This is a genomic window from Streptomyces sp. GESEQ-4 (genome assembly GCF_017948455.1).
Classification (GTDB): domain Bacteria; phylum Actinomycetota; class Actinomycetes; order Streptomycetales; family Streptomycetaceae; genus Streptomyces.
In genome coordinates, this window is sequence record NZ_JAFFSU010000043.1 from 1 (window position 1) to 40936 (window position 40936).

A 40936-nucleotide genomic window follows, 5' to 3' on the forward strand; every position below is an offset into this window, starting at 1 on the left:
GATGTGAGGAGAAAAAGGGAAGTGAGGTGGAGAGCAAGGGCCGGGGGGGTGGACAGGCCCTGGGGGGCTGGGGTGGTGAAAATGGGGGTGTTGAGCTGGGTGGCGGAGGGGGAAATGGGTGGGGGGTGGTGGGTGGTTTTGTCGGGGTGGGAGATGCGGCCCGTGTGCATGAGCTGGACGACGATGCGCCCGCCTGCGGCGTGCACGGCGCTGGTGATCTCCTGCCAGCCGGCGATGTGTGCCTCGGTGTAGATCCCGGGGGTCAACAGGTAGCCCTGGCCGTCGGCGGAGGGCTGGGTGCCTTCGGTGATGATGAAGGCCATCGACGCGCGCTGACGGTAGTACGCGCGGTTGAGGTCGGTGGGGACGCCGTCCGGCCGGGAGCGGTCACGCGTCATCGGAGCCATGGCGAGGCGGTGCGGCAGCTCGATGGCGCCGACGGTGATGGGGGTCCAGAGAGTCATTGCATCTCTTTCCGTGCAGTGGATGGTTCGGTGGTCGCGGCTCAGATCGACTTCAGCACCCGGACGCGGTCGGCGATGGCACGCCGTGCGACGTCGGAGGTGAAGGCGAGGGAGTCGAACTCGTGCGGGACGCCGGGGTGGAGGTGGAATTCGACCGGTACGCCGGCGCGGCTGAGCTTGGTGGCGTAGGCGGTGTCCTCGTCGCGGAACAGGTCGAGCTGGCCGACCTCGATGTAGGCCGGCGGCAGGCCGGTGGCGTCTGAGAGCCGGGCCGGGGCCGCCGTGGCCGGGACGTCGGACCCTCCGACGGCGTCGCCGAGGAAAGCCCGCCATCCGGTGACAAGGTCGCCGTAGTTGTAGATGAAGGGCGCAAGATGGGGATCGGGGGCGCCGGTGCGGTCGTCGAGCATCGGCATGATGAGGATCTGGCGGGCGATCTTCGGGCCGCCGCGCTCTCGCGTCAGGATTGCCACGGCTGCGGCCAGGCCGCCGCCGGCGCTGTCGCCCATCACGCCGATCCGGCCGGGGTCGACGCCGAGCTCTGCAGCGTGCTCGTGCAGCCAGCGCAGCGCCGCGTAGCCATCTTCGATCGGGGTCGGGAAGGGGTGCTCGGGGGCGCGGCGGTACTCGACCGACAGCATCGGCACGCCGCTGGCGGAGACGTAGCGGGCGAGAGTGCCGTCGAAGTGGTCGATGTGGCCGAAGAAGTATCCGCCACCGTGGAAGTACACCACCGCCGGACCCGGGGTCGCGCCCTCCTTGGAGTACCAGCGCATCTGGATCCGGGCGGCGTCGTCTGTGGTGGCGTAGCTGTCGCTCATCCGGACGTCTTCGGGGAAGGGCTGGGCGTTGCTGGAGGCTGCGAGGATCGGCTCCCAGAAGGCTCGCCGCCCCTCGACGTCATCACGTGGGGGCTGGAATGCGTCGGTTCCGCCCATCTGGGCCAGGACGTCGGCTACTTCCGGGTCGAATTCGAGTGTCATGATCTCGGCCTTTCGCTGCGTGGGGTGAATGACATAACGGGCTGATGGCTGGCCGAGCAGTCGCGGGCCACCGCCAGCGGCACTCGCTGCGCCACATCAACGCGCAGCTCACCGGAGTCGATCAGCGCAACCAGCCGCGACAACTGCTCGGCGTCGCCGCGTTCGACTGATCAAGCATGTCGTCGACCGGAATCCGGATGAAGGTCCTGCTTAACCCCGGACAAGTTGTCCGTGGTTAAGCCTGCGATGCGGCAGAGATGGACAGGGGGCGGCGAGACGGAGGACCACCGAGCGCCGCGGCATCCGGGAAGCCCGACGGGCTACTTCCGCACGGCGGACAGGAGCCGGAGCTTCTCATGGCTCGGGGAACCGGGCGTCGCGGAGAAGACGAGCAGTTCCTGTGCCGCGTCGGGGTCCACCAGCCGTTGGGGCCTTGACCCGGATTCTTGGACACAGGCTATGCGGCCGGAGCCAGGGTAGTTGGTGTCGAGCCAAGTGCCCTTTCGTAGGCGAGGGGACTGCGTTGTCCGAGTCTGGAGTGGCGGCGAACGGTGTTGTAGCGGTGCAGCCGGCGGAACAGGTCGAGGCGGGCCTCGCGCTCGTCGGCCCAGGCATTGCGCCCCAGGAGCGTCTCGCGCTTGCATGTGGCGTTGAAGGACTCGGCGAGTGCGTTGTCCGCCGAGCTGCCGACGGCGCTCATGCTCTGGACCACGCCCGCTCGGCGGCAGGCGTCAGCGAAGGCCCGGCTCGTGTACTGAGAGCCGTGGTCGGTGGCATGACGGCCCGGCCAGGCTGCTGCGGCATCGTTTGGCCGCGGCCAGTGCGTCGATGACCAGTTCAGCACGCATGTGGTCGTCGATCGCCCAGCCTGCCAGGCGCCGGGAAGCAAGGTCGATGACCGTGGCCAGGTGCAGGAACTTCCCGCCTGCCAGCGGGAGATAGGTGATGTGGATCCGTGACGGTGGTGCGATGTCTGCGTCGCAGCCGCAGTCCGGCCAGGCCGATCGTGAGTATGAGGCGGGCGACGCGCTTGTGATTGATCCCTGTCCTTCCTCACGCCGTTCGGCAGTGATTCTCGGGACGCCGTAGGTGCCGTCCGAGCCCTGGTGGACTTTCCGTATCCGGGCGCTGAGCTGCGCGTCGGCTGCCTGGCGGACCGCTCTCGCGGCTGCGGTTCGGCGCCAGTAGTAGAAGCTCGAGCGGGCGATGCCCAGTATGGTGCACAGCCGCTTCACGCCGAAGCGGCGCTGGTGGTCGGCGACGAACTGGAAGCGGTTCACCAGCGCGTCTGCCCGGCGAAATACTTCGCCGCCTTGCGCGGGATCTCGCGCTCCTCCTCCAGCTCGCGGACCTTCTTGCGCAGGGCCGCGTTCTCCGCCTCCAGGGGCGTGGGCGGCTCGGCGGGTGTCTGCGCCCTGCGGCCCCGGGGCCGACTTGCCCCGGCCGCCCGAACCCAGTTCCGCAACCTCTCCGGATTGACTCCCCGATCAGCGGCAACCGACCTGATCGTCGCTCCCGGGCCAGGTCAAGGCCCCGGACCGAGCTGACCCAACTCCGCAAGGAAATAGAAACGCCAACAGCCACCGCGGCCTCTGCCCTCGTCACTCCAGACGCGATCCGCTGCCAAAAGTAGCGCTGCACTGCACGAGACGGCTCCGGCCGAGCCGGTGAACGCATTGGCGGTCGCATTTGCCCGATCCGCTGCCCGCTGCCGTCGCGCTCCCGCAGGCGCCTCCGGCATCTTCTGCTTCTGGTCTCGTCCCATCGCATACCTTCGTGATCAAGGTGTTGCGACGACCAGTTGAATTGCCACCCGGAAGACCTCCGGGTGGCCCGCGGCCCCGCCGCGCCGGCCTTCACCTGCCTTTCGTGCCGTGTGGCGGGTGCGCCGGTGGGTGTTACTTCTTCAGGCCGAGGTTCACGAAGTCGTACGTACCGCCGTAGTTGTCGGTCGTGTAGACGTTCGCGAGCCGGTTGGAGCGCCAGGTGATGAACTTCTCGAAGACGAAGGGCATGTAGTAACCGCCCTCCATGACCTTGTGGTTGATCTCCGTGGAGACCTCGGTCTTCTTCGCGTCGTCGAGTTCCTTGACGTAGTCGTCGAAGAGGCCGTCGATCTTCTTGTCGTTGATCAGGGCGAAGTTGTTGTTGCCGCTCTCAAGGATGTACTTGCCGCTCCACAGCGGCAGACCGTAGCCCTGGACGGACGGGAAGTCCGGGCCCCAGCCCATGATGATGATGCCGTAGCCCTTCTTCTTCACGTTCGAGGGGCTACCGATGATGCCGGCGCTCTGCGCACCGTCGAACTGGTCGATCTCGACGGTGATGCCGACCTTCTTCAGCGAGGCCTGGAGGGACTCGGCGGTGGCAACCTCGACAGGCTTGTTGTTACGGACCGCGATGGTGGTCTTGAAGCCGTTCGGCTTACCGCAGGCCTTCAGCTCTTCCTTGGCCTTGGCGACGTTGCCGTTCTTGTTCGTCGTGGCCATCTCGTATGGGTCGTACTTCTGGCCCTCGGCGCCCGGGACCGACGGCGGCAGCATGTTGGTACCGATGTCACCACCGGCGACCGGGCCACCACGAGCGGTCTGCAGCGACTCATGGTCGGCGCCGTAGATCACGGCCTTGCGGCAGTGCACGTTGTCGAACGGCTTGACGCTCTGCGGGAAGACCGCGTAGCGGATGTAGCCGGAGACCGGGTTGTCCAGGTTGGCCTTGTGCTGCTTCAGGGCGGTGGTGCGGCCCTGCGGCGACAGCCCGCCGGTCTGGTTGGCGTCCAGGTCGTAGTCGCCGTTGATCAGACGCTGGTCCATGTCATTGGCGTTGGTGAAGAAGGTCAGCGTGATCTTGTCCGGGTACGCCTTGCGGATCTTGTCCGAGGACGCCTTCCACTCCGGGTTGCGGACCAGGGTCAGCGACTTGTTCGGCGTGTACGACTGGAACTTGTACGGGCCGGACGAGAACGGCTTCAGGCCGTACTTCGACTTCGTGTCCTTGTCCTGGCGCACCGGGGCCGCCGAGGTCATGGCGAGCATGTCCTCGAAGTCCGAGTTGGCCTGGGGGAGCTTGAAGATGATGGTCTTGTCGTCCGGGGTCTTGATGGCTTTCAGACCCAGCTTGTCCGCGGACTTGTCCTTGTACGGGCCCTTGTACTCGCCCTTGGGGTCAAGGACGTCCTTCAGGTAGACCGGACCGCCGGACAGCACGTCCTGCGCCCACTGGCGCTCTATGCCGTACTTGACGTCCTTGGAGGTGATGGGCTTGCCATCCTCCCAGGTGATCCCGTCACGCAGCGTGTACGTGTACGTCTTGCCGTCGTCGGTGATCTTCGCCGTGCTGGTGGCGAGGTCAGCAGTGGCCTCGGCGCCCGCGGCACCGGGCTCCGCCTTGCCGGTCACCAGGGTGCGGCTGTAGTAGCGGGAGAAGTTCCACATGAAGCCGTAGTAGCCGCGCGTGGTGTCCCACGAGTCGGCGTCCTGGGTCGCGGCGAACTTCAGCGTGCCGCCCTTCTTGGCGAGGGAGGCCTGAGCGACCTTGTTGTTCGCGGCGTTGAAGCCGGCCGCGTCGTTCTTCGAGCCGTCGTCGTTGTTGCTGCTGCCGCACGCCGCCGTGGACAGCAGTGCAGCGACCACGGCTGCGGCGGCCGCAGCCTGCTTACGCCGCCCTGTGGTGCGTTGGGTAATCACTCGGATCCTCCGTGTGTGTAGCGGCCCGTCGACAGATGACGGGTCCTGGGGGTACGGCAGTTCAGCGGGAAAAACCGGCGCTGCACGCACCGGGTCTTCTCCAGGACAACGCCCAGCTCAGCACCCGCACTTGAGACTTCCCCCGGTGCCCCTCCTTCGGTCCCGCGTACGTCTGACGCCGCTCGGCCGCGGTGCAGGAGCTACGAGAAGGAGGTCATCCGGCTGCCGACGTCAGTGCGGTCACCCGACCTGGGCCTTCGGGGCGGTCGTGGTGGATCGGGGTGGGTGCGCCGGTCAGCGGTGTGCCGGACCCGCCCCGGCGCGCCGCGACGATCTCGGCCGCGATCGACAGGGCGGTCTCCTCCGGCGTACGGGCACCCAGGTCGAGGCCGATCGGGGAGTGCAGCCGGGCCAGCTCCTCCTCGGTGACACCCGCTTCGCGCAGCCGCCGGTTGCGGTCCTCGTGGGTGCGGCGCGAGCCCATCGCGCCGACGAACGCGACCGGCAGCCGCAGCGCCTCCTCCAGCAGCGGGACGTCGAACTTGGCGTCATGGGTGAGCACGCACAGGACCGTGCGGGCGTCGGTCCCGGTGCCGCGCAGATAGCGGTCCGGCCAGTCGACCACGATCTCGTCGGCCTCGGGAAAGCGGGCCCGGGAGGCGAAGACGGGGCGGGCGTCGCAAACGGTCACGTGGTAGCCGAGGAACTTGCCCGTCCGTACGAGCGCCGCCGCGAAGTCGATCGCCCCGAAGACGATCATGCGGGGAGGTTCCACACTGGACTCGACGAAGAGCGTCACGCCGCCCGGGCAGTGCGAGCCGTCCTCCGAGACGTCGACCGTGCCGGTACGGCCGGCTTCCAGCAGCGCGCGGGTCTCGGCCACCGCCGTGCCGTCCAGCCGCGGATCGCCGCCGAGACCGCCCTCGTACGCCCCGTCTGCGCGGACCAGCAGTGCGCGGCCGAGCAGTTCGGCCGGGCCCCGGACCACACGGGCGACAGCGGCGGTCTCCCCACCGGCGGCGGCCGAGAGCGCCGCCTCGAGCACCTGTCGGTCCAGCGCGTCCCTGCGGACCGAGGTGACCAGGACATCGATCACCCCGCCGCAGGTCAGGCCCACCGCGAACGCGTCCTCGTCGCTGTAGCCGAACCGCTCCCGTACCACGCGGCCCTCCTGGAGCGCCTGGACGCACAGGTCGTACACAGCGCCCTCCACACAGCCGCCGGAGACCGAGCCGACAGCCGTGCCGTCGGCGTCGACGGCGAGCGCCGCGCCCGGCGGGCGGGGAGCGCTGCCGCCGACGGCCACCACCGTGGCCACGGCGAAGTCGCGGCCCTCCGCCGCCCACCGGAGCAGTTCGGTTGCGATGTCAAGCATCTCGGCCGGCCATCAGGGCGCGGTCGGGGCAGATGGGCAGGTGCCGGTGGCGTACGCCGGTCGCGTGCCAGACCGCGTTGGCGATCGGCGCCGCGGCTCCCACGATCCCGATTTCGCCGATGCTCTTGATGCCGACTGGTTCGTCCGGGCCGGGGTCGTCTCCCCAGTCCGCCTCGATAACGGGGACGTCCGCGTTCGCGGCGAAGTGGTGGCTCGCGAGGTCCGCGCCGACGTGTCCACCCGTGGCCCGGTCCCTGACCGCCTCCTCGTGGACTGCCATGGACAGGCCCCAGACCCTGCCGTCGACGAACTGGCTGTGTGCGGTCAGCGGGTTGACGATCCGGCCCGCGGCGGACATCCCGAGCATCCGCCGTACTCGGATCTCGCCGGTGGTGACGTCGACGGTGACCTCGGCGAACTGTCCGTCGAAGGAGTACCGCTCCTTGCTCGTCAGCCTGCCGATGGCCTCGGCGGTGCTCGAGCGGCTTTTTTGGCAGCTCTTCAACACCACGCCATGACCATCAGCCGTGGGGTCAAGGACGTCCGCCCGCTCGTCGAAGCACACGGCATGTGCATTCCTTCCTCAACTGCTCGTTTTCGTACACCAGTCGACATCGCCGGATTCCTGCACTCAGACAACACCAAGATCAAACCAGCGTGTTGATTCCGGGCAAGCCTTAAGCGCCTACGGCTGCCAGGAGTTGGAGTTTTTCGTAGTCCGGTGATCCGGGTACGGCGGAGAAGACCAGCAGCTCCTGAACCTGGTCGGGGTCCACCAGCCGCTGGCAGTACAGCTCCATCTCGCCCAGCTCCGGATGCCGGTAGCGCTTGAGGTCGTTGTGGTGGGTGACGTCCACCTCGTGCAACCGCCAGAGTTCGGCGAACTCGGGGCTGACCTCCAGCAGTGCCGCGACGATGTCGCGGGCCCTGCTCTGAGGGTCCGCCGTGTACGCCACCCGGATCTCCACGGTGAAGACCCTGCCCCGCAGGGCGTGGTCCTCGACGGGATAGAGATCGCGTTGCGCCGGGTCGGTGAACCAGCGATAGACCAGGTAGCGGGACAGTCCGTTGAAGCGGGTGTAGTCGCCCAGCAGAGCGACTGCCGGGCGGTTCTGGAGCAGGGTCTCGCCGAAACGGGACATCACCAACGCGGGTGTGTCCGAGAGCCGCTCGACGATGCGCATCATGGTCGGGCTGACGTGATCTTCGCGCAGTACCCGCCGCGGCGCAGGGTGCCCGGCGAGTTCGAAGAGGTGGTCGCGCTCGCTCAGGCTGAGGTGCAGGCCCCCGGCGAGCCCGGCGAGCACCTGCTCGGACGGCATCGGACCCCGCTGCTGCTCGATCCGGCTGTAGTAATCAACCGACACACCAGCCAGCGCCGCCACCTCCTCACGCCTCAGCCCACCAGTACGACGCCGAGAACCGCGGGGAAGCCCGACATCCTCCGGTTGCAGCACCTCCCGGCGTGCCCGGAGAAAGTCGGCCAGCAATGCCCGGTCCATCTCAACCTCCGCGAAGGATGCGCATCCAGGTCGCCGTACTGATGGAAACGCACTGCCTTCATGTGTCTCTTCTGCTTTGCCCGAGAGGTCGCGGTGGCGTCGCTTCGCACGCGAAGCAAGCCATGGTCTCTGTGGCGCCGGGTGCATCCGTAGGCTGTTGATCGTTGACGGTTGAAGTGCAGTCAAGGATAGGAACAGCCGCGCGAGGAAAGCATGTACTTTTGCGACACCAGATGGGATTCCGGCGACATCTTCAGGGAGACCTGTACCCCTGCCGGAATTCAGCGCTTCCACGGCGACGGCTTCCAGGGAACGATGTGCTCGGTGACCCTGCAGGACACCGCGGTCAACGAACTCTGCGGCTCCCCCCCCGTGAGCACCCGCGCCGTCGGGAGACATGAGCACGATGAGATCAGACTGTACGCCGGGCTGCGCGGCGCAGTGGCCCTGCAGGACCCACACGATCAGGGCGGTGACGCGTACGTCTCGGCCGGCACCTACTTCATGCACCACGTCGTGACGGAGAATGACTCCACACCACGCCCGAGATCGGCACCCGTCTTCATCTTTCCCGGCGACCCCCTGCGCTCCCTGTCGCCGGGAAACCACGCGCCGGGCAGGCCAACTCGCCCGCGGCGCAGATCCTCATGGCACACACCAGCATGGCCCAGCGGACCGTGCGCGACCTCAGCCCGGCGAGGCGCGCACGAATCCCGCAACGTTCTGCTCGAACTCTGCCGAAGAATTGGCAGGTCGGCGCAATCCACCGTACCGGAAAAGGCCTTGCGCGCAGTCGGATCACCTTACCTTGACCTTAGGCCTGTGCGGCGTGGTCGTGAGGTGGGGCCTTGCGCCTTGAGACACGAGACACTGGATCCTGAGGATCCGAGAACGGACATCTCGTGGTCATGAAGAACTATCCGCCGCAGTTCAAGGCGGACGCGGTCGCGCTGTACCAGTCGCGGCCCGAGGCGGCGATCCGGCAGGTCACTGCCGGTCTGGGAATCAACCCCGAGACCTTGCGTGACTGGGGCGGGGCAGCTGGCGCGAGCCGGCCGCGGGGGCACCGGGCGGAGGTGCCGACCGAGCCGCCGACACCATTGGAGACGAAGAACGCCGTTCTGTGCCAGAAGACGTTGTGTGACGACAACGACTCATCCCTCCCCATCGTGTGGTTATCCACGGACAACTTGTCCGTGGATAAGTACGGCCTTCATCCGGGTTGTGGGTCACGCGATGCTTGATCAGTCGCACACGGGAGGTTGAGATGGACCGGGCATTGTTGGCCGATTTTCTTCGGGCACGCCGGGAGGTGCTGCAACCGGAGGATGTCGGGCTTCCCCGCGGTTCTCGGCGTCGTACTGGTGGGCTGAGGCGTGAGGAGGTGGCGGCGCTGGCTGGTGTGTCGGTTGATTACTACAGCCGGATCGAGCAGCAGCGGGGTCCGATGCCGTCCGAGCAGGTGCTCGCCGCGCTCGCCCGGGGGCTGCATCTCAGACTGAGTGAGCGGGATTACCTCTTCGACCTGCCACCTAATCAGGGTCACCAGTCAAACCATCGAAGGAGACAGCAGCTATGAAGGCCATCGTTTTCGATACATTCGGCGGCACCGAGGTCCTGCACGAGGCGGAGACCGAGATCCCCAAGCCCGGCCCCGGCCAGGTCCGCGTCCGTGTCCGGGCGGTCGGCGTCAACCCGGTGGACGGAAAAATCCGCTCCGGGATCATGGAGGCCATCTTCCCCACCACGCTGCCCGCCGTCCCCGGCGGGGAGATCGCCGGGGTCGTCGACGCCCTCGGCGAAGGCGTCGACCGGCTGAAGGTGGGCGACGAGGTGCTGGGCTGGTCCGACACCGGCGCCTACGCCCAGTACGCACTGGCCGACGCGGCCGTCCTTGCCCCCAAGCCGGCCGGCCTGGACTGGACGCACGCCGCCGCGCTGCCGGTGGCGAGCGACGGCGCCGACCGGGTCCTGGACCTGCTCGACGTCAAGGCCGGCGAGACCCTGCTGATCCACGGCGCGTCCGGCGCACTCGGCACCGTCGCCGTCCAACTCGCCGTCGCCCGCGGCGCACACGTCATCGGCACCGCCGGCCCGACCAACCAGGAGTACGTGACCTCACTCGGCGCCACCGCGCTGGTCTACGGAGAAGACCTGGTCGAGCGGGTCCGCGCTCTCGCCCCGAACGGCGTGGACGCCGTGCTCGACGCCGCGGGCAAGGGCGCGCTGGAGGACTCCATCACCCTGCGCGGCGGCACCGACCGGATCGTCACCACCGCCGACTTCCGGGCCCGCGAACTCGGTGTCGTCTTCGCCGAGGGCCCGGCGCGGCGCTCGGCCGCCCGGCTGGCCGAAGTGGCCCAGCAGGCCGCCGACGGCGCACTGGTGACCACGGTCGGCGCGACCTACCCGCTCGCCGACGCGGCCAAGGCCCAGGAGACCAGCGATGCCGGCCACAGCCGCGGAAAGCTCGTCCTCACCGTCGACTGACCCCCTCTCCCACGAGGCGGCCCTTGCACCTGCGGGACCGGCCCCGTACGGCCGCCTGCAACCAGCCGGCGGGCCCGTGTCCGCTCGCACCCGTCGTGCGTCCAGACCGCACCCTTCCGTATCCCTTCCGCATCGAAGGAATCGCTCATGCTCACCACCGACCTGAATCCCCTGTAGCAGCCCATCCGCGCCGGACACATCCGGCTGCCGCACCGGCTGGCCATGGCCCCGATCGGGTACATACCGAGCCGCGACCGGGGCCCGGATCCGGTCGACACCGCCGGGGAAGGAGGCAGCCATGTGTACGTCCGGGTCGACTTCCGGGCACCGCATGGTGCAGCTGGACGAAACTCCTGCATGGCGGCAAACAGCCGTTTGGCGGTCTCCTCCTCTGCGGCCACGGCACGGAGCAAAGCCACGAAGGAGTCGTTGCCGCCGCTGAGGGTCATGCGTCGGACGTATGACCGGGCGATGCGCGTCGGCAACGACTTGGGATCGCCGGCCACCTCTGCCATCAGCCCCAGCTCGGCGAAGGCGGCCCGTGCGGCTGCGACGATCGCGGCCCCGCGTTCTGCTGGGCCCCGTCGGCGCTTCGCCGGCGGCTCGACGCCGCTCGCGGTGTTGCTCCCTGTGGACGATGGTCCGTCCCATACCGAAAGTGCACATCCGGCTACTAATTCATGCCCGAGTAGGGAGTGACTGGTGCGCGATCAACGCGTCGCTGTCCTCCTCTTTGATCAGAAAGAAGTCATGTCATGACTCCTGAGCCCCTCGCCCCCGCCAACACCACCGTCGTTCTCGTCGACTACGCAGTCGGTTTCGCGAACCTTCTGCGCTCCCACAACCTCGCTGAACACATCAACAACGTCGTGGGCCTGGCGAAGACGGCGAAGTGGTACGGAAGCGGTCTGGTCGTGACCAACGGCCAGTCGAGCAAGCCGTCCGGCCCGCTGTACCCGGAGCTGTTGGAGGCCATCGGTGACCAGCCGGTCATCGAGCGTGCCGTCGACTTCAACTCCTTTTTGGACGAGTCGTTCGCCCAGGCGGTCCGGGAGGAAGGCCGGGAGAACCTGGTGGTCGGTGGCGTCGCCACGGACGGGTGCGTGCTGCAGACGGTGCTGGGCGGCCTGCGCGAGGGCTACCGCGTGCACGTGGCGGTCGACGCCTCCGCCAGCCCCTCGCTCGAGGCCCACAACGCGGCGGTGCAGCGCATGGTCCAGGCCGGTGTCGTCCCGGTGACCTGGTTCTCCCTGGCCGCCGAGTTCCAGCTCGACCCCAAGTTCCACGACGCCCCGCACCGCATGCGGCTGATGCAGGAGAACGTGCCGTCCATGGGCATGAGTGCCCGGACCTTCTTTCACGCCCTCGAACTGGGCAAGCGCGCCGCCACGGCCGCCTGAACCCCTGGGGGCGGGCTCCGGCCCGCCCCCACCCCCCCCCTGCGGGGCCCGCCCCCCCCGCCTTCAGGAAAGGGATCTCGCCCGTGAACGACATACAGGAGAACGTGCCGCTGTCCGGACGGACCGTCGTGGTGGCGGGCGCGACCGGCGGCATCGGAGAGGGGATGACTCTCGCGCTGCTGCGCCAGGGAGCCACCGTCGTAGCTACCGGCCGCAGCGAGGAACGACTGGCCGGCCTCGTGGCTTACGCCAAGGACGCCGGTCCGGGCACCTTGATCACCCACACGGTCGATGTCGGTGACGCGGACAGCGAGTCGGTGCGCGCCCAACTGTCCGCGTACGGTGCGCTGGACGGCGCCGTCATCACTATCGGCGACTGGGGCAGCCCGGAGCGCACCGGCATCCTCGAGACATCCGACGCCGAGTGGCAGTCGATGATCGCGTCGAACCTGACGAGTCATTTTCACGCGTTGCGAGCGCTCACCCCGCTGCTGTCCCGGGACGGTGCCCTGGTGCATCTGAGCGGGTTCAGCGCGGAGATCCCCTACCCGTTCGCTGCACTCGTGGGCGCGACCAACGCGGCGAAGAAGTCGCTGGTGAGCTCCCTCACGGCGGAACTGGGCGGCGCCGGTCCCCGTGTCCACGAGCTGATCATCGGGCCCATCCGCACCCGCCCGCGTGCCGCGATCGGAGCGGACAGCCCCGGTTGGTTCAGTGCCGAGGACCTCGGCCGCCACGCGGGCCGCCTCATCGCCGGCGACGGCTCACACACCAAAGACCCGCTCCAGTACCTGGTGACCCGCGCCCACGGTGTACGGACCACACCGCCGGAGTAACGGATGCACACAAGCCCCTTCACCCACACGGACAACGCGGAGCATCGATGCAGACCACCGCCGGCCCACCGCCTGCGCCCAAGCACACATTTCCCGAGAGCCTTGCCACGGTCGCCATCCGGCCCGGCGACCGTGAATACGACGCCGTACGGCACACCTACACCCGCCTCGGATCCCCAGCTGCCGTGATCCGCGTCCGCGACCACCAAGACATAGCGGACACGCTGGCTCATGCCCGCACCACCGGGGTTCCCGTGACCCCCCGTAGCGGCGGCCACGGCATCAGCGGCCGTTCCACCAACGACCAAGGCATGGTCATCGACCTCTCCCGGCTCAACACCGTGGAAATCCTTGACAGCCGGTCCGGCCTGGTACGCGTGGAAGCGGGAGCCCGTTGGGGAGACGTCGCCGCAGCACTCGCACCCCACGGCCTGGGGCTGTCCTCCGGAGACACAGGAGACGTCGGGGTCGGCGGACTGGCCACCGCCGGCGGTATCGGCCTCATGTCCCGTCTGCACGGTCTGACCATCGATCACATGCGTGCCGCCGAACTCGTCCTGGCCGATGGGTCTCTCATCCGCACCGACCCCGAACACCGCCCGGACCTGTTCTGGGCCGTGCGCGGGGCGGGAACCAACTTCGGGGTGGCGACGGCCTTCGAGTTCCAGGCTCAGCCGGTGCGCGATGTGATCGTCGCCATGACCGTCTACGACGCCGCCGACACCGCCGCGTTCCTCACCCGGTGGGCGGCAGCAGTGGAGGCGGCCCCCCGCTCGCTCACCAGCTTCCTGACGCTCGTCGCAGGTCCCGGCGGGAGAGCTGTCGCCCAGGCGATGACCGTGTACGCCGGCACCGACGCGACGCAGGCCCGCGCGGCTCTCGCCCCCCTGTTGTCGGCCGGGCCGGTCCTGCGCAACCACGCAACCGTCACTCCCTACCATCGGCTGCTGCCCGCCGGACATGAGCCGCAGCACGCGCAGCAACCGCTCACCGTGTCGCGCTCCGGACTCCTGGACCACATCACCCCGCCTGCCGCCGAGAGCATGGCAGCGCTCATGAAGGCGGCTGGCATGGTGCAGCTGCGCTCGGTCGGCGCAGCGGTCAACGACACACCGTCCACGGCCATGGCCTACTCGCATCGCACTCAGAACTTCTCCCTGATGGCCGCCAGCGTGCCCGCACTGCGCGACGGACTCGACGAGCACTGGGAACGGCTCCAGCCGCATGTGAACGGGCTCTACCTGAGCTTTGAAACGCGTATCGGGCGGAGGCAACTGCAGGACGCCTTTCCCGGCCAGGTACTGGACCGGCTGGTCTCACTCAAGGCGCAGTACGACCCCGACCACGTCTTCGACAACAACTTTGCCCTGCCGTCGGTGCCGTTCCCGCACTGAAACCGAGGAGATGACCACCCGATGTCCAGCACACACCTGACCGAAATCCAGTCCGTCCCCACCTCCGGTGCACGAGGCGTTGAGCCCTTCGACCTGGACGGCATGCATCTGCTCGCCATACCGCAGCTCGCCTATGACATGCCGGACACCCCGGCGGACATGAACGGAGGAGACAGCGACACGGATCTGTTGTTGCTCAAGCGAGGGGAGCGAGGATACGAGCCGTTCCAGCGCGTACCGGCGCCTGGCGGCGAGGACGCGGAGTTCTTCCGTATCGGCGACCGTGCCTTCCTGGCCGTGGCCAGCATCCGTACGGGCAACGGCCCGTACCGGTATGCCACCTCGTCCCATGTCCTCGAATGGGACGGCACCTCCTTCGCCGAGTTCCAGTCCTTCGACAGTTTCGCCGCCAAGCAGTGGAGCCACTTCACGATCGAGGACCGGCATTTCCTGGCCCTCGCCCAAGGGGTCATCCTTCCGGGACAGGAGGCCGACAACCGGCCTTCGCAGATCTTCCTCTGGGACGGTGAACGCTTCGCCCACTTCCAGGACATCGACTCACGGTGGGCCTACAACTGGCACGCCTTCACCGTCGACGGTCACCATTTCCTGGCGCACGCCGAGCATGTGGGCCCGTCGGTGCTCTACCGCTTCGACGGTGAGGAGTTCCGGCCCCACCAGGAGCTGGCCGACCGGCACGGCCGCGCGTTCGCACACTTCACCGCGGACGGCGAATTCTTCCTGCTGGTCGCCCGGCTGCAGAGCGACTCGCAGCTGCTGCGCTGGGACGGCACCCGTTTCGTCGTCCATCAGACGCTGCAGGGACCGGGAGCACGTGAGTTCGCCGTCGTGCCAGGTCCGGACGGGACCGTGTACATCGTCCGCGTGAACTTCGTGCTGGGCACACCGGCAGAACCGACCACCGACCTCGACTCCGAGATCTACCAGTGGCGAGACGGGCAGCTGGTGCAGACGGAGACCTTCCCCACGACGGGTGCCACCGACGTCGCCACCCTGCACGACGACGAAGAGGGTCTGCTCATCGCCGTCTCCCACAGCCTCACTGCCGACGTGCGCTTCGCCGCCCGCACGGTCCTCTACCGCTTCACCCTCTGAGTTCTCCGATTCCTGTGCCCGCTCCTCCGCTCAGCGACAAGGAACGTCCATGACCGCCAACGAAAGCCCTGAGCTCGTCGACCTGTTCACCACCTACACGGCCGGTCCCACCAGCATCGGCTCCCACCTCACCCGTACCGCCGCCTCCGACACGGCCGACGCGCCACTGATCGTCGCCACCGGCACCGACTTCGCGCTCTACCTCGGCGGCGGCAAGCCCCCCACGGTCGAGGGCTTCCGCTTCTCCACCAAGGGCTTCAAGGAACTCGCCGGGATCTCCCACCTCGGCCCCGCCCTCGCCACCCTGGTGCAGCTGCGGAAGAAGTACGGCGCCCTCGGCTGGCGCGCGGACGCGGAGCGGCTTCTGGCCCAGGTGCGGCGCAGCCGGGAGGCGAACAGCGCCGAGTTGTGGCGCGACACCATTGCGGTCAAGACCTACCGCGGCCGTGAGCAGGCCATCACCGACATGGCCGACTACACCTTCGCCGTCACCGACCGCTTCCTCAGCGCGGCTCTCGATGACGAGAGCCGTCTCGATGCCGCCACCCTGCGCGGCGAGTACCTGGAAAAGGGCAGTGCCGAAGGGCACGGAACCATCATTCACATGATGATCGCCACGTTCTTCCTCACCGGGTTGGACATCTCACACCGGATCATCAGCTGGTTCCGTGAGCAGGAGATCGACTGGAGCCAGGCCATGGCGGTCATCGCCGGCAAGCAGGGGCGTCCCACCGCCGGTGTCACCTGGAACACCTCCAGCGTCGCCACCATGCTCCTGGGTGCCTCCGGCTACCAACTGCCTCTCGAACGCCTCTACATGGCACCCCACGCGCCCACCTTCACCACGCCGCGCAACGGTGACCTGTCCGAGGTGGCAGCGCTGGAAGAGCCGCTGCGCCAGATCTGGTCCAACACCCGCGCCACCGTGGAACTCGGCGATCTGATGTTCCCTGGACTGCCCCGCTACACCCCGGGACACCTCACCCTCCCAGACATCTCCGACCCGTCCGTCAACGAGATAAGCGAGATGCCCGTCATTCACGGCGCGGACGACTGGCGCGCCATGACGACCCGCCTGCGCATGGTGCTGGAGGACCCGAGGCAGCTGCTGTCCGGCTCGGTCACCGACTTCGCCGTCAGCCAGCTCGTCGCCGCCGACAACGATCCGGCCAAGGTGACCGTACCGGGCCTGGACAACGTCACCTACCCGACCGGCCTGTGATCACCGCAAGCGGAAGGTCCCGTGCCGCGGTACCTTCCGCCCGAAACCAGGAGCACAGCACATGCCCCCGTTGACCTTCGACCAAGCCCACTATCTCGACGTGGACGGCGGCAGGATCGCCTACTACGAGACGGGCACCGGCCACCACCCCGTCGTATGGGTGCACGGCCTGCCCCTGGACTCCCGCTCCTGGGCCGCCCAACAGGAGTTCTTCGACCCTCGCGCCCACAACGTCTTCCTCGATCTACGCGGCTACGGGGCTTCCGACAAACTGCCTCCCGCCGTGGACAGCGTCACCGCGTTGTACACCGCCGACCTCGCCGCCCTCATCACCCACCTCGGCCTGCAGAGCCCCACAGTGATCGGTTTCGCCTCCGCAGGGCACGTCGCCCTGAGATTCGCCGCTCAACACCCCCAGCTGCTGGGCAAGCTGGCCGTCCTCAACGGCTCACCCAAGTTCCGTCGCGGCGACGACTGGCCGTACGGCTTCGACGACATCGGCATCGCCCACTTCACCGATGCCGCCCGTGACAACGGAATCGCGGGAATCACCGACGCAGTCCTCGACCCGGGCCTGGTCTTCGCCGATATCAGCCCTGACCGTGCCGCGGAGCTCGGCTCGTGGTTCCGCGACATGAGCTACAACGCGGGCGTTGCGACCCTGCTCGGCTTCTTCGACAACATCTCACTCGACGACGACCGTCACCTGCTGCCCGCCATCACGGTCCCCACCCTGGTGATGAGCAGCACGATCGGCCAGGAGGTACCTACGAGCGTCTCCCTCTACCTCCGCCGGACCATCCCACATGCGCGTCTGGCCGAGCTCCCCGGCGCCGACCACTTCGCCTTCGCCACGCGCCCTGACCTCGTCAACTCCCTACTGCTCTCTTTCATCGACGATCGCCCCGTACCCCGTCGATGATCAGTGACCGCTGGTCTGTCCGCCTGCGGTCTTCGTCGAGGTCGACTCCGCGGAGACGGCTTCGAGATCCCCACATCCCTCCTGGCGGAAGCATCCGAACTCTACGGCGGCGTCATCCTCGGCCCGCCGCGCTGAACCGCTCACGGACCCGAGTGCCCGTGCCGGAACAGCCGCCACCCCTGGCTGCCGCCCGGTCTCGAAGGCACTGCCTCCGAGCCGACGGCGAGCCCGTTTCCTTTCCCGCTCCCGACCACCGCGGCCGAAGTCGAGCAAGTGCCGGTCGCTTAAGGAGACTTTCATGCCCCTTCCTGTCCTGTTCGGCGCGAACGTAGATCCGAACGCCCTCCCCGTCGGCCGCTCCAGTGAGCAGGCACTACTCATCGACGGCCTCGGCCTCGACCTTCTCACCATCCAGGACCACCCGTACCAAGCGGCGTTCGACGACACCTGGACATTGCTCACCTTCCTGGCCGCGCGGACGCGACACGTCACGCTCGTCCCGACGGTCAGCTCCCTGCCGTTGCGTCCGCCGGCGGTGCTGGCCAAGGCTGCGGCGACCTTGGACAGACTGACCGGCTCCCGGGTCCAGCTCGGCCTGGGCGCCGGCGCCTTCTGGGAAGCCATCGAGGCCATGGGCGGCTCCCGTCGCACGCCGAGAGAGGCCGTCGACGCACTCGAAGAGGCGATCACCGTCATCCGGGCCATGTGGAGTGGCGAGCGCAGTGTGCGGACGCACGGCGCGCACTACTCGCTCGCCGGCGTCCACCCCGGCCCGGCGCCGAGCCCCGGTCTGGGGCTGTGGCTGGGCTCGTACGGGCCCCGCATGCTGGCCCTGACCGGTGCAAAAGCGGACGGCTGGCTTCCCTCGCACGCCTACCTCGGACTCGACGCACTGCCCACGGCTGTCCGCCGCATCGACGACGCAGCTCTGGCGGCGGGCCGCGATCCGGACACGATCCGCCGGGTCTACAACATCGCCGGTGTCATCCAACCGGAGTCGGCCGGCCCGTTCCAGGGGCCCGCCGCCCAGTGGACCGAGCACCTTGTCACGCTCGTGCGCACCGTCGGCATGAACGGTTTCGTCATCTGGCCCGAACGAGACCACGGCCAGCAGATCCGCGCGTTCGCCGCCGAAGTCGTACCCGCAGTCCGCGAAGCCCTCGCACGTAAGACCTGATCACTCCCTGCGCTCGGGCCGGGCAGCACCCCTGACACAACGGCACCGGCTGTACCCGTCCCAGTCCTTTCCTCCCCAGAGCAGCGTCTTGCTTCTCACCGGCCACCGCTCTTCGCCGAAATCGTCGTGCGGCCGCGCGCAGGTCATGTCTCCTGCATCGCACGGTTGCCACGGACAACTTGTCCGTGGATAAGTACGGCCTTCATCCGGATTCTGGATCACGCGATGCTTGATCAGTCGAGCACAGGAGGGCGTATGTGGAAACAGCCATCCACCCGCCGCGCGTGTCCAGTCAGCCGAGAACGCCGGCGCTATCGGCGTGAGCAGTGCTGAGCACGAGTGAACACTGCCAGACGCAAAGACCGGGCAGCGGTGCAAGGCAGGGTGGGAAGCAGGTCGATGGCATCGCCGCCCACCGGCCCCGATGGACCAGCCATGACCATCCTGCAGCCCTCGAACTGAGGAACAGGCACGCCGCCCCCCGAACTCACACCGAAAAAGACCCGCAGCTCTGACCCTGACGCGAAGGAGAGTGAGCGTGTCCGTCGAAAATCCTGAGCCTGATAGATCTTTCACTGCCGAGGCCGCTTCGGCACCGTCTCGGCGCACGTTCATCTCTACGGCCACGGCCGTCTCAGGGGCCGTTGTCGCCGGCGGACTGGTCACGGCGCCTGCTGCCTTCGGCGGCCGGGAGGCGGTGGCCGCCGAAGGGCCTCCTGGCGGCACCGTTCACCTGTCGATCAACAGCGTCCGACACACTGTCACCGTCGACAACCGCACCTCTCTGCTCGACCTGCTGCGCGAACACCTCGACCTGACCGGTGCAAAGAAAGGCTGCAATGCCGGAGCCTGCGGCGCCTGCACCGTCCTGGTCGATGGCCACCGCGTCAACTCATGTCTGACCCTGGCCGTCCGGCTGGACGGCGTCGAGGTCACCACCATCGAGGGCCTGGCTGACGGCGACCAACTGCATCCGTTGCAGCAAGCGTTCATAGATCAGGACGCCTATCAGTGCGGCTTCTGCACCTCGGGCCAGATCGTGTCCGGTGTCGGCTGTATCAAGGAAGGCCACACCGGAACGTCCGACGAGATCCGGGAGTGGATGAGCGGGAACCTCTGCCGCTGTGGCTGTTACATCAAGATCGTTCGCGCGGTCGAGCAGGCCGCGGGCCAGAACTGAGGTGGACGATGCACCCCTTCACCATCACCAAGGCATCCGACACCACGGAAGCCCTTAAGGCCGGTGGGCGCGGCGGCCGGTACATAGCCGGCGGCACCACCCTCGTCGACTTGATGCGCGAAACCGTGGAGCGCCCTGATGTCCTGGTCGACATCACCGCTCTGCCGCTGCACGATGTGGACCGTACCGAGGACGGCGGCTTACGCATCGGCGCCTTGGTCCGCATGGCGGAAGCCGCAGCTCACCCCGCCGTACGTGACAGCTACCCGGTCATCTCCCAGGCGCTGGAGCTGAGCGCCTCCGCGCAGCTGCGCAACATGGCCACCATCGGCGGGAACGTGATGCAGCGCACCCGCTGCACGTACTTCCGGGACGTGACCGCCGACTGCAATAAACGCGAGCCGGGTTCCGGCTGTGCCGCACTGAACGGCTTCAACCGCAGCCATGCGATCCTCGGCACCTCCGACCAATGCGTGGCCACACATCCGTCCGATCTGGCTGTCGCGCTCGCCGCGTTGGAGGCGAGCGTCCACCTGATGGCTCCGGACAAGGGCAGGCGCACGATCCCCATCACGGACTTCCTGCTTCAGCCCGGCAGCACGCCTGACCGTGAGCAGGCGCTTCAGCCAGGTGAGTTGATCACGTCGGTGGAGATTCCTGCCCTGCCCCGCCCGCTGAAGTCCGGGTATCTGAAGGTCCGCGACCGCCAGTCCTACGAGTTCGCGCTGACCTCGGCCGCGGTGGCCCTCCACATCCGCGGCGGAACGATCCTCGATGCGAAGGTCGCCGCCGGCGGTGTGGGCACGGTGCCCTGGAAGCTGCCGGCTGTCGAACAAGCCCTCATCGGCGAGCGTCCCTCCGCCCGGCTGTGGCACAAGGCCGCCGGCCATGCGGCCGAAGGCACGCACCCCCTCAGGCACAACGGCTTCAAGGTCGAGCTGCTCAAACGTACCGTCGAGCAGCAACTGAGCACTGTCGGAGGCACCTCATGAGCCAGCCACAAGCCGCCGTCGGCGCGTCCGTGGCCCGGGTGGACGCACGGCTGCGGGTCACCGGGAAAGCGAAATACGCCGGGGACAACAATCCCGACGGCGTCGTTCACGCAGTCATCGTCGACAGCAGCGTCGGCCGCGGCCGCATCACCGCCGTCGACGCAGGTCCCGCCCTCGCCCAGCCCGGTGTCCTTACCGTCATCAGCCACCTCAACGCGCCCAGGCTTCCGCCCGTCGAAAGTAACGGCTACCCACCAGGCGAGCCGCTGAGGGCCTTCCAGGACGACCAAGTGCGCTTCTTCGGACAGCCCGTCGCGGTCGTGGTGGCCACGACGCTCGAGGTCGCCCAGCACGCCGCGAGCCTGATGCAGGTCACCTACCACGCCGAGCGCCCCTCGACCGATATGAGCGCGGCGCCTCCCGCCGACGACCCCGAGACCTATGCGCGGGGCGACGCGGACCAGGCACTGGAATCCGCCGACGTCCAGCTCGACCTGGCGTACCGGATGGCCCGCCAGCACCACAACGCGATGGAACCAGCCGGCATCGTCGCCCGCTGGGACGGGGACAGGCTCACCCTCTGGGAGAAGACCCAGGCGGTCCAGCTCGCCACGTTCAACATGGCAGGCGAATTCGGGATACCGCCGGAGAACATTCACGTCATCTCGCCCGTGCTCGGCGGTGCCTTCGGCAACGCCTTCCGTACCTGGGTGCACTCCGTCATCGCGGTCATGGCCGCCCGCCAGGTGAACCGTCCCGTCAAACTCGTACTCACACGCAGGCAGTTGTATTTCGGGATCGGCTACCGGCCCGCGTACTCATATGGGCTTCGCATCGGCAGCGACCGGCGGGGCCGTCTGACCGCCGCGGTGCACGACGTCGACTCCGAGACATCCAGCTATGAAACGCACCTGGAGGACACTCTCGTCCCGGGGCGGATGCTCTACAGCACGCCGAACGTCAAGCAGATCCACCGGTCCGTCCCCCTGGACGTCAACACACCGACGTGGATGCGCGGCCCGGGATACTCCAGCGGTGCCTACCCCCTGGAGTCGGCGATGGACGAACTCGCCCATGAGCTGGGCATGGACCCGATCGAACTGCGTCTGCGCAATGAACCCGTGGACGACCAGTCCAACGGTCTTCAGTTCTCCACCCGCCGCCTGCGCGAGTGCTACACCACCGGCGCCCGCGCATTCGACTGGAAACGGCGGAGCTTGAAACCTGGCTCCAAGCGCGACGGCGACTGGCACCTCGGCATGGGCATGGCCGCCGGTGTATATGACACCCAGCCGCGGCCCAGGCTTCCGTGCGGCTGAATGCCGACGGCACCGCCCTGGTCCAGTCCGCGACCAGCGACATGGGGCCCGGCACCGCCACCTCCATGACACAGGTCGCCGCTGACGCCCTGGGCCTGACCATGCGCCGGGTGATCTTTCGGCTCGGCGACTCGGCCCTGCCTCCGGCCCCGGGACACTTCGGATCGCAGACCATGGCGAGCGTCGGATCCGCCGTGCAGGACGGTTGCGACAAGCTGCGAAAAAAGGCCATCGCCCTCGCCGTCAGAGACGAGGGCTCTCCGCTGCACGGGGCCGACCCCGCCAATGTCCAGGTGCGCGGCGGCCGGCTGTACGTCAAGGACGCCCCGGGGCGGGGGGAGACGTACCAGCGCCTGCTGGCCCGCAACAACTCCACCTACCTCGAAGTACTCGGCTCATGGGCTCCGCCGGACGGACCCGCAAGGTACTCCCTGTACGCCTACGCGGCGACGTTCGCGGAGGTCGCCGTGCACTCCCGGCTCGGCCTGGTGCGGGTCCGGCGCATGCTGGGCGTCTACGACGCCGGCCGTATCATCAGTCCCGCGCTCGCCGACAGCCAGGCACTCGGCGCAATGATCGGCGGATTGGGCGCGGCCCTGCTCGAACACACGATCACCGACCATCGCGACGGCCGAATCGTCAACGCCAACTTCGCCGACTACCTCGTTCCGACGCATGCCGACATACCCGATATCAGGGCGATCTACCTGGCGGGTGGCGAGGACCGCATAGCCGACCCGATCGGTGTGAAGGGACTGGCCGAGATCGTCTGCGTCGGTGTCACGCCGGCCATCTCCAGCGCCGTCTTCAACGCCACGGGCCGGCGCATCCGCCAGTTGCCCATCACCCCCGAGCTCCTGCTCTGACCCCCAGGGCTGATGCGTTCTCAGCTGGCGAGATGAGTAGATTGCTGCGTATGCGCCGCTGCGTGTGGTTCGCCCGGTTCGGCAACGAGGGGCGCGACCCCTGATGATCAAGGTTGTCGAATCCTTTGATCACGAACAGGGGATGCGTTCGCGTGTCATCTTCCCTGATCGGTGTCCTGCAGCGCCACCACGAGGACATCGACTCCGCTGGCCCGGTCCGGAGTCGCAGCAGTTCACCGCCCTGGCCGAAGTGCTGGGGCGGATACCCGATCCCCGGCGGGTCCGGGGCCGCCGTTACCGACTGGCCCCGCCTGATCACAAGGCCTGCTTTTCCGTATCCGATTCCCCTATCCCCGCAAGGAGCGCACCATGTCCGACTCCCCCGACCTCGCCCTCATCCGCCGGGTCTACGAATCCCGAATGGCGCCCGAGGTCATCAAGGAGGTCATGGCCCCGGACTTTGTCTGGGACATCACCCCGGGCTTTCCGAACAGCGGCGTCTACCACGGCTGGGACAGCGTGGCGAAGGACTTCTTCGGCACGCCGATGCCGAACATCGCGTCCTTCGGGCCGGGGCCCGAGGAGTTCTACGCGGACGACGAAGGCCACGTCTTCGTGTTCGGGCACTACCACGCCGAGACCAAGAGCGGGGACAAGGCAGACGTCCGGTTCATCCACCTCTGGACCGTCCGTGACGGCAAGGCCGTCAGCATGCGGCAGGTCGCCGACAGTCACATCCTCCAGGAAGCCCTCAAGGGCTGAGACGCCATCCGCTTATCGATCACGGGGATGGCTTGGTCGAACAGGGTTCCTGATCGGGTGATCGCGCGAGGACCGACGCATGACAGCGGGGCCTCTTAGTAGTGACAGAGCACCCCGGCCGTTACGGTAAGCGACGTTCGCGCCGGGACCGCGAGCACACTGCAGCTCACCGACGCCGAGTCCGACGACCTCCACGTCCTCGGGTGTACCGCACCGGTCCAAAGCCGACTGCACCGGCAAGACGTCCGCCACTTGCCGATGACGTGGAATGAACATCTGGTGCGCCGTGACGAACAGGCGGGTCATCTCTCCTGCATCGCATGGTTTGCCACGGACAACTTGTCCCTGGATAAGTGAGGCCTTCATCCGGGTTCTGATCCACGCCACGCTTGCTCAGTCGAACAAGGGAGGCTGACATGGATCGGGCGCTGCTGGCCGACTTTCTCCGGGCACGCCGGGAGGTGCTGCAGCCGGAGGACGTGGGGCTTCCCCGCGGGTCGCGGCGTCGTACCGGTGGGCTGCGGCGCGAGGAGGTCGCCGCGCTGGCCGGCATGTCGGTCGACTACTACAGCCGGATCGAGCAGCAGCGCGGTCCGATGCCGTCCGAGCAGGTGCTCGCCGGGCTCGCCCGGGGACTGCACCTCAGCCTGAGCGAGCGCGACCACCTCTTCGACCTCGCCGGGCACTCCGCGCCGCGACGGCAGCTGCGCGAAGACCACGTCGGCCCCACCATGATGCGCATCGTCGAACGGCTCGCGGACACACCGGCGTTGGTGATGTCCCGCTTCGGTGAGGCGCTGCTGCAGACCCGTCCCGCGGTCGCCCTGCTGGGCGACTACACCCGCTTCAGCGGAATGTCCCGCTACCTGGTCTACCGCTGGTTCACCGACCCGGCGCAACGCGACCTCTACCCCGTCGAGGACCACGACTTACGAGGCAGGGTCTTCACCGTGGAGATCCGAACGGAGTACACGGCGGAGCCCACGGGCCGGGCCGGCGAGATCGTCGCCGCACTGCTGGAGGTCAGCCCCGAGTTCGCCGAGATCTGGCGATTGCACGAGGTGGACGTCACCCACCACAACGACCTCAAGCGCTACCGCCATCCCGAACTGGGCGAACTGGAGCTGTACTGCCAGCGCCTGATCGATCCCGACCAGGCCCAGGAACTCCTCGTCTTCTCCGCCACACCCGGCACACCCAGCTACGAAAAGCTCCAACTCCTGCCCGCCGTAGGCGCTCAGGCATGGCATGACCCAAGAGTGCTTCGAAAGGATTTCCCATGAAGGCAGTGCGTTTCCACGAGTACGGCGACCCGAGCGTCCTGCGCTATGAGGACGTGGAGCAGCCCGTCCCCGGGGCCGGTGAGGTCCGGATCCGGGTCGCCGCGACGTCGTTCAACGGCGTCGACGGCAACATCCGCGGCGGTTTCATGCAAGGCCCCATCCCGGTGGTGCTGCCGCACACTCCCGGCCTCGACGTCGCCGGCACCATCGACGCGCTGGGCGAGGGCGTCGACGGCGTCACGGTCGGCGACCGGGTTGTCGGCTTCCTGCCGATGGGCAAGCCCGGCGCCGCAGCGCAGTACGTCATCGCCCCGGCCGAGATCCTCGCGGCGGCGCCGAAGAGCGTCCCGCCGGCCGACGCCGCAGCGCTGCCGGTGGTGGGCCTGACCGCGTACCAGGCGCTGTTCGATCACGCCAAGCTGACGGCGGGTCAGCGCGTGCTGGTCAACGGCGCGGGCGGAGCGGTCGGCGGCTACGCCGTGCAGCTGGCCAAGAACGCCGGCGCATACGTGATAGCCACGGCCAGCGGGCGCAGCAGCCAGCAGGTCAAGACGGCGGGCGCCGACGAGATCATCGACCACACCACCACCGAGGTGACCGAGGCCGTGACCGGGCCGGTCGACGTCGTGCTCAACCTCGCGCCGATCGACCCGTCGCAGCTGGCCGCGCTGCCCGCCCTGATCCGTCCCGGTGGAGTGCTGGTGAACACCACGGTGTGGATGCCCGCACCCAGCGACGAGGAGCGCGGCGTGCGGGGCATCGACCTGTTCGTCCGCAGCGACGCCGACCAGCTGGCGCGGCTGGTGGCACTGATCGACTCCGGCGAGCTGCGCGTCGACGTCGCCGAGCGGGTGCCGCTGGCGGAGCTGCCGGCGGTCCACGCCCAGGCCGCCACGGGCGAGCTGCACGGCAAGGTCGTCATCGTTGCGCCCGCCGCCTGACACCGACCGACCAGCCTCGAAAGGAAACGACCATGACACTGTCCCTGGATCCCGAGATCGCCGAGGCGCTGGCCCCGATGGCCGGCGCGATGGCCGAGGCCAAGCCGCCGGCTGTGGGCGACATCGCGGGCCGCCGCGCCATGTGGGAACCGATCATCGGCGCCGCGGGAGCCGCGCAGCCGATCCCGGCCGACGTGACGACCCACGAGCACTACGCGACCGCGGACGACGGCACACAGATCAAAATGCGCTGGTACGTCAAGGACGGCGCCGAGCCCGGCCCGGCCGTGCTGTTCTTCCACGGCGGCGGATACATCTTGGGCCACATCGACCTGTTCGACGGACCGGTCTCCCGCTACGTGTCCGCCAGCGGCGTGCCGATGCTGTCGGTCGAGTACCGCCGCGCCCCCGAGCACCCCTTCCCGACACCGCTCGAAGACGCCTACGCCGCACTGCGCTGGCTGCACGAACACGCCGCCGAGCTGGGCGTCGACGCCAACCGCATCGGTGTGATGGGCGACAGCGCCGGAGGCGGCATGGCAGCCGCCCTGACCATCCTCGCCCGTGAACGCGGCGGCCCGCGGATCGCCCGGCAGATCCTGCTCATGCCGATGCTCGACGACCGCACCACCACCCCCGACCCCCACATCGAGCCCTACGCTCTGTGGTCCTACGACGACAGCCTCACCGCATGGCCGGCCCTGCTCGGCGAGGCCGCCGGCGGCCCCGATGTCCCGCCCACGGCAGCTCCCGCCCGTCTCGAGGATGCGACCGGCCTGCCGCCGGCCTACATCGAGGTCGGCCAACTCGACGTGTTCCGCGACGAGGACACCGCCTACGCGACCAAACTCAGCCGCGCCGGCGTGCCGGTGGAGTTCCACCTCCACCCCGGCGCCCCGCACGAGTTCGACTCCATCGCCTTCGACACCGACGTCGCGCGACGCGCCATCGCCGATCGGGTCCGGGTGCTCAAGTCGATCTGAGCGGTGACCAGCGGCTTGCTGTCACTTACCAACCCAAGGAGACGCCTCCGTTTCAGGTGGCGGCGACAAGGCACGCAATACGGAACTTGAACCGTTCATCGAACGGTCCCTGGTTCAGCGAGGAAAGGGCCCGCCGGAATGCCGGGCTGTCCCTACCTCGAGTCGCCCCTGAAGCGCCTCGGCGCCGGCACACAGGTGCTTCACATCACCAAGACAGGAGAACATCGATGTCCGACAAGAAGCCGATCGCGGGGAAGAGAACGACCGAGCCTCAGGGAGCCGCAGTGGTCCAGGCGATACCCCTCCTTATCGGCCCAACCGACAACACTGTTCCGATCACAGTCCAGCAGCGAACCTCGGTGGCGCCCGCCAACGCGTTCCGATTGATCGTTCCCATCGACCTGTCGAGCGTTTTCCACCGGGTGGCACCCTTTCCCGGTGTCAAAGGTGTGGCAAACCAGACCGAAGCATGGGATCACGTCGGTCCCACCAGGAACCCGCAGTTCGACGACGGGTCACAGGCCGACGAACAGTTGATCGAGTACACGGAAGGCTCTAGTTTTGCGTATCAGCTGACGGGATTCACGAACATCCTCTCCCGACTCGCGGCAGGCGTTCGAGGTGAATGGAACTTCAATCCCGACGGCGATGGCACCCTCATTCGGTGGACCTACGAATTCAAGCCTCTTCCGGGTCGTCGCTGGATTCTCGCCGGTCCATTCGCTCCACTCTGGCGCCGATACATGGTGGCCGCCCTCGCGAGGTGCCTGCAAGTGATCGAATCGGAAGAAAACCGCTCGTAGGCGTAGTTATCGAGCCCTTCACAATCCAGGGTGCAGTCGTGTCCTGAAGCCGCCGCTTTCCATCCTCGACCAGCGCAAACTCTTCGCTGCGGTGAACAGCCCTCCCGCCGCGGCAACAAAAAGCTGAAGCGGGCCTTCTTCCTCTCCGCGTTCGCCTCCCTGGCCGACCCGGCATCAAGGGCCTACTACAACAAGAAGATCGCCCAGGGAAAGCACCACATTCACGCCCTGCTCTGCCTCACCCGCCGCCGGGCCGACGTGCTCTTCGCGATGCTCCCCGACGGCACCTTCTACGAACCACAGTCGGCATAGCGGTCAGCTGACCGGCCGTTCAGCCAGGAGAACGACCCGCTCGGCTTCAACATCGAACCCGAGAACCGGATACCCGTGATCGCCCTCCGGATCCGGCAGCGTTCCCATCTCATCCAGGTCGAAGAAGTACTGGACGTCGTCCCACGGCAGATCAGACGCACCGCCATGCTGCCTGGGCTCACGTCTCTGATGCAGCCCGATTTCCTTGACGAACCGCATAGGGGCACCCCCCACGTGCACGACGAAAGACAACAGCATGAGCACACCCTCCCTCTCTCTGCCCGGCGGCACCTGGACTCTGGGTGACCTGACCGTCACCCGGTTCGGCTACGGCGCCATGCAACTGGCCGGCCCGTGGGTCATGGGGCCGCCCGCCGATCGCGAGGGCGCCCTGGCCGTTCTGCGCGAAGCGGCGGTCGACCTCGGTATCACCCACATCGACACCAGCGACGCCTACGGGCCGCGCGTCACCAACGAGTTGATCCGCGAGGCACTGCACCCCTATCCCGAGTCGCTGCACATCGTGACCAAGGTGGGCGCGACCCGCGACGAACAGGGTGGCTGGCCCACGGCCCGGCGACCCGAAGATCTGCGCCGCCAGGTCCACGACAACCTCAAGTCCCTCCGGCTCGACGTACTCGACCTGGTCAACCTCCGACTCGGCAACGCCGAAGGTCCCCAGCCCGGCTCGCTCGCCGAGGCGTTCGAGACGCTCGTGGAACTCCAGCAGCAGGGCCTGATCCGCCACCTCGGGGTCAGCAACGCCACCGAGGAGCAGGTCACCGAGGCACAGAGCATCGCGCCGATCGTGTGCGTGCAGAACATGTACAACCTCGCCCACCGCCACGACGACAAGCTCATCGACCGGCTCGCCACCGAAGGCGTCGCGTACGTGCCCTTCTTCCCCCTCGGGGGCTTTACCCCGCTCCAGTCCTCGGCGCTCTCGGCGGTCGCCGCTCGATTGAAGGCGACACCGATGTCCGTCGCACTGGCCTGGCTGCTGCAGCGATCACCGAACATCCTGCTCATCCCCGGCACGTCATCGACAGCGCACCTGCGCGAGAACATCGCCGGCGCGGGACTCTCCCTCTCGCATGAGGACTTGACCGAGCTGGACGACATCGGCCGCTGAATGCCCCGTAGCTGAACGCCATTTGTAGTGGCTGGCGGTTGCCCGGGTTTGATGGAGGGCTCGCCAGTGGTGCTGCTGCAGGTGGTAAGCGAGCTCGTGGTGGCCGGCGGGGGCGGTGGCGGCGAGCACGCCGGCGAGTGCCGGGACGGTCAGGCGGATCAGCGGTAGGCGCTGGTCTCCCTGGTCTGTCCGGACTTTCCCTGCTCATCGTCCTGATCAACTTCGTGATCGGAGACCGCGTCGTTCTCCGGTGCGGCTTGCTGTTCGGGGTGCTGGGCGCGTTGGACGGTCAGGAAGGCCAGGGCGAGCATCGCGCAGGTGCCGTGACGGTTCCAGGAGCTCCAGCGGCGGACCTGGTACTGGCCCAGCCCGGTGATCTGTTTCGCCTGCTCGTTGTTCTCTTCGATCTTCCAGCACACTCTGGCCCGGCACACGGCCTCCGGCAAGGCGGCGTCGCGGCGGTGGTGCACGAGGAAGTAGGCGTACTCGAAGTCCACACGCCCGCCCGCGAGTTGCTTCTTCCTGGTGGAGCGGCGGATGAGCGGATGATGGGCAAGCCGTCGGCGGGCTCCTGGCCGGGCAGGACCACGTCGAACCAGCCCAGTCGCAGTACCGCTGCCCCTTGGAGCCCTCGCCCTGGCTGCGGCGCTCCCACTGGTCACACATGATCGCGTAGTGCGGCAGGTCGCCGGCCTGTGCGACGGCGGGCTGGTACGGCTTGCCGGGCGGCCGGCCACCGGCAGCGTGACTGGTACCCCCAGCACATGGCAAAGGGACGACGAAAGGCAGGGCCCGGCAGTATGCCGGGCCCTGCCTCGGATCACGGCGCCGACGGCGCGCCGGACTCGTGACGAGCGAGAATGGCTGTGACGGCTCCGAAGCGGGTGCCGTCACAGCCTGATCAGCAGTTCTCACACGGTTGGTTCTCGTACGTCAGCTGATCCTCACCTACACAGCTCGTCGTCGATCAGGTCGTTCTCTGTCTGCTGGCTGGACGAGTCCGAGGAGCCGTCGCCGGACGCGTTCAGGACCACGCCACGGCGGCCGTCAGCGCTGAATCCGTTGCGGGTCGTGTAGCCGGGAATGTCGCCGCCATGACCGTAGTAGACACCGCCGCAGGACAGCGGGACCTCCATCAGGCCAAGGCCGTAGCGTGCGCCGGCCCACCCGGGATCCAGCTCCGAGGCCCGTACCGTCGTCTTCATCGCCGCCAGCTGCGCGGGGCGCAGCAGCTTGCCGCCCAGGAGCGCCTGGTAGAAGCGGCTCAGATCGGCCGTCGTACTGATCATGGCGCCCGCGGCACCCCCGGCGGAAGGGTTGAGCGCGGTGACGTCGATCTCCGGACCCGCCTCGTCGAAGGCTGAGTAGCCGTGCAGATGGCGGCCGGGGATCCGCGGGTCCGTCGTTGGGGCGAGGGTGTCGTACAGGCCCAGCGGGCGGACGATTCGCGCGGTGACCTCCTGGGTCCAGTCGTGCCCGGTGATCTTCTTGATGATCATTCCGGCGAGGACGTAGTTGGTGTTGGAGTAGCTCCAGCCGGTGCCGGGTGGGAAATTCGGGGCGTGCCGCATGCCGATGGCGGCCAGCTGCTCGGCGGTCCAGGTGGCGTAGCGGTTGGCTTGGTATCCGGCCTTGCTGGCGAACTCGGGGAAGTCCGCCGTGTAGTCGAACAGTCCGCTGGTGTGCTGGAGCAGCTGCCTGACGGTGATCTTGCTGCCGTCGTTGCCGTTGCCGGAGACCACTTTGGGCAGCCAATGCTCCACGGTGTCGTCCAGCGAAAGGCGTCCCTCGGCGACGAGTTGCAGCACCACCGTGGCGACGAACGTCTTGGTGGTGCTGGCGATCCGGAACCGGTCGCCGGGACGTGCACGGTCCCCAGTTGCTTGGTCGGCCACCCCGCCGGTGGCGTTCCGGGTACCGTGTGGTCCGCTCGAGCGTACGACCAGCCCGACGGTACCCGTCTTCATGATGGTGTCCACGTGTGCCTTCAGCGCCGAGCTGTCTGACGCGTGGTGCGTCCCGCCGCGCACCGAAACGGCTGCGGTCGCGCCGTCGGCGGGAACTGCCAGGGCGATACTGGCCAGCGCGGTTGCCAATGTCGTGGTCACCACACGGGAGATGAGTTCGGTCTTCATTGGTCGCGGACTCCTTGCGTTCGTTCAGGCCACTGTCCTGACATGACCATCACGCTAGGAACTCCGGCCGTGCGCCACGATCAAGCAGGCTGGCCGACCGGTGGGGTGCGGTCACCCCGGAACGGGTAGCGCCTGCTGTATTGACCGGGCCCCGGCCCTGGTGGATGGGTTTTCGACCCAGAGAGAACCGTCCCCACCAGAGCCTTCGCATGGCCCGTTGGTGCTGGCCGCCGGATAGCTCCGCCGGCCGGTGACTCAGCCGGTCGGCGAGTGCGACCCGCTCCACCAGCGTCCGCAGCCAGTCGCGGTCCGCCGTCGGCCCGCCGGCCTCAGCGGCAGCGTGATGTTGTCCTCGATGGAGAGGGAGGGGATCAGGTTGACGGTCTCGGGGGAAATTGAGATCTGGGCGTGCTGGTCTGGTGGTTCGGCTGGTGGGTGATCAGCAGGCGGTGTCGCGGACGAGGACGAGCTCGGTGCGGGTCTGTCGGCGGGTTGCGCGCTGGGTGGATCGGTCGGAGACGAGACCGGCGATCGCGGGGTGGGTCTCGGCGTAGGTGTGGCGCCGTCCGGTGAACCTGCGCAGGGGCGCCCACTGGCGGAGCTCGGCGTTGGTGTGCTCGACGCAGATCCGGGCCGACGACTGGCGGCGCCTGGCCTCCTGCCAGGCGTACTTGTCGCCGTCACACGTCTCGTCCGCGGACTTCTTCGGCGGTGCGCTGACCTGGCCGGGGAACTGCTTGGCCAGTCCCTGGTACCCGGAGTCGACCTTGGCCTTGACCGTGGGACGGGTCCGGAACTGCTCGGCGATGCCTGCGGTGCGCAGGGCGGTCTGATCGTGCATGCGGCCCGGCCGTACCGCGCCGGACAGCAGCGTGCGGCCCTGGCCGTCGCTGAACGTGGTGGTCCTGATGGTGTTCTGCCTGCGCTTGCCGGAGACGCGCGCCCGGCGGCCCGGGCGCCCGGCTTGATGGCGGCGGACCTGAGTCTCGGCCCCGTCCATCCGCAGTTCGACGCCCTCGGCCTCGGCATAGGCGAAGACGTCCGCCAGGGTCTTCAGCCGCAGTCCCGCCAGGTCGGGCACGGCGAACCCGCAGGCGGCGAGGAGCGGACGGACCTGACGGACGGCCTCGGAGACGGTGGAGCGGTCCACGGCGAACAGCTCGGCGAGCACTGCGTGGGGCAGCTGGTGGCGCAGGTGGACCAGGGTGACCAGCAGCCGAAGAAGACCAGCTTCGGCTTGCGCCCAGCCCCTTCCGCCCGTCGGTGCGGGCCACCCCGTGCCGCACGCAGCGCGGATTGGCGGGCCGCTTCCCACGGTCCGGCGAGTTCGGCGAACAACTCGCCGAAATGTGCGCGGGAGCACCAGACAGGGCAGGATGGGAACAGACCGCACGGGCCCGGGTCAGCTTCACAACTCAGCCAACCCGTGCGGTCCTTCTCATGTCACGGCCCGCACGGGGGTGATCGAAATTTCCCCCGAGGTCGTAAGCCTGGAACACGAACCCGACGCGTTACCGGCGCAGTTGGGTATGGCGGGACTCGTTCAGCCCGGCGATCTCGTGACCGTCGATGCAGACGCTTCCCGACGTCGGGGAGTCGAGCCCTGCGGCACAGTGCATCAGCGTGCTCTTGCCGGATCCCGAGGGGCCCATCACGGCGAGGTAGTGCCGCGTTCCACGGTCAACGACACGTCGTCGAGGGCGCGTACGCCGCCCGGGTAGGCCGTGCTGACGCCCTCCAGAGCGATGGCGGGGGCGCCGACGGCATTGCTGGCGGCGTTCATCGCCGGCCGCGCAGGTTCCGTACGACGAGAGTGCCCGCGCACAGGACGGTGATCGCGCCGCACACCAGGTGCACCCAGGTGTCGGCGCCACCGAAGGAGGCCGCCATGTTGGCGAGCCCGCTGGCCACCACCACCATCCAGAGCAGGGTGTCGGCGATGTCCCCGGAGCTGAGCCGGTGGGCGGGATCGGGGGTCGTCGAGTGCTGCATGGGGACTGCTCCCCGAGTCTTGTGGGGTGGTCCTTCGGTGGCCGTGTGCCGTTCCTGCTGTCGTCACCCACGCTACGGATCAGCGCCCCTGGCGGAGATCCCGCAGCCCGCCCGGTTCGGGGTACAGCAGGCTGTGCTGCCCCGCCGCTTGGGTGACGGCGCACTCGCCTGCATCGCATGGTTTGCCACGGATAACTTGTCCGTGGATAAGTACGGCCTTCATCCGGATTCTGGGGCGGCAATAGGGTCGTTCGCATGACAGCGGGCAGGAGTCGAGCAGCAGACCGACGCGAGAGCTTCCAGGACATCGCGCTACGAAGCCTGAGCGCCGCCGGTGAGGCGATCGCGCAGCTGGCATCCGGGCTCAACACGGCTCTGCTCGCCATGCTGTTGCTGCTGTGGCTGACTTTCACCGCCGCGACGAGCGTCGTCGGCGTCGGGCTGCTCATGGCACCCGCCCTCCTGCGCGCCCTGCACGCCCTGGCCGGCCGGGAACGCGGCCGGCTCGCCCGCTGGGGCCCCGAGGTCGCCGCCCCGGAGCCCCCGCCCACGCGGCTGCGGGCCGCCCTCGTCGACCGCACGACCTGCCGCGAACTGGGCTGGCTGGTCCGGCACTCCACCGTGGGGGCGCTGCTGGGACTGCTCGGCGTCCTGCTGCCGGTCTTCGCGGTGCGGGACACCGCTTTCCCGCTGTACTGGACGTTCATGCCCGAGGGCGCGACTGCCACCTCCGTGGGCATCGGAAACGCGCACACCTGGCCGGACGCCGTCGCCGTGACGCTGCTGGGCGTGGGCTGGATCGTCATCATCCTGGGGCTGACGCCCGGTATGGCCCGTCTCCAGGCGGGCCTCGGGCGACGGTTCCTGTCGGCCGGTCCCGACGTCGATCTGTCCCTGCGCGTCGCTGAGTTGACCGCCACACGTGCCGCCGCCCTGGACGCTCACGCCACCGAACTGCGCCGCATCGAACGCTCGTTGCACGACGGTGTGCAGAACCGGCTCGTCTCCCTCGCCGTGCTGATCGGGGCGTCCCGCCGCATGGTGGCCCGCGATCCGGCGGGCGCCGACGAACTCCTGGAACGCGCCCAGTCCGCCGCCGAACAGGCGCTGGCCGAACTGCGTACAGTCGCCCGCGGCATCCTGCCGCCGGTGCTGGCTGACCGGGGCCTCGCGGGCGCGCTCTCTGGTCTCGTCGCGAACTGCGCGGTTCCCTGCCGGATCGACGTGGACGTGCCTGAACGCTGCGCCGCCTCCGTCGAGGCGGCCGCCTACTTCGTGGTCGCCGAGGCCCTGACCAACATCGCCAAGCACAGCGGCGCCCGGCACGCCGTCGTCACGGCACGCGGCGGCGGGGGCCGACTTGTGCTGTCCGTCGAGGACGATGGCAGGGGCGGCGCCGGGGGCAACTCCCGGGCTTTCGGCTCCGGAGCAGAGGACGGCGGCTCCGGGCTCACCGGCATCCGTCGCCGCATCGCGGCGCACGACGGCGGCCTCACCCTGACCAGCCCGCCCGGTGGCCCGACCGTCCTGACAGTGGATCTTCCCTGTGGATCGTGACGACCGGAGCCCGACCTGTGGAGCCCGACCTGTGGACCCTGTGGAGCCTGACATGCGGATCGTGATAGCCGAGGACGATCCCCTGCTGCGTGAGGGGCTCGCCCTGCTGCTGCGCGCGGAGGGGCTCGACGTGGTGGCCACCACGGGTACCCCCGAGGAGGCGCTGGTAGCCATCGACGTGCACAAGCCGGACGTCGCCATCCTTGACGTACGGATGCCGCCGACCCACACCGACGAGGGGATCGTCGCCGCCGTCGAGGCCCGGCGCCGACGGCCCGACCTTGCTGTGCTCGTGCTGTCCGCGTACGTCGAGCAGAGTTTCGCCACCGAGTTGCTCGGCGGCCGGGTGAACGGCCTCGGCTATCTGCTCAAGGAACGGGTCGGCCGGGTCGAGGAGTTCCTGGACGCGCTACGGCGCGTGGCCGGTGGCGGCACCGCCATCGACCCGGAGGTCGTCGCCCAGCTCTTCACCCGCTCCCGCCAGGACACCCGCCTGGAACGGCTCAGCCCCCGAGAACGGGACGTACTCGCCCTGATGGCCGAGGGGTTGGGTAACTCCGCCATCGCCGAGAAACTCGTCGTCACCGACGGCGCCGTCCACAAGCACATCCGCAGCATCTTCGCGAAGCTCGATCTGTGTTCGACGGACCAGGTGGACCGCCGGGTCGCGGCCGTCCTGTGGTATACGGAGGATCTACGGCGGCTGGCTTGTTGAACCGCCCCGGCTCGAATGGAGGCTCCGGCCTGCCCCGAGTTGGGTGGAGTCGAGTTGCTTGGGTTCAGGCTACTGGCGGGGTTCGGGAGCTGGCAGACCTGTTACGACCGGCACCGGCGGTGGTCCGCGGATGGCACTTGGGAGAGGATCGTCCGGGCCGTCCAGGCCGAGGCCGACGCGGATGGCCGGATCGACTGGTCCATGGTGAGTGTGGACTCCACAGTGTGGCGTGCTCATCAACACGCCGTCGGCGCACGCAAGCAGGCGCCACGGAAAACGGGCAAGCGCACCCGGCCCGCTCAGCACCGCTCCGACGAGGCGCTGGGCCGTTCGCGCGGCGGCCTGACAACGAAGATTCACTTGGCTGGTGAGGGCGGTCTGCGGCCTCTGGCCGTGCTGGTCACCCCCGGTCAGTGGGGCGATGCCCCACAGATGATCCCGGTTCTCGACCGCCTTCGCGTGCCTCGACTGGACGGCGGCCGTCCCCGCACCCGGCCGGACCATCTCAGCGGCGACAAAGCGTACTCATCACGCCGCAACCGCCGTTACCTGCGGCGTCGGCAGATCAAGCACACCATCCCCGAACGCCGTGACCAGCAGGCCCACCGGCTTCGATGCGGCGCGCTATGTCCGCAGGAACGAAGTCGAGCGGCTGATCAACCGATTGAAGGCGAACCGGGCAGTGGCCACGCGTTTCGACAAGAGGGCGTACGTCTTTCACGGCACCGTGACCGTCGCAGCCCTGCGCCTCTGGCTTTGCGCATGACCCGCCAACGACCTAGCGCAAGCGGAGGAACTCGATCGCCCGCTGGGTCAGGAGCTTGGCAGCGTCCGGGTCGTAGGAGGGCAGCGAGTTGTCCGCGAACAGGTGTTGGTCTCCGGGATACAGGAACATCTCCGCGTCAGCGCAGTCGGAGACGAGCGCGCGGGCAGCGCCGATGTCCTCGGCGAACAACGGATCGGTCTCTTTCGCATGCACCTGCACCGGCACACGGTCAGGCCATGCCGCACCGAACTCCGAGACGGGGATGCAGGCGTGGAACAGGAGCGCGCCCCGCGCGCCCGCCCGCGTCTGCGCCAGCTTCTGGGCGGGCAGCACACCGAGCGAGAAGCCGACGTAAACGGCGTCCTGCGGCAGGTGTTCGGCCGCGCGGACACCACGCTCGGTGATCTCACCGAAGCCGATCTGCTCGACGTAGCCCATGCCCTCCTCAAGGGAGCCGAACGTTCGCCCGTCGAAGAGATCGGGCGTGTGGACGGTGTGGCCGGCCGCCCGGACTTCGTCGGCGAAATCGGCGACTCCGGGAGTCAGCCCCTGCGAGTGATGGAACAGTACGACCTCTGTCATGTCCGAACCCCTTGCCTTGTGGGTGGCGAATGATCCGGAACTCTAGAATAATCGAGAGGTGTCGAACAATACCCGTTTCCCCGACTACGACCTTGCCGACGTCACAGATGTGACAGCCCCGGCCCAGCTTCGCGCGCTGGCCAACCCACTGCGCAACGCCATCCTTGAGCTGCTCCTCGAACGCGCCGCGACCGTGAGCGAACTGGCCGCCGCACTCGGCCGCCCGAAGAGCACGGTCGCGCACCACGTGAGCGCCCTGGCGGATGCCCAGCTGCTGAAGGTCGTGCGGACCCGCCGGGTGCGGGCCATCGACGAGCGCTACTACGGCCGCACCGCGCGCATCTTCCGCGTCGGCACGGTCAGCCAGAGCGGCGAGGCCGAGGCGCCCTACTGCAACAACGATCTCGCCACGGCCGCCGCCGAGTCGGCCCCCGCACACAAGGCAGATCAACTCTCCTCGATCGTGCGCCATGTGCGGATCCCCCGGGAACAGGCCCGCGAGTTCTGGACACGGGTCCTGGAACTCGCCAACGACTACGCGCAACTCCCGCGCGGAGGCGATGTGGTGTACGGCTTCGCTGCCGGGCTCTACCCGACCGACTATCCGGCGCTGCCAGAGGCTGAGGCCCCAGCAAAGGACCCCGACTGATCGGTTTCGCAGGTCTTGGCGTCCGCAGCCGCGACCTGCAACACCCGAACCTTCACCCCCTCGCCCCATCTAAGGCAGCAATCCGCCAAGTCACATGACCTATCGAACAGGGCCTAGTGGCGTGGGCAAGTCCACCACTGTGCAGGCCCTCCACGACCGTCTCACCGCGCAGGGCCGTCCGGCCCGGCGGACCGTCGGACCGACGCGCAGTGCCCTGGGCCAGTTTACGTGCAGTCATGCCAACCAGATCTACGGCCTGGCGCTCGCCTGTCTGGTGGCAGCGAACCGTTACGAGCACATCGAGACCGGGATAGGACCGGCCGTGCGTGCCGGGGAGCTGATCATCAGGGACCGTTACCGTCGCTCGTCGCTCGTCGCTCGTCGTGTAACGGCTCGAGGGCGTCCCGTTGGAGTTCCTCCTTGCGGTCAGCGACCGGGTTGTGCTCCCGGACTTGGCCGTGATTCTCGCCGCCGGTCCTGGCCTCGTCGCTGAGCGCATTGCGGCACGCGGTATCACTCACCGATTTCACCTCGGTCCCTCCGGCCCTGGCCGGGAAGTCGAGCTGTATGGCGGCGCTGCGGCCTGCCTGATGAGCAGAGGGGTTGCGGTTCTTCTCTTCGGCATCGGCAGTTGTGCTCGATCGGATGTAGCGCGTCGAATCGCCGACGGCATGCCGAGGCTGTCGCTGGCGTCGGTGGCCTCAGGAGCCCACCAGGCCCCTCAGGGAACATGAGCGGACAACCGGCACGGCCAGTTGTCGGTATGCACGTCTTCGTTCGCGACGGCGACAAGGTCCTGTTTTCTCAGCGTGGCGGGCCGTTCGGTCGTGGCCGGTGGCACATGCCGTCGGGCAGGCTCGACGAGGGTGAACCTCTTTCCTTTGGTGCCGCCCGCGAGTTGTACGAGGAGACCGGTGTCATCGTCGACCCGGCTCATCTTCGCCTTGTTCAGGTCGTCCATCACCGCCAGGACGAGGAGACGACGCGGATCGGATTCTTCTACGAAGCCACCGGGTGGGAGGGCGAGCCGGTCAGCAAGGAGCCCGAGAAGTGCTTCGCGCTCGAATGGTTCACCGTGTCCGAGCCGCCGGACGACGTGATCGAGTACCCGGAGGAGGGGCTACTCGGCTACCTCAATGGGGCCGGCCCTGTCGCTGAACACGGCTGGCAATAGGGAACGGCATGGTCACGCTCGCCCGGCTCGAGCCGGACGTCGCGGCGGTCTTCGAGCAGCATATGAAGAAGATCGTCGCCCGCTTCCTGTGACCACCGCACATGCTGACGGCGTCCGCCCCAGGACCCCGGGGCGGACGCCGTCGCATGTCGGGCTCCGGTCAGCTGATCGTCGGTGTCTCGCCGTCGCCCGCTCTATCGCAGGATCGTGACCAACTCGTGGAGAACGGTATTGAGTCGGACGGACGCAGGCAGGTCGTTCATGCGAAGCACGGGAACGCTGAAGATGGTGGACCCGCCGCTGTCGAGTGCAAGGTGTTGTTCGGCTGACCGGCCGCGGCGCTCGCCAGATCGCCGTGGGACCTGCCAGAACATTCCCGCCAAGAACCCTTCAAGCCTGTTCCACTAGCGCGTTTGAACCCTCACCGACGAATATGGCGCGCATGAATGACGACCCCGCGCGCTGGAGCCAGGCGACTATCTATCCCGATATGTGGGCTGATCCGGACGACGACCCCCGTAACAGCGAAGGACCCAGTCCGGACGGGGAGTTGGCGACGCTGCTGGACTTCCTGACGGGGTATCGCATGACCCTGGCGATGAAGTGCGAGGGTCTGGACGCGGAGCAACTGGCCCGTCGGTCGGTTCCGCCGTCCACGATGTCGCTGCTCGGACTGCTCCGGCACCTCGCCGAGGTGGAACGGGACTGGCGCAACTGGATCAGCGAGGGGGGTCCGCTGCCGAGGCTGTATGGCGGGCGCGATGCGGACTTCGATGGAGCTGTCGCCGATCAGGCGCTGGTGGACGCCGCGTATTCCGATCTGGCGCGTGAGCAGGCTGCGACCGACGCCGCGCTGGCCGAGTACCCGGATCTCGGGGAGCGTCTGGGGAAGGACGGCACTTCGGTCCGGGAGCTGATGGTGCACCGGATTGAGGAGTATGCCCGCCACTGTGGCCATGCCGACCTCTTGCGGGAGTGCGTCGACGGGAGGGTGGGTCAGTGACGAGGGCCGGCCAGTAAGGCCGCGGCCGTGGGTGCGTTCTTACCGTTCCTGGTGCTGGTTGCCGGCCTTGGCGCAGCTCTGGGTTTCTTTGCGTGGCTGGCTGTGCGTATGCGCGGCGGGGGTCTGACGGGCGGGGTGATGAGCGCGGCTTTGGTTTCTTATGTAGAGGCGTTCCGTATTACTGCTCATGATGCGCATGTCGAGATCTGGGCACAGGCGGAACGCAGGGTGCCGGTCCTGTCGCTTGACGCTCACTGGGGGCGAAGCCCTGGCGGCGCGGGTCACGTTGGTGGGGAGGCTCGTCGCCTGCTCCGCTCGCGTCCGTCCCGCGTACGACGGGGGCTTCGCCGCTTGGTTCACGCTCTGGCGCGGAAGAGGTAGGTAAGCGGGCCGGGGGCTGGGCGGGTCGGTGTGGCTGGTGTCAGTGGGTCTCGTGTGCCGGTAAGAACCCGGAGGGACGGAGGCGCTGGCGCTGTTGTTGTGTTTGTTGTGGTATGTGGTGTCTGGTCGCTGAAGGTTCGTTTCGCCTGCTGACGTTGGCGTCTTCTCTCTTGTTGGATCGGTGTTCGCTGTCCTGATTCTGGCTGGGTGGCCGTTTCTTGGTGCCCGGTTCGACTGTGAGCTGCGGGGCATGTGTTGATCTTGATCCGACTCCCGAAACTGTGTCCTTGCCCGTTGGGGCGGGTGGTGATGTGCACATGCGTGCCGGGAGTGTCACCGTCACTGGCGGGTTGTGGCGTGTCCTGACCGGTGTGTCGGTGACTGTCTCCGCTTGGTCGGGGGTTGCTGTCGTAGGTGAGGGCGGCTGTGGCTGGGGTGTGTTGGGTGGGTGTGGTGGTTTCTGCCGGTGGTGTGTTGGGGGGTGGTGTGTTGGGGGGTGTTGTTCGGGTGGGCCTGGTTGGTGACGTCGTTAGGTGGTGGTGTGGGTGAGGTGGTGGGTGTACCAGGGGGTGCTGGTGGCGTAGCGGTGGGGGAAGCCGGGGCCGGGGTGGAGTTGGGTGTGGTGCCAGATGCGGGTGGTGTCGTAGTAGTGGTCTTGGGTGAGGAGGTTGTATTGGTGGTCGGTGAGGGGGGGGGGGGGGGGTTGGGGTGGCGTGGGGTGGGGGGGGGGGGGGGTGGGGGGGGGGGGGGGGGGGGGGGGGGGGGGGTGGGGGGGGGGGGGGGGGTGGGTGGGGGGGGGGGGGGGGGGGGGGGGTGGGCGGGGGGGGGGGGGCGGGCGGGGG

The 40936-nt window shown here is 68.0% G+C and carries 38 protein-coding genes and 8 pseudogenes; 29 read left to right on the plus strand and 17 right to left on the minus strand.

The window, feature by feature from the left end; genetic code table 11:
• Positions 1 to 464: pseudogene (locus KCH48_RS40245) on the minus strand (alkene reductase); the annotation flags it as partial.
• Between the two features lie 41 nt (positions 465 to 505).
• Positions 506 to 1447 carry an alpha/beta hydrolase gene (locus tag KCH48_RS40250; protein WP_210582599.1) on the minus strand — a complete coding sequence of 314 codons (942 nt, stop codon included), beginning with the start codon at positions 1445 to 1447 and terminating at the stop codon, positions 506 to 508.
• Positions 1448 to 1491: 44 nt separating this feature from the next.
• Here KCH48_RS40250 and KCH48_RS43065 point away from each other — a divergent pair, with 44 nt between their 5' ends.
• On the plus strand, positions 1492 to 1617 hold the full coding sequence (locus KCH48_RS43065) for a hypothetical protein (RefSeq protein ID WP_277611458.1): 126 nt from the start codon (positions 1492 to 1494) through the stop codon (positions 1615 to 1617).
• A gap of 287 nt (positions 1618 to 1904) precedes the next feature.
• On the opposite strand, the gene KCH48_RS43325 is transcribed toward KCH48_RS43065, so the two are convergent.
• From KCH48_RS43325 to KCH48_RS40285, 7 genes and pseudogenes are all read right to left on the minus strand, one after another.
• Complete coding sequence (locus KCH48_RS43325; protein ID WP_307841085.1) at positions 1905 to 2159, minus strand: integrase core domain-containing protein; 255 nt, start codon at positions 2157 to 2159, stop codon at positions 1905 to 1907.
• Positions 2160 to 2178: 19 nt separating this feature from the next.
• The gene (locus tag KCH48_RS43330; protein WP_210582632.1) at positions 2179 to 2727 is read right to left on the minus strand and encodes a DDE-type integrase/transposase/recombinase; all 549 of its coding nucleotides are present in this window, start codon (positions 2725 to 2727) and stop codon (positions 2179 to 2181) included.
• A complete protein-coding gene (locus tag KCH48_RS40265) occupies positions 2724 to 2954 on the minus strand; it encodes a transposase (protein ID WP_210582629.1) in 231 nt (76 codons plus the stop codon). Before KCH48_RS40265 ends, KCH48_RS43330 begins: the two co-directional genes overlap by 4 nt.
• A 391-nt stretch (positions 2955 to 3345) precedes the next feature.
• Complete coding sequence (locus KCH48_RS40270; RefSeq protein ID WP_210582601.1) at positions 3346 to 5133, minus strand: ABC transporter substrate-binding protein; 1788 nt, start codon at positions 5131 to 5133, stop codon at positions 3346 to 3348.
• 214 nt (positions 5134 to 5347) lie between these two features.
• Positions 5348 to 6508 carry an XdhC/CoxI family protein gene (locus KCH48_RS40275; protein ID WP_210582602.1) on the minus strand — a complete coding sequence of 387 codons (1161 nt, stop codon included), beginning with the start codon at positions 6506 to 6508 and terminating at the stop codon, positions 5348 to 5350.
• Positions 6501 to 6992: pseudogene (locus tag KCH48_RS40280) on the minus strand (molybdopterin cofactor-binding domain-containing protein); the annotation flags it as partial. The gene KCH48_RS40275 and the pseudogene KCH48_RS40280, both read right to left, overlap by 8 nt.
• A gap of 193 nt (positions 6993 to 7185) precedes the next feature.
• Complete coding sequence (locus tag KCH48_RS40285; protein ID WP_210582604.1) at positions 7186 to 8010, minus strand: helix-turn-helix transcriptional regulator; 825 nt, start codon at positions 8008 to 8010, stop codon at positions 7186 to 7188.
• Between the two features lie 908 nt (positions 8011 to 8918).
• Between KCH48_RS40285 and KCH48_RS40290 the strand changes: the two genes are divergently transcribed.
• The 19 genes and pseudogenes from KCH48_RS40290 to KCH48_RS40380 all read left to right on the plus strand — a co-directional run.
• Positions 8919 to 9254 carry a transposase gene (locus KCH48_RS40290; RefSeq protein WP_210582605.1) on the plus strand — a complete coding sequence of 112 codons (336 nt, stop codon included), beginning with the start codon at positions 8919 to 8921 and terminating at the stop codon, positions 9252 to 9254.
• 23 nt (positions 9255 to 9277) lie between these two features.
• Positions 9278 to 9571: pseudogene (locus KCH48_RS40295) on the plus strand (helix-turn-helix domain-containing protein); the annotation flags it as partial.
• Between the two features lie 14 nt (positions 9572 to 9585).
• The gene (locus KCH48_RS40300) at positions 9586 to 10500 is read left to right on the plus strand and encodes an NADP-dependent oxidoreductase (RefSeq protein ID WP_210582606.1); all 915 of its coding nucleotides are present in this window, start codon (positions 9586 to 9588) and stop codon (positions 10498 to 10500) included.
• 755 nt (positions 10501 to 11255) lie between these two features.
• On the plus strand, positions 11256 to 11900 hold the full coding sequence (locus KCH48_RS40305) for an isochorismatase family protein (RefSeq protein ID WP_210582607.1): 645 nt from the start codon (positions 11256 to 11258) through the stop codon (positions 11898 to 11900).
• 83 nt (positions 11901 to 11983) lie between these two features.
• Positions 11984 to 12736: an SDR family NAD(P)-dependent oxidoreductase gene (locus tag KCH48_RS40310; protein WP_210582608.1), complete on the plus strand. Its 753-nt coding sequence runs from the start codon at positions 11984 to 11986 to the stop codon at positions 12734 to 12736.
• 47 nt (positions 12737 to 12783) lie between these two features.
• On the plus strand, positions 12784 to 14130 hold the full coding sequence (locus KCH48_RS40315; RefSeq protein ID WP_210582630.1) for an FAD-binding oxidoreductase: 1347 nt from the start codon (positions 12784 to 12786) through the stop codon (positions 14128 to 14130).
• Between the two features lie 21 nt (positions 14131 to 14151).
• Entirely contained in the window at positions 14152 to 15246 is a 1095-nt protein-coding gene (locus KCH48_RS40320) for a hypothetical protein (protein ID WP_210582609.1), read from the plus strand.
• A gap of 49 nt (positions 15247 to 15295) precedes the next feature.
• On the plus strand, positions 15296 to 16468 hold the full coding sequence (locus tag KCH48_RS40325; protein ID WP_210582610.1) for a DUF5624 domain-containing protein: 1173 nt from the start codon (positions 15296 to 15298) through the stop codon (positions 16466 to 16468).
• Between the two features lie 61 nt (positions 16469 to 16529).
• Positions 16530 to 17390 (plus strand): alpha/beta fold hydrolase, encoded by an 861-nt coding sequence (locus KCH48_RS40330; protein ID WP_210582611.1) that lies wholly within the window; start codon positions 16530 to 16532, stop codon positions 17388 to 17390.
• A gap of 298 nt (positions 17391 to 17688) precedes the next feature.
• Positions 17689 to 18567 carry an LLM class flavin-dependent oxidoreductase gene (locus tag KCH48_RS40335; protein WP_210582612.1) on the plus strand — a complete coding sequence of 293 codons (879 nt, stop codon included), beginning with the start codon at positions 17689 to 17691 and terminating at the stop codon, positions 18565 to 18567.
• Positions 18568 to 19105: 538 nt separating this feature from the next.
• Entirely contained in the window at positions 19106 to 19747 is a 642-nt protein-coding gene (locus KCH48_RS40340) for a (2Fe-2S)-binding protein (RefSeq protein WP_210582613.1), read from the plus strand.
• A gap of 8 nt (positions 19748 to 19755) precedes the next feature.
• On the plus strand, positions 19756 to 20739 hold the full coding sequence (locus KCH48_RS40345) for a xanthine dehydrogenase family protein subunit M (protein ID WP_210582614.1): 984 nt from the start codon (positions 19756 to 19758) through the stop codon (positions 20737 to 20739).
• Positions 20736 to 22924, plus strand: a pseudogene (locus KCH48_RS40350) (xanthine dehydrogenase family protein molybdopterin-binding subunit). Before KCH48_RS40345 ends, KCH48_RS40350 begins: the two are co-directional and overlap by 4 nt.
• Positions 22925 to 23293: 369 nt before the next feature.
• Positions 23294 to 23686, plus strand: coding sequence for a nuclear transport factor 2 family protein (locus KCH48_RS40355; protein ID WP_210582615.1), 393 nt, complete (start codon positions 23294 to 23296; stop codon positions 23684 to 23686).
• Positions 23687 to 24102: 416 nt separating this feature from the next.
• Entirely contained in the window at positions 24103 to 24969 is an 867-nt protein-coding gene (locus KCH48_RS40360) for a helix-turn-helix transcriptional regulator (RefSeq protein ID WP_210582616.1), read from the plus strand.
• On the plus strand, positions 24966 to 25910 hold the full coding sequence (locus KCH48_RS40365; protein ID WP_210582617.1) for an NADP-dependent oxidoreductase: 945 nt from the start codon (positions 24966 to 24968) through the stop codon (positions 25908 to 25910). The genes KCH48_RS40360 and KCH48_RS40365 overlap by 4 nt, the downstream gene beginning before the upstream one ends.
• A gap of 32 nt (positions 25911 to 25942) precedes the next feature.
• Positions 25943 to 26893 carry an alpha/beta hydrolase gene (locus tag KCH48_RS40370; RefSeq protein WP_210582618.1) on the plus strand — a complete coding sequence of 317 codons (951 nt, stop codon included), beginning with the start codon at positions 25943 to 25945 and terminating at the stop codon, positions 26891 to 26893.
• 227 nt (positions 26894 to 27120) lie between these two features.
• The gene (locus KCH48_RS40375) at positions 27121 to 27696 is read left to right on the plus strand and encodes an SRPBCC family protein (protein WP_210582619.1); all 576 of its coding nucleotides are present in this window, start codon (positions 27121 to 27123) and stop codon (positions 27694 to 27696) included.
• 90 nt (positions 27697 to 27786) lie between these two features.
• Positions 27787 to 28008, plus strand: a pseudogene (locus tag KCH48_RS40380) (IS110 family transposase); the annotation flags it as partial.
• Positions 28009 to 28011: 3 nt separating this feature from the next.
• On the opposite strand, the gene KCH48_RS40385 reads toward KCH48_RS40380, so the two are convergent.
• On the minus strand, positions 28012 to 28227 hold the full coding sequence (locus tag KCH48_RS40385; RefSeq protein WP_210582620.1) for a hypothetical protein: 216 nt from the start codon (positions 28225 to 28227) through the stop codon (positions 28012 to 28014).
• Positions 28228 to 28264: 37 nt separating this feature from the next.
• On the opposite strand from KCH48_RS40385, the gene KCH48_RS40390 reads away from it, so the two are divergent.
• Entirely contained in the window at positions 28265 to 29140 is an 876-nt protein-coding gene (locus KCH48_RS40390) for an aldo/keto reductase family oxidoreductase (protein ID WP_282615247.1), read from the plus strand.
• Between the two features lie 158 nt (positions 29141 to 29298).
• Here the strand turns inward: KCH48_RS40390 and KCH48_RS43550 are convergent, their stop codons facing one another.
• The 6 genes and pseudogenes from KCH48_RS43550 to KCH48_RS40415 all read right to left on the minus strand — a co-directional run bounded on the left by KCH48_RS43550 (position 29299) and on the right by KCH48_RS40415 (position 33267).
• Positions 29299 to 29637 (minus strand): hypothetical protein, encoded by a 339-nt coding sequence (locus tag KCH48_RS43550; RefSeq protein WP_210582633.1) that lies wholly within the window; start codon positions 29635 to 29637, stop codon positions 29299 to 29301.
• A 447-nt stretch (positions 29638 to 30084) separates the two neighbouring features.
• The gene (locus tag KCH48_RS40400; RefSeq protein WP_210582621.1) at positions 30085 to 31275 is read right to left on the minus strand and encodes a serine hydrolase; all 1191 of its coding nucleotides are present in this window, start codon (positions 31273 to 31275) and stop codon (positions 30085 to 30087) included.
• Between the two features lie 211 nt (positions 31276 to 31486).
• A pseudogene (locus KCH48_RS42720) lies at positions 31487 to 31662 on the minus strand (ABC transporter ATP-binding protein); the annotation flags it as partial.
• Positions 31663 to 31714: 52 nt separating this feature from the next.
• Positions 31715 to 32446, minus strand: a complete 732-nt coding sequence (locus tag KCH48_RS40405) for a transposase family protein (protein WP_307841086.1) — start codon at positions 32444 to 32446, stop codon at positions 31715 to 31717.
• A 343-nt stretch (positions 32447 to 32789) separates the two neighbouring features.
• Positions 32790 to 33058, minus strand: a pseudogene (locus tag KCH48_RS40410) (ATP-binding cassette domain-containing protein); the annotation flags it as partial.
• Positions 33055 to 33267 (minus strand): hypothetical protein, encoded by a 213-nt coding sequence (locus tag KCH48_RS40415; RefSeq protein ID WP_210582622.1) that lies wholly within the window; start codon positions 33265 to 33267, stop codon positions 33055 to 33057. The pseudogene KCH48_RS40410 and the gene KCH48_RS40415, both read right to left, overlap by 4 nt.
• A gap of 255 nt (positions 33268 to 33522) precedes the next feature.
• On the opposite strand from KCH48_RS40415, the gene KCH48_RS40420 reads away from it, so the two are divergent.
• The 4 genes and pseudogenes from KCH48_RS40420 (at position 33523) to KCH48_RS43555 (ending at position 36305) form a co-directional block, all read left to right on the plus strand.
• Positions 33523 to 34824, plus strand: coding sequence for a sensor histidine kinase (locus KCH48_RS40420; protein WP_210582623.1), 1302 nt, complete (start codon positions 33523 to 33525; stop codon positions 34822 to 34824).
• 52 nt (positions 34825 to 34876) lie between these two features.
• Positions 34877 to 35539 (plus strand): response regulator transcription factor, encoded by a 663-nt coding sequence (locus KCH48_RS40425; RefSeq protein ID WP_210582624.1) that lies wholly within the window; start codon positions 34877 to 34879, stop codon positions 35537 to 35539.
• Between the two features lie 15 nt (positions 35540 to 35554).
• Positions 35555 to 36145 (plus strand): annotated as a pseudogene (locus tag KCH48_RS40430) (IS5 family transposase); the annotation flags it as partial.
• Complete coding sequence (locus tag KCH48_RS43555) at positions 36129 to 36305, plus strand: hypothetical protein (protein ID WP_374104753.1); 177 nt, start codon at positions 36129 to 36131, stop codon at positions 36303 to 36305. The pseudogene KCH48_RS40430 and the gene KCH48_RS43555, both read left to right, overlap by 17 nt.
• Before the next feature lie 12 nt (positions 36306 to 36317).
• On the opposite strand, the gene KCH48_RS40435 is transcribed toward KCH48_RS43555, so the two are convergent.
• On the minus strand, positions 36318 to 36887 hold the full coding sequence (locus KCH48_RS40435; protein WP_210582625.1) for a dienelactone hydrolase family protein: 570 nt from the start codon (positions 36885 to 36887) through the stop codon (positions 36318 to 36320).
• Between the two features lie 58 nt (positions 36888 to 36945).
• Between KCH48_RS40435 and KCH48_RS40440 the strand changes: the two genes are divergently transcribed.
• From KCH48_RS40440 to KCH48_RS40455, 4 genes are all read left to right on the plus strand, one after another.
• Positions 36946 to 37536 carry a transcriptional regulator gene (locus KCH48_RS40440; RefSeq protein WP_210582626.1) on the plus strand — a complete coding sequence of 197 codons (591 nt, stop codon included), beginning with the start codon at positions 36946 to 36948 and terminating at the stop codon, positions 37534 to 37536.
• 94 nt (positions 37537 to 37630) lie between these two features.
• The gene (locus KCH48_RS42725; RefSeq protein WP_246886654.1) at positions 37631 to 38029 is read left to right on the plus strand and encodes a hypothetical protein; all 399 of its coding nucleotides are present in this window, start codon (positions 37631 to 37633) and stop codon (positions 38027 to 38029) included.
• A 270-nt stretch (positions 38030 to 38299) separates the two neighbouring features.
• Positions 38300 to 38710 carry an NUDIX domain-containing protein gene (locus KCH48_RS40450; RefSeq protein ID WP_374104754.1) on the plus strand — a complete coding sequence of 137 codons (411 nt, stop codon included), beginning with the start codon at positions 38300 to 38302 and terminating at the stop codon, positions 38708 to 38710.
• Positions 38711 to 39152: 442 nt separating this feature from the next.
• Positions 39153 to 39713: a DinB family protein gene (locus KCH48_RS40455; protein WP_210582628.1), complete on the plus strand. Its 561-nt coding sequence runs from the start codon at positions 39153 to 39155 to the stop codon at positions 39711 to 39713.
• Positions 39714 to 40936: the final 1223 nt, after the last annotated feature.

Coding starts and splice junctions, on each gene's coding strand:
- KCH48_RS40450 (WP_374104754.1), top strand. CDS start 38,300: ATGCACGTCTTCGTTCGCGACGGCGACAAGGTCCTGTTTTCTCAGCGT.
- KCH48_RS40300 (WP_210582606.1), top strand. CDS start 9,586: ATGAAGGCCATCGTTTTCGATACATTCGGCGGCACCGAGGTCCTGCAC.
- KCH48_RS40285 (WP_210582604.1), bottom strand. CDS start 8,010: ATGGACCGGGCATTGCTGGCCGACTTTCTCCGGGCACGCCGGGAGGTG.
- KCH48_RS40370 (WP_210582618.1), top strand. CDS start 25,943: ATGACACTGTCCCTGGATCCCGAGATCGCCGAGGCGCTGGCCCCGATG.
- KCH48_RS40335 (WP_210582612.1), top strand. CDS start 17,689: ATGCCCCTTCCTGTCCTGTTCGGCGCGAACGTAGATCCGAACGCCCTC.
- KCH48_RS40250 (WP_210582599.1), bottom strand. CDS start 1,447: ATGACACTCGAATTCGACCCGGAAGTAGCCGACGTCCTGGCCCAGATG.
- KCH48_RS40455 (WP_210582628.1), top strand. CDS start 39,153: ATGAATGACGACCCCGCGCGCTGGAGCCAGGCGACTATCTATCCCGAT.
- KCH48_RS40390 (WP_282615247.1), top strand. CDS start 28,265: ATGAGCACACCCTCCCTCTCTCTGCCCGGCGGCACCTGGACTCTGGGT.
- KCH48_RS43065 (WP_277611458.1), top strand. CDS start 1,492: ATGGCTGGCCGAGCAGTCGCGGGCCACCGCCAGCGGCACTCGCTGCGC.
- KCH48_RS40355 (WP_210582615.1), top strand. CDS start 23,294: ATGTCCGACTCCCCCGACCTCGCCCTCATCCGCCGGGTCTACGAATCC.
- KCH48_RS40435 (WP_210582625.1), bottom strand. CDS start 36,887: ATGACAGAGGTCGTACTGTTCCATCACTCGCAGGGGCTGACTCCCGGA.
- KCH48_RS40385 (WP_210582620.1), bottom strand. CDS start 28,227: ATGCGGTTCGTCAAGGAAATCGGGCTGCATCAGAGACGTGAGCCCAGG.
- KCH48_RS40330 (WP_210582611.1), top strand. CDS start 16,530: ATGCCCCCGTTGACCTTCGACCAAGCCCACTATCTCGACGTGGACGGC.
- KCH48_RS40425 (WP_210582624.1), top strand. CDS start 34,877: ATGCGGATCGTGATAGCCGAGGACGATCCCCTGCTGCGTGAGGGGCTC.
- KCH48_RS40365 (WP_210582617.1), top strand. CDS start 24,966: ATGAAGGCAGTGCGTTTCCACGAGTACGGCGACCCGAGCGTCCTGCGC.
- KCH48_RS40375 (WP_210582619.1), top strand. CDS start 27,121: ATGTCCGACAAGAAGCCGATCGCGGGGAAGAGAACGACCGAGCCTCAG.
- KCH48_RS40400 (WP_210582621.1), bottom strand. CDS start 31,275: ATGAAGACCGAACTCATCTCCCGTGTGGTGACCACGACATTGGCAACC.
- KCH48_RS40345 (WP_210582614.1), top strand. CDS start 19,756: ATGCACCCCTTCACCATCACCAAGGCATCCGACACCACGGAAGCCCTT.
- KCH48_RS40275 (WP_210582602.1), bottom strand. CDS start 6,508: ATGCTTGACATCGCAACCGAACTGCTCCGGTGGGCGGCGGAGGGCCGC.
- KCH48_RS42725 (WP_246886654.1), top strand. CDS start 37,631: ATGACCTATCGAACAGGGCCTAGTGGCGTGGGCAAGTCCACCACTGTG.
- KCH48_RS40320 (WP_210582609.1), top strand. CDS start 14,152: ATGTCCAGCACACACCTGACCGAAATCCAGTCCGTCCCCACCTCCGGT.
- KCH48_RS40420 (WP_210582623.1), top strand. CDS start 33,523: ATGACAGCGGGCAGGAGTCGAGCAGCAGACCGACGCGAGAGCTTCCAG.
- KCH48_RS40325 (WP_210582610.1), top strand. CDS start 15,296: ATGACCGCCAACGAAAGCCCTGAGCTCGTCGACCTGTTCACCACCTAC.
- KCH48_RS40305 (WP_210582607.1), top strand. CDS start 11,256: ATGACTCCTGAGCCCCTCGCCCCCGCCAACACCACCGTCGTTCTCGTC.
- KCH48_RS40315 (WP_210582630.1), top strand. CDS start 12,784: ATGCAGACCACCGCCGGCCCACCGCCTGCGCCCAAGCACACATTTCCC.
- KCH48_RS40415 (WP_210582622.1), bottom strand. CDS start 33,267: ATGCAGCACTCGACGACCCCCGATCCCGCCCACCGGCTCAGCTCCGGG.
- KCH48_RS40360 (WP_210582616.1), top strand. CDS start 24,103: ATGGATCGGGCGCTGCTGGCCGACTTTCTCCGGGCACGCCGGGAGGTG.
- KCH48_RS40290 (WP_210582605.1), top strand. CDS start 8,919: ATGAAGAACTATCCGCCGCAGTTCAAGGCGGACGCGGTCGCGCTGTAC.